General features: G+C 59.6%; 50 protein-coding genes. 16 read left to right on the forward strand and 34 right to left on the reverse strand.

What is annotated here, in order from left to right:
* The first annotated feature begins 115 nt into the window (after positions 1-115).
* Positions 116-1,093: an integron integrase gene (locus AC5DB9_RS10800; protein ID WP_272992716.1), complete on the forward strand. Its 978-nt coding sequence runs from the start codon at positions 116-118 to the stop codon at positions 1,091-1,093.
* Position 1,094: 1 nt separating this feature from the next.
* Here the strand turns inward: AC5DB9_RS10800 and lipA are convergent, their stop codons facing one another.
* From lipA to mpl, 16 genes are all read right to left on the reverse strand, one after another.
* On the reverse strand, positions 1,095-2,087 hold the full coding sequence (gene lipA / locus AC5DB9_RS10805) for a lipoyl synthase (RefSeq protein WP_022960709.1): 993 nt from the start codon (positions 2,085-2,087) through the stop codon (positions 1,095-1,097).
* A gap of 22 nt (positions 2,088-2,109) precedes the next feature.
* Positions 2,110-2,766, reverse strand: coding sequence for a lipoyl(octanoyl) transferase LipB (lipB, locus tag AC5DB9_RS10810; protein ID WP_272992719.1), 657 nt, complete (start codon positions 2,764-2,766; stop codon positions 2,110-2,112).
* Positions 2,766-3,035, reverse strand: coding sequence for an HP0495 family protein (locus tag AC5DB9_RS10815; protein WP_022960707.1), 270 nt, complete (start codon positions 3,033-3,035; stop codon positions 2,766-2,768). The genes lipB and AC5DB9_RS10815 overlap by 1 nt, the downstream gene beginning before the upstream one ends.
* An 8-nt stretch (positions 3,036-3,043) precedes the next feature.
* Positions 3,044-4,201, reverse strand: coding sequence for a D-alanyl-D-alanine carboxypeptidase family protein (locus AC5DB9_RS10820; protein WP_028968603.1), 1,158 nt, complete (start codon positions 4,199-4,201; stop codon positions 3,044-3,046).
* 54 nt (positions 4,202-4,255) lie between these two features.
* Positions 4,256-5,065 carry a septal ring lytic transglycosylase RlpA family protein gene (locus AC5DB9_RS10825; protein WP_272994359.1) on the reverse strand — a complete coding sequence of 270 codons (810 nt, stop codon included), beginning with the start codon at positions 5,063-5,065 and terminating at the stop codon, positions 4,256-4,258.
* Complete coding sequence (gene mltB, locus AC5DB9_RS10830; RefSeq protein WP_022960704.1) at positions 5,065-6,084, reverse strand: lytic murein transglycosylase B; 1,020 nt, start codon at positions 6,082-6,084, stop codon at positions 5,065-5,067. Before mltB ends, AC5DB9_RS10825 begins: the two co-directional genes overlap by 1 nt.
* Positions 6,085-6,157: 73 nt before the next feature.
* Positions 6,158-7,303, reverse strand: a complete 1,146-nt coding sequence (rodA, locus tag AC5DB9_RS10835) for a rod shape-determining protein RodA (protein ID WP_022960703.1) — start codon at positions 7,301-7,303, stop codon at positions 6,158-6,160.
* Positions 7,296-9,173: a penicillin-binding protein 2 gene (gene mrdA / locus AC5DB9_RS10840; protein ID WP_272994358.1), complete on the reverse strand. Its 1,878-nt coding sequence runs from the start codon at positions 9,171-9,173 to the stop codon at positions 7,296-7,298. Before mrdA ends, rodA begins: the two co-directional genes overlap by 8 nt.
* Before the next feature lie 2 nt (positions 9,174-9,175).
* On the reverse strand, positions 9,176-9,643 hold the full coding sequence (gene rlmH, locus AC5DB9_RS10845; RefSeq protein ID WP_022960701.1) for a 23S rRNA (pseudouridine(1915)-N(3))-methyltransferase RlmH: 468 nt from the start codon (positions 9,641-9,643) through the stop codon (positions 9,176-9,178).
* Positions 9,633-9,977 carry a ribosome silencing factor gene (gene rsfS, locus AC5DB9_RS10850; RefSeq protein ID WP_022960700.1) on the reverse strand — a complete coding sequence of 115 codons (345 nt, stop codon included), beginning with the start codon at positions 9,975-9,977 and terminating at the stop codon, positions 9,633-9,635. The genes rlmH and rsfS overlap by 11 nt, the downstream gene beginning before the upstream one ends.
* A 30-nt stretch (positions 9,978-10,007) precedes the next feature.
* Positions 10,008-10,661, reverse strand: coding sequence for a nicotinate-nucleotide adenylyltransferase (gene nadD, locus AC5DB9_RS10855; RefSeq protein WP_272994356.1), 654 nt, complete (start codon positions 10,659-10,661; stop codon positions 10,008-10,010).
* Positions 10,662-10,670: 9 nt separating this feature from the next.
* Positions 10,671-11,966: a glutamate-5-semialdehyde dehydrogenase gene (locus tag AC5DB9_RS10860; protein WP_272994360.1), complete on the reverse strand. Its 1,296-nt coding sequence runs from the start codon at positions 11,964-11,966 to the stop codon at positions 10,671-10,673.
* Between the two features lie 81 nt (positions 11,967-12,047).
* Entirely contained in the window at positions 12,048-12,650 is a 603-nt protein-coding gene (locus AC5DB9_RS10865) for an LON peptidase substrate-binding domain-containing protein (RefSeq protein ID WP_272994354.1), read from the reverse strand.
* Entirely contained in the window at positions 12,640-15,207 is a 2,568-nt protein-coding gene (locus tag AC5DB9_RS10870) for an efflux RND transporter permease subunit (protein ID WP_272994352.1), read from the reverse strand. The genes AC5DB9_RS10865 and AC5DB9_RS10870 overlap by 11 nt, the downstream gene beginning before the upstream one ends.
* A 53-nt stretch (positions 15,208-15,260) precedes the next feature.
* Positions 15,261-15,860, reverse strand: coding sequence for a flavin prenyltransferase UbiX (locus AC5DB9_RS10875; RefSeq protein WP_272994351.1), 600 nt, complete (start codon positions 15,858-15,860; stop codon positions 15,261-15,263).
* Positions 15,857-17,224, reverse strand: a complete 1,368-nt coding sequence (gene mpl, locus AC5DB9_RS10880) for a UDP-N-acetylmuramate:L-alanyl-gamma-D-glutamyl-meso-diaminopimelate ligase (protein WP_272994349.1) — start codon at positions 17,222-17,224, stop codon at positions 15,857-15,859. Before mpl ends, AC5DB9_RS10875 begins: the two co-directional genes overlap by 4 nt.
* A gap of 162 nt (positions 17,225-17,386) precedes the next feature.
* On the opposite strand from mpl, the gene ppa reads away from it, so the two are divergent.
* From ppa to AC5DB9_RS10895, 3 genes are all read left to right on the forward strand, one after another.
* Complete coding sequence (ppa, locus tag AC5DB9_RS10885; protein ID WP_022960694.1) at positions 17,387-17,914, forward strand: inorganic diphosphatase; 528 nt, start codon at positions 17,387-17,389, stop codon at positions 17,912-17,914.
* A 155-nt stretch (positions 17,915-18,069) separates the two neighbouring features.
* A complete protein-coding gene (gene zntR, locus AC5DB9_RS10890) occupies positions 18,070-18,501 on the forward strand; it encodes a Zn(2+)-responsive transcriptional regulator (RefSeq protein WP_022960693.1) in 432 nt (143 codons plus the stop codon).
* A complete protein-coding gene (locus tag AC5DB9_RS10895) occupies positions 18,498-19,523 on the forward strand; it encodes an SO_0444 family Cu/Zn efflux transporter (RefSeq protein ID WP_272994347.1) in 1,026 nt (341 codons plus the stop codon). Before zntR ends, AC5DB9_RS10895 begins: the two co-directional genes overlap by 4 nt.
* A gap of 3 nt (positions 19,524-19,526) precedes the next feature.
* On the opposite strand, the gene AC5DB9_RS10900 is transcribed toward AC5DB9_RS10895, so the two are convergent.
* The 3 genes from AC5DB9_RS10900 to AC5DB9_RS10910 all read right to left on the reverse strand — a co-directional run bounded on the left by AC5DB9_RS10900 (position 19,527) and on the right by AC5DB9_RS10910 (position 21,691).
* Positions 19,527-20,006: a hypothetical protein gene (locus tag AC5DB9_RS10900; RefSeq protein ID WP_028968600.1), complete on the reverse strand. Its 480-nt coding sequence runs from the start codon at positions 20,004-20,006 to the stop codon at positions 19,527-19,529.
* Between the two features lie 159 nt (positions 20,007-20,165).
* Entirely contained in the window at positions 20,166-20,924 is a 759-nt protein-coding gene (gene cysE / locus AC5DB9_RS10905) for a serine O-acetyltransferase (RefSeq protein WP_037510072.1), read from the reverse strand.
* Positions 20,925-20,953: 29 nt separating this feature from the next.
* Positions 20,954-21,691 (reverse strand): M15 family metallopeptidase, encoded by a 738-nt coding sequence (locus AC5DB9_RS10910; protein ID WP_272994346.1) that lies wholly within the window; start codon positions 21,689-21,691, stop codon positions 20,954-20,956.
* Positions 21,692-21,779: 88 nt separating this feature from the next.
* Between AC5DB9_RS10910 and AC5DB9_RS10915 the strand changes: the two genes are divergently transcribed.
* Both AC5DB9_RS10915 and AC5DB9_RS10920 read left to right on the forward strand, forming a co-directional pair.
* Positions 21,780-22,829 carry a patatin-like phospholipase family protein gene (locus AC5DB9_RS10915; protein WP_273009147.1) on the forward strand — a complete coding sequence of 350 codons (1,050 nt, stop codon included), beginning with the start codon at positions 21,780-21,782 and terminating at the stop codon, positions 22,827-22,829.
* Positions 22,826-23,161, forward strand: coding sequence for a Rieske (2Fe-2S) protein (locus AC5DB9_RS10920; RefSeq protein ID WP_272992352.1), 336 nt, complete (start codon positions 22,826-22,828; stop codon positions 23,159-23,161). Before AC5DB9_RS10915 ends, AC5DB9_RS10920 begins: the two co-directional genes overlap by 4 nt.
* On the opposite strand, the gene sfsA is transcribed toward AC5DB9_RS10920, so the two are convergent.
* Positions 23,158-23,862 (reverse strand): DNA/RNA nuclease SfsA, encoded by a 705-nt coding sequence (gene sfsA / locus AC5DB9_RS10925; protein WP_272992351.1) that lies wholly within the window; start codon positions 23,860-23,862, stop codon positions 23,158-23,160. The two genes, AC5DB9_RS10920 and sfsA, sit on opposite strands and share 4 nt — an antisense overlap.
* Positions 23,863-23,977: 115 nt before the next feature.
* Between sfsA and AC5DB9_RS10930 the strand changes: the two genes are divergently transcribed.
* A complete protein-coding gene (locus AC5DB9_RS10930) occupies positions 23,978-26,677 on the forward strand; it encodes an AsmA family protein (RefSeq protein WP_272992350.1) in 2,700 nt (899 codons plus the stop codon).
* Here the strand turns inward: AC5DB9_RS10930 and AC5DB9_RS10935 are convergent.
* From AC5DB9_RS10935 to AC5DB9_RS10950, 4 genes are all read right to left on the reverse strand, one after another.
* The gene (locus AC5DB9_RS10935) at positions 26,674-27,714 is read right to left on the reverse strand and encodes a class I SAM-dependent methyltransferase (protein ID WP_272992349.1); all 1,041 of its coding nucleotides are present in this window, start codon (positions 27,712-27,714) and stop codon (positions 26,674-26,676) included. The genes AC5DB9_RS10930 and AC5DB9_RS10935 overlap by 4 nt on opposite strands.
* Complete coding sequence (rsuA, locus tag AC5DB9_RS10940; RefSeq protein WP_272992347.1) at positions 27,711-28,442, reverse strand: 16S rRNA pseudouridine(516) synthase RsuA; 732 nt, start codon at positions 28,440-28,442, stop codon at positions 27,711-27,713. Before rsuA ends, AC5DB9_RS10935 begins: the two co-directional genes overlap by 4 nt.
* A 152-nt stretch (positions 28,443-28,594) precedes the next feature.
* The gene (locus tag AC5DB9_RS10945) at positions 28,595-29,146 is read right to left on the reverse strand and encodes a hypothetical protein (protein WP_272992343.1); all 552 of its coding nucleotides are present in this window, start codon (positions 29,144-29,146) and stop codon (positions 28,595-28,597) included.
* Between the two features lie 185 nt (positions 29,147-29,331).
* Positions 29,332-30,918 carry a peptide chain release factor 3 gene (locus AC5DB9_RS10950; RefSeq protein WP_022960681.1) on the reverse strand — a complete coding sequence of 529 codons (1,587 nt, stop codon included), beginning with the start codon at positions 30,916-30,918 and terminating at the stop codon, positions 29,332-29,334.
* Positions 30,919-31,149: 231 nt separating this feature from the next.
* Here AC5DB9_RS10950 and AC5DB9_RS10955 point away from each other — a divergent pair, with 231 nt between their 5' ends.
* Entirely contained in the window at positions 31,150-32,433 is a 1,284-nt protein-coding gene (locus tag AC5DB9_RS10955) for a DEAD/DEAH box helicase (RefSeq protein WP_273009149.1), read from the forward strand.
* A gap of 42 nt (positions 32,434-32,475) precedes the next feature.
* Here the strand turns inward: AC5DB9_RS10955 and AC5DB9_RS10960 are convergent, their stop codons facing one another.
* From AC5DB9_RS10960 to AC5DB9_RS10970, 3 genes are read right to left on the reverse strand one after another with little or no spacing between them, the layout of a single operon-like run.
* Positions 32,476-32,898, reverse strand: coding sequence for a group II truncated hemoglobin (locus AC5DB9_RS10960; protein WP_028968596.1), 423 nt, complete (start codon positions 32,896-32,898; stop codon positions 32,476-32,478).
* A 20-nt stretch (positions 32,899-32,918) separates the two neighbouring features.
* Positions 32,919-33,653, reverse strand: coding sequence for a sulfite exporter TauE/SafE family protein (locus AC5DB9_RS10965; protein WP_022960680.1), 735 nt, complete (start codon positions 33,651-33,653; stop codon positions 32,919-32,921).
* On the reverse strand, positions 33,650-34,807 hold the full coding sequence (locus tag AC5DB9_RS10970; RefSeq protein WP_272993951.1) for a hypothetical protein: 1,158 nt from the start codon (positions 34,805-34,807) through the stop codon (positions 33,650-33,652). The genes AC5DB9_RS10965 and AC5DB9_RS10970 overlap by 4 nt, the downstream gene beginning before the upstream one ends.
* A 195-nt stretch (positions 34,808-35,002) precedes the next feature.
* Between AC5DB9_RS10970 and AC5DB9_RS10975 the strand changes: the two genes are divergently transcribed.
* On the forward strand, positions 35,003-36,103 hold the full coding sequence (locus AC5DB9_RS10975; protein ID WP_272993952.1) for an Rv3169 family protein: 1,101 nt from the start codon (positions 35,003-35,005) through the stop codon (positions 36,101-36,103).
* A gap of 55 nt (positions 36,104-36,158) precedes the next feature.
* Here the strand turns inward: AC5DB9_RS10975 and AC5DB9_RS10980 are convergent, their stop codons facing one another.
* From AC5DB9_RS10980 to AC5DB9_RS11010, 7 genes are all read right to left on the reverse strand, one after another.
* Complete coding sequence (locus tag AC5DB9_RS10980; RefSeq protein WP_022960677.1) at positions 36,159-36,527, reverse strand: nuclear transport factor 2 family protein; 369 nt, start codon at positions 36,525-36,527, stop codon at positions 36,159-36,161.
* A gap of 62 nt (positions 36,528-36,589) precedes the next feature.
* Positions 36,590-37,240: a YoaK family protein gene (locus AC5DB9_RS10985; RefSeq protein WP_272993953.1), complete on the reverse strand. Its 651-nt coding sequence runs from the start codon at positions 37,238-37,240 to the stop codon at positions 36,590-36,592.
* Positions 37,241-37,264: 24 nt separating this feature from the next.
* The gene (dbpA, locus tag AC5DB9_RS10990; RefSeq protein WP_272993954.1) at positions 37,265-38,653 is read right to left on the reverse strand and encodes an ATP-dependent RNA helicase DbpA; all 1,389 of its coding nucleotides are present in this window, start codon (positions 38,651-38,653) and stop codon (positions 37,265-37,267) included.
* A gap of 140 nt (positions 38,654-38,793) precedes the next feature.
* A complete protein-coding gene (cspE, locus tag AC5DB9_RS10995) occupies positions 38,794-39,000 on the reverse strand; it encodes a transcription antiterminator/RNA stability regulator CspE (RefSeq protein ID WP_028968593.1) in 207 nt (68 codons plus the stop codon).
* Between the two features lie 216 nt (positions 39,001-39,216).
* Positions 39,217-39,492: a hypothetical protein gene (locus tag AC5DB9_RS11000; RefSeq protein ID WP_022960674.1), complete on the reverse strand. Its 276-nt coding sequence runs from the start codon at positions 39,490-39,492 to the stop codon at positions 39,217-39,219.
* Positions 39,489-41,069, reverse strand: a complete 1,581-nt coding sequence (locus AC5DB9_RS11005) for a PepSY-associated TM helix domain-containing protein (RefSeq protein WP_272993955.1) — start codon at positions 41,067-41,069, stop codon at positions 39,489-39,491. Before AC5DB9_RS11005 ends, AC5DB9_RS11000 begins: the two co-directional genes overlap by 4 nt.
* Positions 41,066-41,368 carry a hypothetical protein gene (locus tag AC5DB9_RS11010; RefSeq protein ID WP_272993956.1) on the reverse strand — a complete coding sequence of 101 codons (303 nt, stop codon included), beginning with the start codon at positions 41,366-41,368 and terminating at the stop codon, positions 41,066-41,068. Before AC5DB9_RS11010 ends, AC5DB9_RS11005 begins: the two co-directional genes overlap by 4 nt.
* A 273-nt stretch (positions 41,369-41,641) precedes the next feature.
* Here AC5DB9_RS11010 and doeB2 point away from each other — a divergent pair, with 273 nt between their 5' ends.
* The 7 genes from doeB2 (at position 41,642) to AC5DB9_RS11045 (ending at position 51,825) form a co-directional block, all read left to right on the forward strand.
* A complete protein-coding gene (doeB2, locus tag AC5DB9_RS11015) occupies positions 41,642-42,808 on the forward strand; it encodes a N(2)-acetyl-L-2,4-diaminobutanoate deacetylase DoeB2 (RefSeq protein ID WP_272993957.1) in 1,167 nt (388 codons plus the stop codon).
* A 62-nt stretch (positions 42,809-42,870) separates the two neighbouring features.
* Complete coding sequence (locus tag AC5DB9_RS11020) at positions 42,871-44,142, forward strand: aspartate aminotransferase family protein (protein ID WP_022960670.1); 1,272 nt, start codon at positions 42,871-42,873, stop codon at positions 44,140-44,142.
* On the forward strand, positions 44,139-45,395 hold the full coding sequence (doeA, locus tag AC5DB9_RS11025; RefSeq protein ID WP_272993958.1) for an ectoine hydrolase: 1,257 nt from the start codon (positions 44,139-44,141) through the stop codon (positions 45,393-45,395). The genes AC5DB9_RS11020 and doeA overlap by 4 nt, the downstream gene beginning before the upstream one ends.
* A gap of 9 nt (positions 45,396-45,404) precedes the next feature.
* The gene (locus AC5DB9_RS11030; RefSeq protein ID WP_272993959.1) at positions 45,405-46,766 is read left to right on the forward strand and encodes an NAD-dependent succinate-semialdehyde dehydrogenase; all 1,362 of its coding nucleotides are present in this window, start codon (positions 45,405-45,407) and stop codon (positions 46,764-46,766) included.
* A 133-nt stretch (positions 46,767-46,899) separates the two neighbouring features.
* Positions 46,900-47,967 (forward strand): HlyD family secretion protein, encoded by a 1,068-nt coding sequence (locus tag AC5DB9_RS11035; RefSeq protein WP_022960667.1) that lies wholly within the window; start codon positions 46,900-46,902, stop codon positions 47,965-47,967.
* The gene (gene rbbA / locus AC5DB9_RS11040) at positions 47,964-50,699 is read left to right on the forward strand and encodes a ribosome-associated ATPase/putative transporter RbbA (RefSeq protein ID WP_272993960.1); all 2,736 of its coding nucleotides are present in this window, start codon (positions 47,964-47,966) and stop codon (positions 50,697-50,699) included. Before AC5DB9_RS11035 ends, rbbA begins: the two co-directional genes overlap by 4 nt.
* Position 50,700: 1 nt before the next feature.
* A complete protein-coding gene (locus AC5DB9_RS11045; RefSeq protein ID WP_272993961.1) occupies positions 50,701-51,825 on the forward strand; it encodes an ABC transporter permease in 1,125 nt (374 codons plus the stop codon).
* Positions 51,826-51,832 lie beyond the last annotated feature (7 nt).

Here is a 51,832-nt window from a genome sequence, read left to right on the forward strand (position 1 = left end):
TCTATATTTCGGAATCAGGTTTTTCCGCGACGAATAACAGGGCCATTTCACTGGCAGGAAGGAGATATCGGGATATACTGTATATACATACATGCTACTGACAGGGATTGTCATTATGAGCACTTCACCATTCCTTCGGTCATTGCGGGAGCACATGCTAGTGCGTCGCTACAGTTTACGTACAGTAAAGTCGTACAGCTACTGGATCAAGTTTTTCATTCTCTTTCATGGCAAGGTCCATCCGACTGAGATAGGTGGCGCAGAGGTCGAGGCTTTTCTTAGTTATCTCGCCTGCGAACGCCGCGTTTCCGCGGCTACACAAGCTATCGCGCTCAACGCATTGGCGTTTCTCTATAACCAATACCTTGAACAGCCCCTGGGGAGTATCGGTCGATTTCGTCGTGCTCAGCCGCAACGCAAACTGCCAGTGGTATTAACCCGAAATGAGATTGCAAGCCTGCTCAATGCGCTGGAAGGCACACCGAAATTGATGGTGTCGATGCTCTACGCTTCTGGCCTTCGTCGTATGGAGCTATTGCGCCTACGCATTAAGGATATCGACTTCGATAATTTGCAGCTGCAGATATGGCAGGGCAAAGGTGGAAAGCACCGTCTGGTAACGCTAGCGCCTGAGCTGATACCGGCGCTGCGCCGACAGATGGTCGTTGTTGAACGCTACTTAATCGCCGATATAGCCGACACGCGTTTTGCTGGCGTGTGGATGCCTGATGCGTTGGCAAGAAAGTACCCCAACGCCATCAAGAGCCTGGCGTGGCAGTATCTGTTTCCCGCCTGCAGACTCAGCATCGACCCCTACGAGAAATTGATTCGGCGCCATCATTTCGACGAGTCGGCCCTCAACAAGCATATTCGCGCTGCCGCGTTGCGTGCCAAATTGCGCAAGAATGTAACTTCACACACGCTGCGACATTGTTTCGCCACCCATTTATTGCAGGCAGGCGCCGATATTCGCACGGTGCAACAACAGCTGGGCCACAGCGACGTGAAAACTACGGAAATCTACACCCATGTATTGAAACAGGGCGCACACGGTGTGCGCAGCCCCTTAAGCGGCCTGTTTACAGAAGCTTGAGCTATTTCAGCAGGCTGAGGTCGACTTGTTTGTCGGCGTGGTAAGACGAGCGCACCAGCGGGCCGCTGGCCACGCTTTTGAAGCCGAGTTCTTCGGCGATACGGCCAAATTCGTCGAATTCTTCCGGGGTGACAAAGCGGTCGACGGGCAGGTGATCGCGACTGGGCTGGAGGTACTGGCCGAGGGTGATCATGTCGATGTTGTGAGCGCGCATGTCTTTCATGACTTGAATCAGCTCGTCAGCCGTTTCACCCAGTCCCAGCATCAGGCCGGATTTGGTCAGCACATCGGGGCGACGCTCTTTGTATTTTTTCAGCAGGTCGAGTGACCACTGGTAGTCAGACCCTGGACGGATTTTTTTGTAGAGACTCGGCACGGATTCCAGGTTGTGGTTGAACACATCCGGCGCTTCTTTTTCGAGAATATCCAAAGCGACATCCATGCGGCCACGGAAGTCTGGCACGAGTACTTCCACGCGAATACCGGGGGTACGGGCGCGGGTTTCGCGAATGCAGTTGGCGAAATGCTGGGCACCACCGTCGCGCAGGTCATCGCGGTCAACCGAGGTGATTACCACGTATTTAAGCTGCATTTCAGCAATGGCTTCGGCCAGCTCAACGGGCTCGTTTTCATCCAGGGCGTTGGGGCGCCCATGGGCAACATCGCAGAAGGGGCAGCGGCGGGTACAGATTTCCCCCATGATCATGAATGTGGCGGTACCGCCACTGAAGCACTCACCCAGATTGGGGCAGGCAGCCTCTTCGCACACCGAGGCGAGCTTGTGCTTGCGCAGAATTTGCTTGATGCGGCTGATTTCCGGGCTGGCAGGCAGCTTGGCGCGAATCCATTTGGGTTTGGCGGGCAGTTCAACGGTGGGAATGACCTTGACCGGGATGCGGGCAACCTTGTCGGCGCCGCGCAGTTTTTCACCCTGTACGACTTTTTTTACGGCGGGGCGTTTGCTTACGGCGCTGTCTTGGCCTTGCTCACTCATTGCTTGCCTCAGTGCCTGGGTATCAGGCGGGTAGTTGTGTGTCGTCCAGCACGGGGCTGGCACTGTAATCCAGCCGCGTTGATAGATTGGCGGCCAGACTGTCCATCAGTTGTGTTTGCGTGGCGGCGTTTGCATCGCGCTCACTGCGAATATCGGTGACGGCCATGCCGATATGGCCGCAGGGGTTGATACGCTGAAAAACGCTGAGGTCCATATCGACGTTCAGGCTCAAACCGTGAAAGCTGCAACCGCGCCTGACACGCAAACCGAGCTGGGCGATTTTGGCACCGCTTTCGACGTAAACCCCCGGTGCGTCGGCACGCGGGTGAGCGGGAATACCCAGATCAGCCAGGGTCTCTACGATACTCTCTTCAATGGCGGTAACCAAATCCCGAACGCCGATACCGCGTCTTTTCAGGTCGATCAGCACATAGCCCACAAGCTGACCGGGCCCGTGATAGGTAACCTGCCCACCGCGATCGACCTGCACCACGGGAATATCGCCCGGCATAAGAATGTGCTCGGCCTTGCCCGCCTGCCCCTGGGTGAACACGGCATCGTGCTCCAGAAACCAGATTTCGTCGCGGCTGTGCTCGTCGCGCTGGTCAGTGTAGGTCTGCATGGCACGCCACACCGGCTCGTAGGCCTGACGACCCAAACGTCGCTGATGCAGCTCCATCACAGCACCATTTTCACGACGCCGGTCGCTTTCAGATCAACGTGGATACTCTCCAGTTGCTCCACTCCGGTGGCGGTAATGGTGATGGTCATCGACATGAAGCGGCCTTCACGGCTCAGGCGCTCACTGACGCAGTTCTCTGCCAGCGGCGCGGCGTGGCGCTGCATGACGTCCATGACCAGGCCTCGGGCCTCGTCATGGTTGTCGGCGATAACCTTGATGGGGTAATCGCAGGGAAATTCAATTTTCGGGGGTTCTTGCTGACTCACGCGGCCTCTCAGGACACCAGATTGAGGAAGAACAGCACAATGCTGTCCCACAGGCGTTTGAAAATGCTGCCTTCCTCGACGTTTTTCAAGGCCACGAGCGGGGCGCGAACCTTTTCTTCGCCATCAAGGCTCACGACCAGTTCGCCGTATTCGCTGTCGGCGGTGATCGGCGCGGTCAGCACATCATCGACAATCAACTGGGCGTTGAGAGCGTCGACTTTGCCGCGCGGGATAGTCAGGTAGACGTCGTCGCGCAGTCCCAGCGACACATTGGCCTCCTCGCCTTTCCACACTTTGGCATTGGTCAGCTCCGTACCCGCTGAATACAGGTGATGGGTTTCAAAGTAACGGAAGCCGTAGGACAGGAGTTTTTGCGTCTCGCGCTCGCGGCTGCGTTCGCTCTTGGTTCCCATGACCACAGAGATCAGGCGCATGCCTTCACGCTTGGCGGAAGACACCAGACAGTAGCCGGCTTCGCTGGTGTGGCCGGTTTTCAGGCCATCGACGGTGGGGTCGGTCCACAACAGGCCATTGCGGTTGTTCTGGCGAATCCCGTTGAAGGTGAACTCCTTGTCGCTGTAGAGCGCATATTCCTTGTCAAAGCCGATAATCGCCCGAGCGAGAATGGCCAGATCGCGGGCCGAGGTGAAATGCTCGGGATGCGGCAGGCCGTGGGAGTTCATGTAATGGGTGTTTTCCAGACCGAGCATGTCGGCATGGCGGTTCATAATATCGGCAAAGGCCTCTTCACTGCCCGCCAGGTATTCCGCCACGGCAACACTGGAGTCGTTACCGGAGCTGATCACCACGCCTTTGTGCAGGTCGCCCAGGCTTACCTGCTTGCCGACTTCGATCCACATCAGTGAGGAACCGGCAAAAATCGGGTTCTGAGCCCAGGCGTTTTTGCTGATTGTGACCATGTCCTGATTGCTGACCTGACCGCGTTCCAGCTCGTAGCTCAGCACGTAGCTGGTCATCAGTTTGGTCAGACTGGCCGGGGGAAGTCGCTCATCGGCATTGTGCTCGATCAGCACTTCGCCACTGTCGGCATCCATCAGCAGGTAAGCAGAGGCGGCCACGGCGGGCGGCGCCGGAACCAGATTGGGTTGGGCCAGGGCGCTCACCGAGGTGAGTACGGCGACGAGGGCAAACACTAAGCGTTTCAAAACGGGACCTTTCTTCCTATTGAGGTTGCTGTGGCAGTTCGTGCTGCTTCGGAGTTAACGGCGCTCATCCACGATCAGGCTGGGTTCTCCGGTCCAGCGGCTGCGCAACGCCTGCTTGGCCGCCTGTACCGAGGGGTAATCGGGCAGCGGTCCGATGCGCACCCGGTGAATCGCGCGTTCGGCCGACTGCTGACTGGCCACCATAACCGGATACGGCAAGCCGCTGCTGAGCGAGGCCTCTAACTGCTGGGCCGATGTCAGTTGCGAAAACGCCGCCACCTGAAGGTAATACTGGGCGTCGGGGGCGCGGTCTTTGCTGCCGATATTATCCGTGTCAATGACTTCAATTTCCACCGGCGCCGTGCCCTTCTCGGCAAAGCCCAGTTTCACCGCCGCCGCGTAGGACAGATCAATGATCCGGTCTTCGTGGAAGGGGCCGCGATCATTGACTCTGACCACGGCCTCGCGCCCGTTATCGAGATTCTTCACCCGGACGTAGACCGGAATCGGCAGGCTGCGATGGGCCGCCGTCATGTCGTAGAGGCTGTACACCTCGCCATTGGCCGTGCGCTGACCGTGAAACTTGGTGCCATACCACGACGCCACGCCGCGCTGGGTAAAGCCACGGTGATCGTCGACCAGTCGATAGGTTTTACCCAACACCGTGTAGGGGTTGGAGTTGCCTGCCAGACGAATCACCTCGGGCTGAGGAACCGCATCGGCAATGCTGTTGGGGTCGAGAATATCGGCGGGGGCGCCGTCTTTTTCTGTGGGGACCCAAACCGGCCCCGAGTCGCTTACGCGAGTGGGCTGCTGGCTACAGGCGGCCAGCAGCGCTAGAGCAACAATCAGCAGTGTACGCATCAGTTGGAGGCAACCTCACTGTGGTATTTCGCCGCCACCATCTGACTGAGCTGGTGCGCCGCCATGGCATACATGGCACTGTGGTTGTAGCGGGTAATCACATAGAAATTATGCAGGCCCACCCAGTATTCGTCGCCGTCGTCACCGTCCAGTTTCATGGCGGTCGCCTTGGCATCGGCGGCCAGTTTACGATCGCTGCCAATACCGGCTTTCTTCAAGTCTGCAATGGTTTTTACCGGCTTCAGGCCGGCATTGAACAGGCTGTCATCGACGCTCTCTGACAACACGGCACCGGCAACCACCGGCTCGCCATTGCGCCAGCCGTGACGGGCGAAGTAGTTGGCAACACTGCCGATGGCATCGACCACATTGGTAACAATGTCAGCCTGACCGTCATCGTCAAAGTCCACCGCGTAAGCGCGATAGCTGCTGGGAATAAACTGGCCGTAGCCCATGGCACCGGCGTAGCTGCCCTTGAAGCTGAGCGGATCAAAATCCTGCTCGCGCACCATCAGCAGATACTGCTCGAGCTGGCCGAGAAAAAACTTGCTGCGGCGCGGAAAATCAAAGCCCAGTGTCGCCAGCGCATCGACTACACGGTAGCTGCCTTTGTTGCGGCCATAGCGGGTCTCGACACCGATGATGCCCACAATCATTTCAGCGGGAACACCAAATTCCTTTTCGGCACGGGCCAGGGTATCCGCGTGTTCTTTCCAGAATGCCACGCCCTGATCGATGCGGGAGTCCTGAATGAAAATTTTGCGGTAGCGTCCCCAGGTCATCACCGACTCCGCGGGGCGCTCCATCGCATCAATAATAGATTGCTTCTTCTCGGCCTCGGCGAGAATGCCTTCCACCCAGTCGCGGTCGAAGCTGTGTTCCTCGACCATTTTGTTCACAAACTCATCGGCCAGCGCATGCTGGCGGTAATCGGCACTGGCCAGTGCAGGCAGCGCCAGCAGTGTGGCGGCGAAGGCGTGGCGCAAACGCACCGCAGACATCAGATTTAGAAATTTCACCGTCGTTATCTCTCTTTATTTCGGACTGTTCGATCTGCGCTAAGTCAGACCCCTTGCGCGGGCGCAAGACTGGTTATTGGTGCACCAGCCGCTCGTCGGCACAGATTCCCATCAATATGCCAAAACCCACCAACAATGTCACAAGGGAGGTGCCCCCCTGACTGACCAGCGGCAGTGGAACCCCCACCACCGGCAGCAGCCCGGAGACCATGCCCATGTTAACGAATACGTAGACAAAGAAAGTGAGGATAATACTCCCGCCCAACAGGCGTCCGAAGCAATGTTTTGCCTGAGTGGCAATCCACACACCGCGCCCGATGATCAGGCCGTAGAGCAGCAACAGCAGCAAGACCCCGCGCAGGCCGTGTTCTTCCGCCAGTACCGCAATGATGAAGTCGGTGTGGCTTTCCGGCAGAAAATCGAGGTGCGACTGGGTGCCCAGCAACCAACCCTTGCCTTCAAAGCCCCCTGAACCGATGGCCGTTTTGGACTGAATGATGTTCCACCCCGCCCCCAGCTTGTCACTTTCGGGATTCAGCAAGGTGAGAATCCGCTGGCGCTGGTAATCGTGCAGCACAAAGTGCCACATCGGCCACGCCGCCGCCGCCAGCAGCGCCATACACGAGGCCACAAACGCCCAGCTAATACCGCCGAGAAACAGCACGAACACCCCGGAGGTGGCAATAAGAATCGAGGTCCCCAGATCCGGCTGTGTCGCCACCAGAACCGTGGGGACAAGGATCAGAATCAGACTCACCGCCGTGTGTCGCCAGCCCGGCGGCAGCGGATGAGAGGACAAATGCCACGCCACCGTCATTGGCATAATCAACTTGGCCAGCTCCGAGGGCTGAAAGCGGAAGCCACCCAGCGACAGCCAGCGCTGCGCACCTTTGGCCCCCACCCCGACAAAATCCACCGCCAGCAGCAGAATGACCACCCCCGCAAAGGCAAAGGGCGCCCAGCGCTGAAGCTGCTCGGCGTGAAGCTGTGCGACCAGCAACATCACCACAAAGGCGACGGACAGGAAGCGTCCCTGACGCAGCACCACGGCGCTGTTCTCATCGCTGGCGCTGTACAGCACCGCCAGTCCCACACCGCTGAGGATCAACAGCAATACCAGCAAAATCGGATCGATACGCAGGCGCTGAGACAGGCTGCGCTGGCTGTGCATAGGCCCGGCGCCACCGGGTAACTGGCGCAGGAAATCGGAATTATTCATCGCTCTTTACCTCGGGAACCGGCGCCACTTGATCGGCACCACTCAGGTAGGCATCAATGACCGCCCGCGCGACCGGGCCAGCCACCCCGCCACCGCTCTCGCCGTTCTCGACGATAACCGCCACCGCGATCCGGGGATCTTCCACCGGTGCGAAGGCCACAAACAGGGCGTGGTCGCGCTTGCGCTTCTCCAGTGCCTCGGAGTCGTACTTTTCACCCTCGGCGATACTCACCACCTGCGCGGTACCGGTTTTGCCCGCCAGGCGGTAGTCGAGGCCACGGCGCAACGACCGGCCCGTGCCGCGCACACCGTAGATCACTTCCTCCATGCCGCGTACGACAGCATTCCAGGCGCTCTCGGGCACATCTTCCATTTTGCCCAGCAGCGGCGCTTCAACCGGCTCTCCCGCCACAGACGCCAGCAGGCGCGGCGCGCGCAGCTCTCCACGAGAGGCAATCACCGAGGTCGCCACCGCAATCTGCAGCGGCGTGGCCAGCATAAAGCCCTGACCGATGCCCACGTTGATGGTCTCGCCGGGATACCAGTGGCTGCCACGGGTAGCCTCTTTCCACGCTCGCGATGGCAGCAACCCGGCACGCTCGTTGGTATTGTCGATGCCGGTCACATTGCCCAGACCGAAGCGCGTGCCAAAGTCATAAAGACGGTCAATGCCGAGTTTGTAGGCCAGTTCGTAGAAGTAAACATCGCAGCTTTCTGCAATCGCCTCGTTCATGTCGACATAGGTGCCGTGGCCGCCGCGCTTCCAGTCACGATAGCGGCGGGTGTCATTAGGCAGACTGAACCAGCCGGGATCCGCAAAGCGGGTCGACGGGGTCACCACACCGTAATACAAACCGGCCAGTGCCCAGACCGGCTTGATGGTTGATGCCGGAGGGTACTGGCCCTGCAAAGAGCGGTTGTACAGCGGCAGATCGGGATCTTCCTGCAAGGCGCGGTAGTTTTTACTGCTGATGCCGTTAACAAAGAGGTTGGCGTCGTAACTGGGCGAACTGACCATCGCGATAACCCCGCCGGTAGCGGCATCGATCGCCACGACCGCGCCGCGTCGCCCCGCCATAGCTTTCATGGCAATGCGCTGTACACGGGCATCGAGGTGTAAGCGAATATCTCCGCCGGGCAGCGGGTCATGGCGCTCCAGCACGCGCAAAATTCGGCCGTGGGCGTTGCTCTCCACGTTTTGATAACCGACAGTGCCGTGCAGCAGATCTTCGTAGTATTTTTCCAGACCGATTTTGCCGATGTGGTGAGTGCCGCTGTAGTTGACCGGGTCGATCTCGTCGACCTCGCGCTCGCTGATACGCCCGACATAACCCAACACGTGGGCAAAGAGTTCACCGTGCGGATAGTGGCGCACCAACTGGGCATTCACTTCAACGCCGGGAATTCGGTGGCGGTTGACCGCGACCACCGCGATTTCTTCTTCGGTGAGGCGGAATTTAAGCGGCACTTCCTCATAGGGGCGACGACGGCTCAACCGCTTTTCAAACTGCTGAATGTCATCGTCATCGAGTTCGATCAGCTCGGCGATAATCGCCAGCGTGTCATCCAGCGATTTCACCCGCTCGCGAACAACGGTGAGCGTATAGCTGGGAATATTCTCAGCCAGCAGAATGCCGTTGCGATCAAAGATAAGACCGCGCTTGGGGGCGATGGGCATCAGCTGAATGCGGTTGCGATCCGACTGGGTTTTGTACACGTCGTAGTCGATGATCTGCAGCAGGGTATAACGGTAGACCAGTACCCCGGTCATCATCACCAGCATCACCGCGCACACCAGCATGCGGCGCTTGTAAATGCTGCGCTCGCGGTAGGTGTTTTTAAGCAACTGCCGTCGGTGTCGTCTGGCCATTATCAGCGGTGGTAGGGGTGATTGGCGAGTATCGTCCAAGCGCGATACAACTGCTCGGCGAACATAACTCTAACCAGTGGGTGTGGCAAGGTCATTGCCGACAGCGACCATTTTTCTGCAGCCGCCGACAGGCATTCGCTGGCGAGGCCGTCGGGACCGCCCACCAGAATACTCACGTTGTCGCCGTCCATACGCCATTGATCCAGTGAACTCGACAGCGACTCGGTGCTGATCGAGCGCCCTTTCACATCCAGCGCAATAATACGATCACCTTTGCCCACGGCGGCCAGCATGGCCTCGCCTTCCTGGGTAATCGCACGGCGAATGTCGGTGTTCTTGCCGCGCTTGCCCAGCGGCAATTCGCGGATATCCAACTGCACGTCGGCGGGCAGGCGTTTGCGGTACTCGGCAACACCGGCCTCGACCCAGTCGGGCATTTTACTGCCGATACAAATCAGGCTAACTCTCATCACCGCCGCCAGCCGGAACTTGCCAGAGGCGCTCCAGATCGTAGAACTGACGGGCTTCGGGCAGCATGACGTGAACCACCAGATCACCGAAGTCCACCAGAATCCAGTCGGCGCTCTGCTGACCTTCCATACCCAGCGGCGTATAGCCGGCCTTTTTGGCCTCGACCCAGACATTGTCGGCCAGAGATTTAACATGGCGGGACGAGGTGCCGCTGCACACCACCATGTAGTCGGTCACACCACTGATGCCTCGCACATCCAGGGTGGTGATATCGCGCCCTTTCACATCTTCAAGAGCGTCGATGACCCGCTTTTTCAATTCCTCAACGGCCATTAATTTAGGCTTCCTGTTTTACTGGTTTGCTTACTTGGTTTGATAAAGGCCCCAACGGGCAATGTGTGCTGCCACAACATCGGGCAGCAAATAGCGAATCGAACGGCCGCAGGCGACACGCTCGCGAATATCGGTGGCAGAAATCGGCAGCTGGCGCAGGCGGACACTGGCAAACTTGCCAGCGGGTTCACTTGCCAGATCAGCCACATGCGACACCCGGCGCGCATTCATCGCCATCGCCACTTCCGGCGCCGCCTCGAGCGGGTAATCGGCGCGTTCCAGCACCAGCAGATGGGCGTAATCAAGCAGGGATGACCACTGCTGCCAATGTTGCAGCCGGGCGTAGGCATCGCTGCCCACGACCATGGTCAGGGTCACCGCCTCACCCAGCTCGGCGCGCAAGTCGCGCAAACTTTCTACGGTGTAGGACGCCGCATCCCGCCCCAATTCGCGATCATCCACCCGTAAACCGGGCTCACCCTCTACCGCCGCCTGCACCATGGTCAGGCGCTGTTGGCTGCTCGCCCCCGGCTCGCCGCGCAGCGGAGGACGGTGACTGGGCATCAGGCGCAGCTCGTCTGCGCCCAGCAGTTCCTTCAGTTCGATCGCCGAACGCAGGTGGCCGTGGTGAATGGGGTCAAAGGTGCCGCCAAACACCACAATGTGGCGATGTGGAGTCGTCATGAGCGGCGCTTAGCTGCGCACGTGTCCGTCGCCGAACACGATCCACTTCTGGGAGGTCAGGCCTTCCAGCCCCACCGGACCGCGCGCGTGAATCTTGTCAGTGGAAATGCCGATCTCCGCACCGAGGCCATACTCGAAGCCGTCGGCAAAGCGGGTGGAGGCATTGACCATCACCGAGCTGGAATCCACCTCACGCAGGAAGCGACGCGCCAGCGTGTAGTTCTCGGTAACAATCGACTCGGTGTGGCCGGAGCTGTAGCGGTCGATATGATCCATGGCTTCGTCGATACCGGCGACAACTTTGACCGACAGGATCGGCGCCAGGTATTCCGTCGCCCAGTCCTCGTCACTGGCTTCCACGGCACCCATCAGCACCTGACGAGTGCGGGGACAACCGCGCAGCTCCACGCCCGCCGCCTGCAGATCTTCCGCAATGGGCGGCAGCACTTCTTCAGCGCGACTCTCGGCAACCAGCAGGGTTTCCAGCGTATTGCAGGTGCCAAAGCGTTGAGCCTTGGCGTTCAGCACAATGGCCCGGGCTTTGTCGGCATCGGCTTCATCATCGATATACACGTGGCAAATGCCGTCCAGGTGTTTGATCACCGTCACCTTGGCATCGCGGGATATGCGTTCAATCAGTCCGTTGCCACCGCGCGGAACAATCACGTCGACATACTCGGGCATGGTGATCAGCTCACCCACCGCCGCGCGATCGGTGGTTTCCACCACCTGTACTGCCGACTCGGGCAAGCCGGCCTGACTGAGGCCGGTCGCAATACAGGCGGCCAGCGCCTGATTGGAGTGAATGGCCTCGGAGCCGCCACGCAGAATGGCAGCATTGCCGGATTTCAGGCAGAGACTGGCCGCCTCGGCCGTCACATTGGGACGGGACTCATAAATAATGCCCACCACGCCGAGGGGCACGCGCATTTTACCGACCTGTATGCCACTGGGGCGGTAACTCATATTGCTGATTTCACCCACCGGGTCCGGCAGCGCCGCAACTTGCTTCAGCCCTTCAATAATTCCGTCGATACGCGCCGGGGTCAGCGCCAGACGATCCAGCATCGCGGCATCCAGACCCGCGGCTTCGCCGGCTTGCAGATCTTTCTGATTGGCCTCGGCAATGGCTTGGCGCGAAGCGTCCACAGCCTCGGCGATCGCCGCCAGAGCCCGGTTTTTGGCGCCGCTGTCTGCAGCAGCCAGAACACGCGCAGCGGCGCGGGCCTGCTGCCCGAGCTGCTGCATGTATTGTTTGATGTCCATCGACGCAAATCCCCTTGAAACAGTGCGCGTGGCGGGTATTGAGAAAAAGGCGGACAGTATACCGGAATGGGCGGGGACTCACTACGCGCCAGCGACGCGCAGTGCGCGGATGGGCCCGGCCTAGCCGGAGACGCGCTCCAACAGTTCGTGCAAAACATCGAGGCGCTGCAGCGGATCATCCACTTCCAGCAAGGGGTACACATCGGCAGGTTCAAGTGGCAGCAGTTGTGCGAGCCGATTGACGAGGTCGCCTGTGCCGCTGACCTCGCCACTCATCCCCATGCGTTGCACGTGGGGGTGATCGAGCAACTGCGACAGCAACGCCGCCAACTCATCGGCCTCTTCGGGCAAAGGAATATCCTCGACTTCGTCGAGCCACTCCACGGCTCCGCGATGGAGACCGCTGGCATCCTGCGCACTGCTGTGCAGACGGAAACGGCGACCGCCTTCCACCACCAGCCCCAGTAATCCATCATCAGTCTGATCCCAGTCGACAATGTGGGCCTCGCAGCCGACCACGGCCAGTTGCGGGCGCTGATCGTCGCCGTTGACTTCACTGCCCTGGTGAAGGTGAATCACCCCAAAGCTGGCTTGCTCCCGCAGGGTGCTACGCACCAAATCGAGATAGCGCTGTTCGAAAATCCGCAGCGCCATGCGCCCGCCCGGAAACAGCACCGAGCGCAAGGGGAACAGCGGGTAGTCGTGTTGGCGATCAGCGGCCATTGGCGTCTTCCGCCCCCAGCGGTTTCACCAGCAGAATCAGCTTGGGCAGCAACAGCATAGCGCCCATCAGCGCCGCCACCATCGCCAAGCCGGTGAGCAGGCCAAAGTAGATACTCGGCGTGAAGTTGGACAACGCCAGAATACTGAAGCCGAACACGATGATGACCGAGGTGTAGTACATGGCCTTGCCGATACTGCCGTGACAGCGGTACATGGTGGCGAGATAGTTACGGTCTTTGGGGAATTCCGAACGGAAACGATGCACGTAGTGGATGGTATCGTCCACACCGATGCCGACAGTAATCGCCGCGATGGTAATGGTCATCATATCCAGAGGAATACCCACCAGTCCCATGCCGCCGAGCACTGCACCGGCGGCCAGCAGATTGGGCGTCAGCGCAATCATGGCCAGACTGAAGCTGCGGAACAGCACCACGAACATGGCGAGAATCGCGACAAATACCGCCGCCAGCGTCAGTATCTGCGAGGTAAACAGGCTTTGCAGCATATTGTTGTACAGCACCAGCAGGCCGGTCAGGCGCACCTGATCTTCCTCAAAACCCAGTTCGTCAATCAGGTGCTGACGAACGTCTTTCAGCAACTGGTCGCGGTGCAGGCTGTGGCTGGTTTCTTTCACGCGCAGACTGATCCGCGCCTGGTCGGCCTCCACCGACAGATAGGGATCGACCAGAATATTGGTGATCGACTCGGGCAGCGAACGCTGCGCCAGTGCCAGTTGCAGGTCATCGACATTACCCATGACAAGCTGCATCAGTTCATAGAAGGTCGCCAGCGACAGCACTTTGCCGGTTTCGGGCAGGCTATCGAGGTAATCGTGCACCTCCTTGATCCGGCGCATACCGGCCACAGTAAACCACTCGCTCTGCGGAGAGCTGGCAGCGCCACCGCCAAAGTCATCCCCGAAGTCCTCGCCAAAATCGTCGGCGAAATCATCTTGCGGCGGGGCGAAATCGTCGGCATTGCTGAAGTCTTCGGAGAAGGCGTCGTCGAATTCACCGCCGTCGGACGGAGCCGATGCCACATCAGGGCGATCCAGAATCACATCCAGACCAATGGTGCCGCCCAGTTCGGCGTCGATGGTCTCCATGCCCTGATAGATTTCGGTGTCTTCGTGGAAGTAGTCGATAAACCGGTTTTCCACTTTCAACTGGCTGATGCCCCAGGCACTCGCCACCAGCATCACCAGCGACACAGTGATAATGGTACCGCCGAAACGTTCAGTGGCGCGGGCGAAATACAGCGTCAACGATGCGTCGCCACTGTCGCCGCCTTTTTCATCGCGGGTCGGCAGCAGCATGAGAATACAGGGCAGGATCAGGAAGCTGAGCAGCAGCGCTGAGGTCACCCCCATCGTCATCATCCAGCCAAAATCGATCACCGGACGAATGCCGCTGATCACCAGCGAGGCGAATGCCACAAGCGTTGTCAGTGCGGTGTAAAAACAGGGCTTGGCCATCACGCGCACGGTTTCGCTGACCCGCTCCATCTGGTTGCTACTGGGCGACAGCGCGGCAATTTCGCGATAGCGCACCACCAGGTGAATGGTGATCGCCAGCGTGATGATGAGCAGCAGTGCGACGAAGTTGGCCGAAATCACCGTCAGTCGCCAATCGAGGAAGGCCAGCAGCCCCATCATAAAGACCACGGTGGCCACACAGTTGAGCAGAGGAATGAGTACCCAGCGCGGACTGCGGAAAATCACCAGCAGCAGGAAAATAATGAAGGCGAGAATGCCACTGCCGAACACCTTCAGATCGCTCTTCACAAAGTCGATCATATCGACAGAGATCATCGGCACACCACCGAGGAACAGGCGGGCACCGTCGCGATAGCCATCCAGCACGTCGCGCGCCTTGGCAACCAGCACCTCCTGACGCTCGTGCACCTCGGTAACATAGTCGTCGAAGATATTTTCGACCCGCTCCAGCTCTGCCTGCTGCTCCGGGCTCAGCGTTTCAAGCTTGGCCTGCTGACGCAGGGCATCGCGCTCGTTTACCAGTTCAAAGTAGCGCTCGTCACGCTGCAGATTGACCTGCAGGGCGGTGGTACTGCCGTCCGGGCTGGTCAACAGGGAACGGTAGATCGGGCTATTGGCAAACTCTTCCCTCGCCATTTCCACATCGGCGGTGCCCTTGCTGAGCATCGGGATATTGCCGGAGGTCACATCGCTGATACTGACCGGCGGGCTCTGCAACAGCGGCACATCGAGAATCGAGTTGATACTCGACACGCCCGGCAACTCTGCCAGCTCATCGCGCAACTTTGCCAACGTATCCAGCGTTTCCGGCGCGTACAAATCCGCCTCGGGCTGATAGGTCACCAGCAGAAATTCTTCGGTCTGATAGCGCTTGCCTATCTCCCGAAAGAAATCCAGCGAGGTATCACCCTCCAACACCAGTGCTTCGGAGGACGCGTCCAGCTTCATCTGGGGAACATAGCTGCCCAGAAACGCAATCAGGCCAAACAGCAGAATCAACACCCACAGGGCATTGCGCAGAATAAGCGTTTGGTAAAGGCCGGCGAGGCGCGCTGTCATTGTCGTTCCTTATTCTCTGTAAGCGGGCTTGGCAGCGCCCATGGCGAGCCGGTTTATTCCCCCCAACGGGGTACCAGGCTCTGTTCAATATCGAGGTGGTCGAGAATTCGCGCCACCACAAAATCCACGATGTCGTCCACCGACTGCGGACGGCGGTAAAAGCCGGGAGACGCGGGCATGATCGTCGCCCCCATCTGGCTGAGGCTGAGCATATGTTGCAGATGAATGCTGGACAAGGGCATTTCCCGCGTGACCAGAATCAGCTGCCGCCGCTCTTTGAGCGCGACATCTGCGGCGCGTTCAATCAAATTATTGCTGGCACCGCAGGCAATAGCCGAGAGCGTGCCGGTGCTGGCCGGGCAGACCACCATCCGCGTCGGCGCACCACTGCCAGAGGCTACAGCCGCCATCCAGTCTTCCGGACCGTGAACCTGCAACTGATCGGGCGGGCAGGCAAAACGCTCGACAAGATACGCATGCAGGGCCTGTGGCTTGGCGGGCAGCGTGTCGTCAGTCTCGGTGGCCACCACCAGCAGCGCGGCCTTGGAAATCATGAAATGCACCGGGCAGCCCGCCGCCAGCAGACACTCCAACAGGCGCAGACCGTACTGTGCGCCCGAGGCGCCGGTGATGGCGAGCGTGACAGCCTTCATGCCGTTTTCCTGTTGCGGAGCGATTCCAGCAGGCGCTGATGAACGCCGCCAAAACCGCCGTTACTCATTATCACCAGATGATCACCCGGCTTGAGCGCCGCCGTCAGGCTCGCGACACAATCATCGAGATCCGTACTCAAGCGAGCGGGCACCTGACTGCCCGCGATAACCGCATCCAGCGACCAATCCAAACCGGGCGGCTGATACCACAGCACCTCGTCCGCCGCTGCGGTCGAGGCCGCCAGCCGGTCGCGATAAATACCCATACGCATGGTATTCGAGCGCGGTTCAATCAACGCAAAAATCCGACCGTCATCCTGCACCCGCCCACGCAGCCCCTGCAAGGTGGTTTCGATAGCCGTCGGGTGGTGGGCAAAATCGTCATACACCGAAATACCGTCGATACAGCCGAGCAGCTCCATACGCCGCTTAACACCCTGAAAACGGTTTAATGCGGCAATGGCATTTTCGGGTGGCACGCCGACATGACGTGCAGCGGCAATCGTCGCCAGCGCATTGGCGACATTGTGTGCGCCGGTATGAGACCAGCAGATTTCACCCAATGGCTGCCCTTTAAAGCAGACCGTAAAGCGCGAGAAGTCGGCACTGGCATCGCGGCTCTGCCAGTCATCATCGCAGGCAAAACGCTCGACTTCGCTCCAGCAGCCCATGGCCAGCGTTTCGTCAATAGACTCCACCCTCGCCGGGGCAATAATTCGCCCGGTGCCCGGCACCGTGCGCACCACGTGGTGAAACTGGCGCTGAATCGCGTGCAGATCATCAAAAATATCGGCGTGGTCAAATTCGAGGTTATTGATAATCAGGGTACGCGGGCGGTAGTGAACAAACTTGGAACGTTTATCGAAGAAGGCGCTGTCGTACTCGTCGGCTTCAATGACAAAAAAATCGGACTGACCCAGACGGGCCGACTGACCAAAATCGGCGGGCACGCCGCCAATCAGAAAACCCGGCTGGTAGCCGCAATCTTCCAACACCCAGGCCAGCATGCTGCTGGTGGTAGTTTTGCCGTGGGTGCCGGAACAGGCCAGTACCCAGCGGTCTTGCAGCAGTTGCTCACTCAGCCACTGAGGGCCGGAGGTATAGCGCAGGCCGCGCTCGAGCACGTACTCCACCGCCGGGTTACCTCGCGACATGGCGTTACCCACCACCACCAGATCCGGCGCCGGATCGAGATGACTGGGATCATAGCCCTCCATCAAGGTAATACCCTGCGCTTCGAGCTGTGTACTCATGGGCGGGTAGACATTGGCATCGGACCCGGTCACGCGGTGCCCCAGCTCCCGCGCCAGAATAGCGAGGCCACCCATAAAGGTGCCGCAGATTCCCAAAATATGAATGTGCATTGCGTCTGCTTCGGCCGATAATCGTGGGGGGCATGGTATCACCGGACCCGAACAAGCTCTACGGCCCACAGCGTGCGCCAATTTTGGTAATCACCCTCGCAGCAGTTTATAATCCCCGCGAATTTTTCAACCCCGCAATCTCACAAGAAACGGACGACCACCATGAGCTACAACTCTATTCCGGCAGGCAAAGAGCTGCCACACGACATCTTTGTTGCCATCGAAATCCCCGCTAACAGCAGCCCCATCAAGTACGAAATCGACAAGGATTACGACGCACTGATGGTTGACCGCTTCATGGCAACCCCGATGTTCTACCCCGCCAACTACGGCTACATCCCCAACACCCTGTCTGAAGATGGCGACCCGCTGGATGTACTGGTTGTTACCCCTTACCCCGTGGTTCCCGGCTCTGTGATTCGCGCCCGTCCTATCGGCATCCTGAACATGAGCGACGAAGCTGGCCAGGACGCCAAACTGCTGGCCGTTCCCCACGACAAGCTGAGCGTACTGTACAAAGACGTCAAAGAGCCTTCTGATCTGCCCGAGCTGCTGATCCAGCAAATCGAGCACTTCTTCGAGAACTACAAAGACCTCGAAAAGGGCAAGTGGGTGAAAGTTGACGGCTGGGCAGGCAGCGCCGAAGCCATGGCCGAAGTGGAAAAAGCCGCTGCAGCCTATAAAGGCTAAGCGACATACCACGCAAAAGCCCGGCACACCGCAAGGTCTGCCGGGCTTTTTTTTGGGCCGCGACAATTTGCCTCTTTTCACCGGACAACCCTTGACCCTATAGTAATCTACAAGGTTTATGCTTGACCCATGTTCCCCACTTTCAGGAGCGCACCATGAGTCAACTTCGCATCGGCGAACTCGCCAACCGCCTGGGCTGCAGCGTGGAAACACTGCGCTACTACGAGCGCGAAGGCCTGCTTCAGGCCACCGGGCGCAGCGGCAACGGCTACCGTTTTTACAACCATCAATCTGAGCGCCAACTGGCCTTTATTCTCCGCGCCAAAACCATGGGTTTCAGCCTGGAGGATATTCGCGAATTGCTGGCGATTCGCGTTGATCCCACCGCTAACTCCTGCGGCGACGTGCGCAGTATTGCCGAGAGCAAGCTGGCTCAGGTCGATCGCAAACTTGCCGAACTGCAAGCCATGCGCGACGCACTGAGCAAAGTCGTTCACGCCTGCTGCGGCGGCGATGTCCCCGCCGACCACTGCAGCATTCTTCACGCCCTAGAACCTGAAGAGCCCGCGATGGAGCGCGCCCGATGATGGCATTTCTGGAAAATCTCTACCTGCTCAGCCTGGACGCCGCTCCCCTGCTGGTCTTCGGTCTGATTCTCGCCGGTTTGATGAAAGCCTGGCTGCCCGCGGCGATGCTTGAGAAACAGCTCGGCGGACCCGGCGTCGGCCCAGTGGTCAAGGCCGCATTGCTGGGCGCCCCCATGCCACTGTGCAGCTGTGGCGTTCTGCCGGTGGCATTGGGGCTGCGACGGGCTGGCGCCTCCAAGGGGGCCACCACGTCGTTCCTGATCTCCACACCGGAAACCGGCGTCGACTCGATTTCCCTGAGTTATGGGCTGCTCGGTCCTGTGCTGACCATCGCTCGCCCTGTCGTTGCCGTGATTAACGCAATAGCCGCAGGTCTGCTTAGCGGCTGGGCCGACCACAGCGCCCCTGTCAAACAGCAAGAGGAGCAATCCTGCTGTTGCAGCAGCAAGAAAGCCGACGCCGCATCCAAAACCAGTTGGAAGCAGGGACTGAGCTTTACCTTCGGACGTCTGCTCGAAGATATGCTGCCTTGGCTGCTGGTCGGGATGTTCTTTGCCGCGGCCGTTCAGACCTTCGTGCCCGAGGCCTGGCTGGCCGAATGGGGACGCGGTCCGCTGGCAATGATTGTGATGGTGCTGATCGGCATTCCCATGTACATCTGCGCCAGCGCCTCAACGCCGATCGCGGCGGGCCTGCTGCTTGCAGGGGTCTCTCCGGGTGCGGTACTGGTCTTCATGCTGGCGGGCCCCGCCAGCAATATTGCCGCTGTAGGCATGGTCTACAAGGAGTTGGGACAGCGAGCGCTGATCGCCTACCTCGGTACGGTATCGACCATCAGCATTGCCGCGGGATTGATTCTGGACGCCCTGATCGCACAGTTCGGCTGGGAAATTGCGGTTGCCCACGGCAGCCACAGCGCCATGTTGCCGCAATGGATAGCGATTGGCTCTTTGCTGCTGCTAGCGGTGGCCGCAGTCAAACCGCTTCGTCAGCGCAGCCTGGACCGCCTGCTGGCGGCCTGAGGTCTAGCTGGCGACGTTGGGCTTGGCCTTTAGCAGGCGCTGATACAGCTTGGAGTTTTTGTGAATGGATTTGTGTCTGGCGTAGGCTTCAACCGCCTTCTGCCAGGCCTCTTCACTGCCGTGCGCATTGAGCGAGAAGCTGGTGCACACGGTTTTGTTTTCCAGTTTGGAGGCAACGCCCACCTGAAAAATAGGGGTGAGATTGCCACTCTTCTCCGTTTTCAGCAGATAGCTGATGCCGCGAACCGTACCGTCCGGTTTGAAGCAGCGGTCTTCCTTGGTTTCTTCCAAAAAGCGTCGCTGTTGGGCTTCTAGCTCTTCATCCCGGGCAATGGCTTCCTTTTCCACAACTTTCATGGCGCGACCATCCAGTCGCTTGCCGTCTTTTTTCAGCGAAAAATATTCCTGATACAGTTCACCGGCAACGGTACGGCGTACTCTGTAGCCGTAAAAAGCCTTGTTATCCAGTAGCTTAACGCTCACAAGCACCTCGTCTTTTTTGCTTTTCTTATTATGGGGTCAGTCGACAACGCTGCAGGCAATCGAGCAACGTCACAATACAAAACATGTGTAATCTAACCGCTCTGACGAAATAATCAAGCCGCTATGCCGAATTACGTGATCTGGGTTCAAAAAGCGGGGTCAGCCGTCGCCGTTGATCTGCTGATCCATATTCAAGGCGGGAATGTCTTTGGACGTCGTGCCCACAGGTCGAGCGGGAACGCCCGCAACGGTGGTGTGTGGCGCCACGGCATTGAGCACCACACTGCCGGCGGCAATTTTGGCGCCCTCACCAATGCGGATATTACCCAGCACTTTGGCACCGGCAGCAATCAGCACCCCGTCGTCAATCTGCGGGTGTCGGGGTCCGCGGCCACTGCCGCAACCACCCAGCGTGACCGAGTGCAGCATGGAGACGTTATTGCCGATGACCGCGGTTTCTCCAATCACCACACCCGTAGCGTGATCCACCATGATACCGGCGCCAATGCGGGCAGCCGGGTGGATATCGACATCAAACACCGTTGCAATGCGGTTTTGAAGAAACAGCGCCAGAGATTCGCGCCCCTGTCTCCAGAGCCAATGGGCAATACGCTGGCCCTGTATTGCCTGAAAGCCCTTGAAGTATAAAAACGGCATGCCGTAGTTGTCGCAGGCGGGATCACGATCGTAGTGTGCACAGATGTCAGCGACCGCCGAGGCCAACACATCGGGATCGGCCACATAGACCTCGGCGGCCACATCGCGGATCAGCATGGCGGGCACAGAGTCGCAGCCCAGCTTGGAGGCAATCTGAAAACTCAGTGCACGGGCAAAGCTGCCGTGATTGAGGATGCTGGCATGGTAGAAGCTGGCCAGTACCGGCTCGCTACGCCCAAAGGCTTCCGCCTCGGCCAACATCGCCGTCCAAAGCTGTTCTACGGTCAAACTCACTCCCTTTCTCCTTCCACCAGCAGTGGTGCGTACGCCGAGGGGTAGACTTCAGCAGGCACCGACACATAACGGCGAAACAGCTCATCCAGCCGTGCCAGTACATTCGCCTTCAATAGCAGTTCACTGTCTTCGAGCTGCTGCCGCAAAACGGCGGGACGCAACGCCGCCTCACAACGCGCAGACAGTGGCGCGTAACTCAGATGCCAGCGCTCCGGCGCGATGCCGCCACGATCTTCGTTATACGGCCGAAAAAAGCCGTATCCGGCACCGTTGCTCAACTGCTTGTCCAACCAGTCATGCATGGGCGCGAAGGGACCGTCATCTTCCACTTCAGCGGGCGTGAGCTGCACTTCGTAGTCATCCGGCACAGCGGCCGCATCAATCACGTCAATGTCGCTGCCCCAGTGATGGCGGGATGCGCCGGGCAGCGCCGACCAACGCAGTATGCAATCAACCAGCGCCGATTCGTCCAGCGTTTCAAAGGCAAGTTCACAACCACGACTGTCCAGCAGCGTCCGCTGGCCGCTGGCCTTGGCATTCCAGATCGCCAACTGGCGATCAAAACTGCGGAAACCGCTGACGATGCGCAAGTCAAAGCCGGCACGGGCAGCATCGTCACGCAGTGCCTGGAACGGTGCCACCAGGGCACGATGCACCGGACGGTCCAACACACCGACCATAACGGCATCATCGCGCCCGGTCAGCAGCGCTTTACTGAGTTGGTAGTCGCTCATTCCCGCCCGTATTGATTAGCGTGCCCGTTTACTGTCGTGGCATCATACTACCGGCAACGATACCGCCGCAAAACCGGGAGAGCATTCTGTGGAATCACACACAGGCAGCAGTAAGAAAATTGCCTTGGCGCTGGGCAGCGGCTCAGCGCGGGGTATGGCTCACATCGGCGTTATACAGCGTCTGGAAGAACTGGGGATTCGCCCCGACATTGTTGTGGGCACATCGATTGGCTCGGTGATCGCCGGTTGCTACCTCACGCGGCATCTGAACGATTTTTCTGAATGGATACAGTCGTTGAGCAGTACTCAGGTCTTCCACTACATGAGCGTCAGCCTGACCGCCGCCGGTGGCGTCGCCCACGCGACACGTCTTATCGAATACTTTATGGCAGAGTACGGCAATCCCGACATCGAAGACTTGCCATTACCCTTCGCCGCCGTCGCCACGGATTTGTATCGGGGCCGAGAGGTCTGGATACAGCGAGGCCCCATCTGGGATGCCGTGCGGGCCTCGATGGCGATCCCCGGTATTTTGACGCCGGTGCGCTACCGCGACTCCTGGCTGGTTGACGGCGGACTGGTGAATCCTGTGCCCGTTTCTGTATGCCGCGCACTGGGCGCGGATATCACTATCGGTGTCGACCTGAACAGCGATCTGGTAGGACGCCGCAAAGTTGACCGGGACAGCCGCGCGCCCGAGACCAGCAAAGCCGAAGAGCAGGTAGAGGAAGAGGAGTCCGAAGACGAACTGCCACCCCTGCCCGATGGTGACGAGGAATCGCAATTCGCCGCGGCATTCTCTCGCTTTGCCAACAGCGTAAAGGAAGCCGCCAATAACTGGCGTTCGCCGACCGAGAAAAAGCCGGAGCCGCCGGGCACCCTCGGGGTCATGATGAATTCCATCAATATTATGCAGGACCGGATTACCCGCTCGCGTCTTGCCGGGGAACCCGCCGACATCATGCTTTGGCCGCGACTCGGTCATATTGGATTGCTGGATTTCGGTGGCGCCGCCGAAGCGATTGCCGAGGGCCGCGAGGCCGTCGATCGCATGTTGCCTGCGATCCGCCACGCCTTTGCCCGGGAGCGCGAGCTGGGTATCGCCTCGCCCGAACCCGCCGGAGATGAAGACCTGTGACCACACTGTGCCAGATTGAGGATATTCCCGACCCCGGCAGCAAGAGCCTGGAATACGAGGGACACGCACTGTTCGCGGTGCGGCAGCATGGCGAGGTCTACCTGTACCGCAACCGCTGCCCGCACCTGGGTATCGAACTGAATTGGCAGGAAGATCAGTTCCTCGACGTGGAGGAAACCCTGATTCAATGCGCCACCCACGGCGCGTTGTTTCTGATTGAAAACGGCGAGTGCGTATCCGGCCCCTGTGTCGGCGATGCCTTGCAAGCACTGCGCTGCCGGGTTGAAAACGGCGCCCTGCTACTGGACGAAGTTCTGAGCGAGGCGGGCTAAAGCGCTACCGGCACCGCCGTCGTCAGACGCATCCCCGTAACGGGATCAATACTCGCCCGGTACGCCAGCACCTCCACGCCGGCCTTGGCGGCTGATGCCAGCGCTTCGGCATAGGCGGGGTCGATCTCCGCCGCCGGCGCGACCGACTCAATCCCCTCATGCAAGACGGCAAACAGCAGTCCCGCCGCCTCACCGGCTTCCACCCTGGCCTGCAAACCCTGAACGTGACGTCGGGCGCGCTGGCTCACGGCATCAGGGAAACGCCCCTCGCCATCACCGATATGCAGCGTGACCGACTTTACTTCCAGTGCACAGGCCGCCAGTCCGCCGCCATGAAGAAGGAAATCCACACGACTGCTCCCCTCTAAACGCTGCTCGCGGCGATAGCCCTCATAACCCGCCAATTCGCCAATGACACCCTCATCCAGTGCCTCCGCCACCACCGTATTGGCCAGTGCAGAGTGAATACAGATGCGCTGTCCCGCCACCTCGACCAGCTGCCAGGTGTACGCGTATTTGCGCTTGGGATTATCGCTGTGACTGACCCAGACGGGACTGCCGGGCAAATCACACCCGGTCATCGCCCCCGTGTTGGGGCAGTGAACGGTCAGCACTTCGCCGTTATCCAGTTCGATATCGGCGAGGAAACGCTTGTAGCGTCGCAGCAGGCGACCAGAAAGCAGTGAACTAGGCCAGAGCATGGTGAATTCCGCGGGCTAAGATAAGACACAGGAGGGCTATTGTATTGCACATCGCCCTGCGAGCTTACACACTGTTGGCTCGCACTACCGGCAATGGCAACACAAGACGATTATCATGTTGAAAAAAATTCTACTGGGTATCGGCATTATCCTGCTGCTGATACTGGCCGCCGTCACCACGGTTCTGATTAAACCCAATCTGCTGCGCGGTGCGATCCACGCCGGTGGCGAGCGTTTCGCGGGACTCGACATTGAAATTGACTCGCTTGACTCGCACCGCTCTCCACTGCGATTGAATATTGACGGGCTGAAAATCAGCAACCCAAACTGGCCCGAGCCCACGCTGCTCACCCTGGACTCCCTGTCCCTGCAATTGCTGGCCTCACCGTTTCGCAAAGGTCCATTCTGGGCCGTCGAAAGCGAGGGCCTTAATGTTCACGTAGCCACCAACGACAAGGGCGAAGTGAACTGGCTGACGGCAACCCTGCAAGCGTCCTCCGACGAAACGGCAGACACTGAGGACAGCGAAGCACCCTCACCCATTACCCTGCCCGGCGATTTCAGCTTTGACCACATATTACTGCGCGATACGCAGCTGCAATTTACCAGCGCCAATGGAGAGCATTATCAACTGACCCTGCCCGAAGTTCGCGGTGAACGACTGGAGCAGGGCAATGGCGAACTGGTCGTGGAACTGGACTACCGAAAGCAGCTATTTACCCTGCGCGGCGACATTATTCTCTTCGACCCGATGGCCGCCATTCTGGATTACAGCCTCAGCCTCAGTCACGCCGATGCCGAGCTGAGCAGCGAAGGCCGCCTCGATCTCGGCCCGACACTGGAAGGCAGCCGCATCGATCTGGCACTGAAGCTTGAAAAGCTCGATCAACTGGCGACACTAGCAGATATCGACGCCCCGGCCCTGCCCCCCAGTCGGCTCAGCACCACGCTGACGATTCTGCCCGACTATGAGTTAAAGCCCCTGAAGCTGGCGGTGGGAGAAAATCAACTCAGCGGAGAACTGCGCCTGTCACCGGACCTCAATACCATCAGCGCCCTGCTGAGCAGCCCCAAACTGGATATCGATGCACTGTTGTCGGCCTTCAGTCCCGCGCCGGGCGACGAAAACATCGAAGCGCCAGCCGCTAAGTCAGGCGACGATGATTCAGAGGCGCCCATGGACTGGGCATGGATGGACAATCGCCAAGTGGCTCTCACGCTGGATGTCGCCGCACTGAGTGCCAGCGGCTGGACAGTCAGCGAGCTGCATAGCGAAGTGGCCATTCAAGATGCCATAGAGGTCAAACTGAAAGCGGCAGAGCTTGTTGAAACGGCAATCGATCGCCGCGTTCCTGACCTGGACAGCACGCTGACGCTGACGCCACTCTCCACAAAAACGGAGGGGGCGGACGCCAAGTTGGCACTGGATCTTCGCCAGCAGGCCCTGACACTGAAAGCCGACGGCGAGGTCAATCTGAACGGCCTGCCCGGCAACCGTCTGAAACTGGACACCAAAGCCCCGCGCAGTGCGGAAGTCTGGGCGCTGGCCCTGCTGCCCTGGCAAGAAGCCGGGGCACTGGCAATAGACGCCGACGTGGAAACCGACAACGGCGAATATCGGCTGACCGGCAGCGCCGAGCTGGGAGAGCAGAGCACCGAGCTGAGCGTGAAGTACCAGCCGGGCAACGAGGATAAACTGGCGTTGCTGAAGGGCAAGCTTTCATTGAGCAATGCTTCGATGGACTTCCTTCAGGACCCGAACGCCACAGCGACAGCAGACACGGCCGACGAAGATAACAGCAGCGAAACCCAAAGCGCCAAGAACGGTAAGCTGCTCAGCAAGGAGCCGCTGGTACTCGATGCGCTTCAGCAGATGAACGCCGAGCTGGACATTTCGCTGAAAGACGTCGATACCGGCTATCTGGTGATCAACAAGGCGGAACTCAAACCCACCCTAAATAACGGCGTGCTGCAACTGGACGACAGTCGACTCTATGTGGACGGCGGTGAAGCCTTTATCCGCGCCCGCCTCGACGCCAGCGGAGAGCAGCCGACAATCAGCACCGAATTAAAAATTGATGGCAGCAACTACGGTGCTCTCGGTTTGGAAAAAGCGGCGGGCATCCGCAACGGCAAGGGTAAAATCCGCATTAAACTCGACGGTAAGGGGAATAGCCCCGCCGCCCTGGCCGGTTCACTGGACGGGCAGCTCGACATCAAAATTACCGACCTGGAAGCCAAGGGTAACGCCCTTAACCTGATCGGGAGCGACGTACTGACCGAGACCTTCGACAAGCTCAACCCTTTCAGTGAAAAGCGGGAAAACACCGACATTGAATGCGTCGCGGTACACTTTAAAGGGAAAAATGGTCGCTTCGTCAGTGAGGACGGCATCGCACTGGAAACCGATGGCAGTAAAATCATCGGCACCGGCCACATCGATCTTGCCAAGGAAGAGTTGCGACTGGGCGTCTCGCCGATTGCCCGTAAAGGGGTGGGTATCAATGTGGGCGCGGCGGCCGGTCTGGTTCGCCTCGGCGGCACGTTCAGCCGTCCCAGAGTGGAGGCGGACCCCAGCGGCATGTTCACCGGCGGTCTGTCGACCGGCGCCGCGATTTATACCGGCGGGCTGTCACTGCTCGCTCAGGGACTGGTCAAACGCGCGCTGTATGCAGGCAGCGCCTGCGACGGAGAGCTGGACGAAATCCCCACTGCCGAGGAGATTCCCGACGAACTGCTGAATCCCCCAGCCCCCGAGGGAACAGCACCCGCAGATGGCGCTGCGCCGCTTGAAACCCCCGCTCCGCAGGCTTAAACCTGCGGAGCACTCAGGCCATACACACGAAAGCCGTCCTGCTCACAGAGCAGCTTGCACTGCCCGAATAGTGCCTCGGCATAACGCGGCAGTGGAATGAACTGGTTCACCACAAACAGTGCCTGCCCAGTTGGCGTCAGCAGCCGCGCAGCACCTTGCAGGAAACGCTCGGTCAGCCCACCTTCAATGGCAAAGCCCTGATGAAACGGCGGGTTGCACAGCAGTACATCCACCGGCCCGCTCACTCCGTCGGCGCAGTCGGTGAGCACACACTCAGCCACCATTCCATGGGCGGCCATATTCTTCTCACACGCCAGCAGCGCGGTCGCATTGTTATCAGTCAGCAGCCATTGCGCATTCGGGAAATATTCATTGGCAGCCACACTCAGATAACCGTAGCCACAGCCCAGATCGGCAATGCGATGAACCGGCGTCGTCAGACCTTCCACAAAGTCTGGCAACTGTGAGATCAGCAGGCGACTGCCGCGATCAATTTTTTCCCAACCGTAAATACCGGGTTTACTGTACAGCAGCGGCTCCTCACAGATCGGCCGCAACTGCCGGTAGTCTTTATCGGGCAGCCGCGCCGCGCTGTCGGCGCGCTTGGTAATTTCCGCGAGGTAGGCACCGCTATCGCCTTTTCTGACCACGCGCTCGGCGGCAAAGGTTTTCGCGGTTTTATCCGCATAGCCTTTCAAGCCATCGTTCTTGTAGCCGCTGAGCAACAGACGCCCGCCGATCGGCAGCGCCGTCATCGCGGCGTTGATCAGCATATTCACCAGGGGCCGTTCCTTGGACACCCGATACACCACCGTCTGCGGTTTCAATGAAGCCTGTTCAACAGCAAAGTCGCCGAGATGCACGACAAAACCGGCGGCCCTCAGCGCCTCGGCAGTATCCACACGATTGCAGAACACCTGCACATCTTCGCGGGCGCGCGGCAATGGCGCGACTACCTGCTCATCGGCAAACCACCACACCGGCCCGTCAGCCTCGGCCAGCGCCCGGTACAGGCTGTTGAGTACTTCGTCACTCATTGTCCATCGCTCCACACGCTGTCGCGCTCTGTCGTCGTCAATGGACGATACTCGCCTTCGGCCAGTGCCTCATCCAGCTCAATATCGCCAATGGCCTCGCGGTGCAGCTCGACCACCGCATTGCCCAGTGCGCCAAACATGCGTTTGACCTGATGATAACGCCCCTCGGACAATCGCAGACGGGCTTCGCAGGGGCCAATAATCTCCAACTCGGCAGGCTGCGTACGCTGCTTGTCATCCTTGAGAAACACGCCCTTGGCAAAGCGCGCCACGGCGCTTGCGTCGATCGGCTCAGCGGTGCGCAGCCAGTAGCGTTTCCAGCACTGTTTCTTGGGGGAGGTGATAGCGTGGGACCAGTTGCCATCGTCAGTGAGCAGTACCAAGCCGGTGGTGTCGATGTCCAGCCGCCCAGCCACGTGCAGGCGCTCCGGATTATCCTCGTCGAGGAGGTCCAGCACGGTTAAGTGACGGCGATCCCTCGCAGCACACACGTAGTCCACGGGCTTGTTCAGCATAAAGTAGCGCGGCTCTGCACTGCGCAGTGACTGTCCGCGCAAACGCACATCGGCGTCGGCGTCCACGCTTTGTCGCGGGTCGCTCAACACTTCGCCATCCAGCGTAATGTCGCCATTCTTGATCAGCCGCTTGGCTTCGCTGCGGGAATAGTCCGTCACCGTCGCCAGAAAACGATCGAGGCGCAGCGAGGTAGACGGGGAAGATTTGCTCACGGGAGGGCTTCCGGTAAAAGCCGCTATTGTCGGGAATTGGCGATAACGGTTCAAGCCGCGCCACCAAGCAAAAAGGGCTTCCGCATCGGGAAGCCCTTTTTGTTTTCTCTACACCCTCGAAGGATTCAGAGGATGACGCGAGATAAAGGCGATCACTTCGCCTCGACGTTCACTTCAGCATTCACTTTCATATCGCCCGCTTTCTTCAGGGCTTCTTTGCGCGCTTCCATTTCCGCCTTGGCTTTGGCCTTGCGCTCTTCGCGAGCTTTGGCATCCGCCTCAGCCTGGGCTTCGCGGGCCGCTTGACGCGCTTCTGCTTCGCGCTTCATCTCTTCGCGCTTGGCCTTGGCTTCTGCCTTGCGAGCCTCCGCTTCCTGTTTCATCTGTTCGCGCTTGGCTTCAGCAGCCGCTTTGCGTTGCTCACGCTCAGCATCGGCAGCGGCCTGACGGGCCTCAGCATCGGCCTGAGCCTGGGCCTGACGAGCTTCGGCGTCTTTTTGCATCTCTTCTTTCTTCGCCTTGGCTTTCTCCAGCTTGTCGCCAATGCCAAGATTGACGTTGGCGTCGACGTTCGCCGATGCCTCGCCGTCACCGGCTTTACCGCCCAGTCCCAGCTTGCCACTGAAACCACCATCGGCCATGACCAGGCTTCCACCAGCCATCAGCAGCACTGCCAGCGCACTGTTCTTCACGGAATTTTTCATCGGATTCTCCATCTGTTTTATCTGTCTGCAGGGGCTGCCTGCACCGGGCTAATTGACCGTGGTACAGGATAGAAGCACAGCCTTAACCCTATGTGAACGAATGTCGTCCACCGGCTTTTGCAAACTGGTAAAACATCACATTTCCAGCGAGTCGTGTCGCGACTCACTGAACTTTCAGACAGACATCAGTGCTCGCGGGTCGCGCGGAAACGCACTTCAGGATGGCGTTCCTCAGTGAGCGACAGGTTAACGCGGGTCGGCGCCAGATAGGTCAGGTGACCGCCACCATCAATGGCGAGGTTGTCCGCGCATTTGCGCTTGAACTCTTCAAAGGCCTTGGGATCATCGCACTCCACCCAGCGGGCAGTGTGGATGTTCACCGGCTCGTAGATGGCCTCAACCTTGTACTCGTCTTTCAGACGGTAGGCCACCACATCAAATTGCAGCACCCCGACCGCGCCGACGATCAGGTCACTGTTACGCTGAGGCATAAACACCTGTGTGGAGCCTTCCTCGGAAAGCTGCTGCAAGCCCTTTTGCAGCTGCTTGGATTTCATCGGGTCTTTCAGGCGAATGCGGCGGAATAGTTCCGGGGCAAAGTGCGGGATACCGGTGAAGGTCATCGCCTCGCCTTCGGTGAAAGTATCGCCAATCTGAATGGTGCCGTGGTTGTGCAGACCGATAATGTCCCCGGATACCGCCTCTTCCACCAGCTCCCGATCCCCGGCCAGAAAGCTCACCGCATCGGCGATTTTCACATCCTTGCCAAGGCGCACGTGGCGCATTTTCATGCCCTTTTTATAGGTGCCCGAGCAGATGCGCATAAAGGCAATGCGGTCCCGGTGCTTGGGGTCCATATTGGCCTGGATCTTAAATACAAAGCCGGTAAAACCCGACTCGGTCGCCTCAACCTCACGCACATCGGTGCTGCGATTCAGCGGTGCGGGCGCCCAGTCGACAAAGCCATCAAGCATTTCCCGCACGCCAAAATTCGCCAGCGCGGTGCCAAAGAACACCGGCGTGAGTTTACCGGCCAGATACGCCGCTTGATCAAATTCGTGACTGGCGCCGCGCACCAGTTCAATCTCGTCGAGGTAGTTATCGTACTCGTCGCCCAACAGCGCTTTTGCCTCGTCGCTGGCCAGCCCTTCAATGCGAATATCTTCGGCAACCACGCTGCCTTTACCGGGCTGAAACACATGCAAGGTGTCGGTGTAGAGGTTGTAAACGCCCTTGAACTCGCTGCCCATCCCCATCGGCCAGTTGATCGGAGCGGCTTCAATACCGAGCACCTCCTCCACTTCGTCCAACAGTTCGATGGGGTCGCGGATATCCCGGTCCATCTTGTTCACAAAACTGAGAATGGGGGTATCGCGCAGGCGACAGACGTTCATCAGTTTGATGGTACGGTCCTCGACACCCTTGGCACCGTCAATCACCATCAGCGCCGAATCCACGGCGGTCAGGGTACGGTAGGTATCTTCCGAGAAATCCTCGTGCCCGGGTGTATCCAGCAGGTTGACCGTGCGTCCTTTGTAAGGGAACTGCATCACCGAGGAAGTGACCGAGATGCCCCGTTCTTTCTCCAGGCTCATCCAGTCTGAGGTCGCCGACTTGTCGTTCTTCTTACCCTTGACGGTGCCCGCGACCTGAATCAGTTGTCCCAGCAGAATCAGCTTTTCGGTGATGGTGGTTTTACCGGCGTCGGGGTGCGAGATAATCGCAAAGGTACGGCGCGTATTGATGTCGTTGACGAGCTGGGCGTCGGCCATGGTGCTGAATCCTGTTTTGAGGCGGGCGCTAGGGGCATGCGTGCGCCGAAGAAGCGGCGTATTCTACCCGAAGCCCCGGCGGCGATAAATTCCAGTCAATGGGAATGTTGCTGGCAGCGAGGACGCGAATCCAGTAAGCTGCCCCGCCCCGTGCCGCCGATCAGTTTATCTTGGTTGTCAGCACACTGACGCGGTGAGGCGCCAGACGCCCACCTCACACCGAGAGATTCTATGCAGTTTGATTCCCTGGGCCTGTCGGCCCCGATTCTCAGCGCCGTTAACGACAGCGGCTACACGACCCCTTCACCGATTCAAGCCAAAGCGATTCCCCCCGTACTTGAGGGACGCGACGTGATGGCCGCCGCCCAGACCGGCACCGGCAAAACGGCCGGCTTCACCCTGCCGATTCTGGAAATGTTGTCCAAAGGCAAACAGGCCTCGCCCAACCAGGCGCGCGCGCTCATCCTTACCCCTACCCGCGAGCTGGCGGCGCAGATTGGTGAGAACGTCCAGAAATACGGCAAAAACCTGCCACTGCGCTCCACCGTGGTATTCGGTGGCGTGAAGATTAACCCGCAGATGATGAAGCTGCGCAAAGGCGCCGACATTCTGGTCGCCACCCCCGGCCGACTGCTGGACTTGTATCAGCAAAATGCTGTGCGTTTCAGCGAGCTGGAAGTGCTGGTACTCGACGAAGCCGACCGCATGCTGGACATGGGCTTTATCCACGACATCCGCAAGATCCTCGCCCTGCTGCCCGCCAAGCGCCAGAACCTGATGTTCTCGGCGACCTTCTCCGACGATATTCGCAAGCTCGCCAAAGGCATTGTGAACAATCCGGTGGAAGTGTCGGTGACACCGCCGAACAGCACCGCCGAACGCGTCGAGCAGTGGATTTGCCCGGTAGACAAGAAACGCAAACCGGCCCTGCTGGCCAAGCTGATTGAAGAAAACGGCTGGCATCAGGTGCTGGTGTTCTCGCGCACCAAGCACGGCGCCAATAAACTGAGCCGCTTCCTCGACGAGCGTGGTATTCCCTCGGCGCCGATTCACGGTAACAAGAGCCAGAATGCCCGCACTAAAGCCCTGGCCGATTTCAAAAGCGGCAAAATTCAGGCACTGGTAGCCACCGATATCGCCGCCCGAGGCCTGGACATCAATCAGCTTCCCTATGTGGTGAACGTCGACCTGCCCAATGTGCCGGAAGACTATGTGCACCGCATTGGCCGCACGGGCCGCGCGGGAGCCGCCGGTCAGGCGGTTTCACTGGTCAGCGCCGATGAATTCGATCAGCTCTCGGCCATTGAACGACTGATTAAGCAGACACTGCGCCGGGAAGAGGTCGACGGTTTCGAAGCGGTGCACAGCCTGCCGGAATCTCGCCGCCAGCCGGCTCCGGGCAAAGCGAGACGCCCACAGCAGGCGCGCCGCCCTCACAGCGAGCACCGCGATGGGCAGCGTCCCCCCGCGGCACGGCGACGCCGACGTCGCCCGGCCAACAAGCCTGCGCTCTGAGTAATACCGTCTACGCCAATCGCCCCTGTGATACCACTGGGGTCAAGGCTCTGCGTGCAGCGCGCAGCGCTGCACAATCCGCTCTGCCGGCACGCATAGCTGCCGGTAGAGATACTCTTTGAAAGCGACCGGATAAGGCTGCTGGTCAATCGCCTGCTGCATACACCACAACCAGGCATCGCGTTCAGCGGTCCCGATCTTCATATGCTGATGCACAGCGGGAATCCCCAAACCTCGTCCGTAACGCTCTGCATAGCGCTTGGGGCCACCCAGCCAGCCACTGAGAAAGCAGCTCAGTTTGTCTCGCGCCTCGCTCAGATCCGCCGCGTGCATGGCACGAATATCACCAGCCATCGGCGCGCTGTCCATCACATCGTAAAAGGCATTGACCAGCGCACAGATGCCCTCCCAGCCGCCAGCGGCCTGATAGGACGCATCGCCCTGTCCGTATGGCGCATCTGTCATTGCGGTTCTCCTAAAGCGTTTCAGCGCAGAAAAAACACGGCAGCCATGACCAGCCCGGAGGCGACAATAAACGCCCTGAGCGGTCCAGCGGGCAAGCGATAAGCCAGCGCGGCGCCAACATAGCCACCCATCAACGCGGCCAGTGCCATCAGCAGTAATGGCTTCCAAACCAACAGCCCTGCCGCCGCGTAGACCCCCACCGCCACCAAAGTCAGCAGCGCCGAGACGGCATTTTTCAGACCGTTCATACCGTGCAGATCATGCTGCCCCAGCAAACCGAATGCCGCCAGCAGCACAATCCCAACACCGCCATTGAAATAGCCGCCATAGGCACACACCAACAGCAGGGTCAGTGCGGCAAGCCACGTCGGCGCCGTTGCCCGGTTCTTCAGCAGTCGCGGCGAGAGCGCAAAAATCACACTGGCCAACAGCATCAACCAAGGGACCAGCGTACTGAATAGTTGCTCACTGCTCAGCAATAACAACAGTGCGCCTGATACCGCGCCAACCAGTACGAGAAGCAGCAGCCCCCACAGCGACAGATCGCCCGGCATGCGAATATCGCCACGAAAGCGCCAGGCGCTGGCCATATACCCCGGCAAAAGGGCCGCAGTACCACTGGCATTGGCCATCAGCGGCGGCAGGCCCAGCGCCACCAGAGCAGGCAAGGTGAAAAAGCTGCCGCCTCCGGCGACGGCATTCAGCGCCCCGGCCAGCAGGCCCGCGACCACCAGCAACAGGGCATCGGTGATCACGGCTGGTTCCCGCCTGCCGGGGATACAGCGCGCCCGGAAAAATAGCGGCTGTGGTCGGCTTCATAGAACAAGCGGTCGTTCGGCCTGGGAATCGCCGACGGCAGGCCCGAGGCACGGCGGGTGCGGGCCGCGCTGTACTTGAACCCCGGCCCGGAAAGCTGCTCATCACACCACAGGCAATCATTGAGCTTGCCGGTCTGTTCGTTGTCCAGCGGACAGCCCCGCGCCTCCAGCACCTCGCGGGTCGCGGCATCCTCACTCTCCACACTGGCCGGACAGGCGCTGTACTGACCGCGCAGAATATTGATCCCCCCCTGCAGCAGGGCGGGCAGGGGGCCGGCGCGACCATAGCTGCGCATACAGCGCCCGGCACACTCCGCGCCGGTGTGCACCGCGTTATAGGCCCAACTTTCCGCACAGGCGGGCGTGAAACCGACCGCCTCGATAATGCACTGCTTCACCTCATCGAGCTTGCTGAGTTGACCGCGGCCCCGCTGCGAGCAGGCCCGAACCGGCTGGGTCATGTCGGGAATGGCGATATACGCCGCCAGGTCCCGCAGGCTTGAACAACTTCCGCAGCGGTACTGGTGGGTAATCTGCCAGCCCGCCTGCAGGGCGGCATCGACCGTCGGAAAGGTTTTCAGCCGGTAGCGACGCCCATCGGCGTCCATGGCCACCGCGCAAACCTCTTCCGCCGCCGCACCGCGGTTGCGCAGCTCGCTGAACCAGCGACTGACCGCTGCCTGTTGGTAGAACGCCGGCTCGCCATCGACCATCTCGTAACCCTCGGCGGGCTGTGGGTATTGCTCGGGATTCTGAATCAATTCCCCGTTTTGCATGACCGAACGAGCCGATGGCAGGGGCACATCGCCAGCTTCCGCACGGGGGTAATAGGGGTTGATCACGCTAAAACCATCGCCCTGGGCGCCGCTGGCATCCAGCTTCTGCGCCGCCAGAACCTCATCCAGATTCAGCAGTTCACTCGCATAAAGCTGCTCGATCAGTACCCGTGTCTGTGAGGCACCCAGATCGGTGCCGGTCTGCGGGTTACGGTAGGTGAGCGTCAGACTGTCGACCGAGGTCTGGCCAATACGCGTGTCAGCCTGAGTGATGGCGGGCGCCATCGCGAGAAACAGCATCATCCAGCGAAACATGTTCTGTCCTTATTCATATCGTTCGGCGAGTTTACCCGAATGCAGCAGACACCGCGGCCTGCACACCAGTTACGGCACCTTAACTTTCTGTCATGCTTTAACGGTTGTCGCGCTCCCGGCGACTCACTACAGTAAAGTCGGGCGGCCATTGCCGTCACACAACAACGATAACAATTACCCAGACAGGAGCCCGCCATGCTGAGCACCATGGACGACTATCCACTACACCAGATTGCTGATGTCATTCGCCACACCGGCACCAGTGACCGCAACTTCTACGATCGCTATTACTTCAATATGCACAATGCAGGCGATGAATTGTTCGTCGTCTTTGGACTGGGCCAGTACCCCAATCTCGGTGTGCAAGATGCGTTTTTGCTGGTGCGCCACAAGGATAAACATCATGTCATTCGCGCCTCTCGCCCCCTGAGCGATCGCGGCGACATCTCGGTTGGGCCACTGCGTATCGAGGTTATCGAAGGTCTTCAACGCCTGCGGATTGTCTGCGACGACGCCGAGCACGGCATTACCATGAACGCGACCTGGCAGGGTGAGCATTTCCCCTTTCTGGAGCCACGCCACTACATCCGCAAGGAAGGCCGCGTTCTGTTTGACACCATGCGTTTCGCACAACTGGGGCGCTGGCAGGGCGAACTGGCCGTAGACGGCCAGCACTTCGCAATCACCCCCGAGGATTTTATCGGCAGCCGCGACCGCTCCTGGGGAGTGCGCCCGGTAGGCGAAGCTGAACCGGCAGGTATCCATGCGGGGACACCGTCAATGGAGGGCATGTGGAATTACTTCCCGGTGCTGTTCGATGATTTCGCACTGCTCTACATCATCAACGAAACGGAAGGCGGCCAACGCAGCATCGAAGAAGCGATGCGCGTATGGAAAGACCCCAGCCGTGAACCGGAGTGGCTGGGACGGCCCGAGCACGAGCACCGCTTCAACGTGGCTCAACCTTTCCTCGCCGACATTGCCGAGGGCGTCGTTCACTTCCCCGATGCACCCGGCGGCGCGCTTACCCTGCGCGGCAGGCCCACGAAGCTGCAAACCTACCTCACCACCGGCACCGGCTATGGCCTGGAGCCCGATTGGCGGCACGGCATGTATCAGGGGCCGGAAACTGTTGTGCAACGCGAGACGCTTGACTACACCCAGGATCAGGGACGCATGCTGGGTCTGGTGGAAGTTCCGTCGACCTTCACCCTCAGCGGCCCCGACGGTGAACAACAGGGCGCCGGGATGATGGAATTCGGCTTCTGGAGTTCACTGTCTCGGTACACGGGCTAAGTGAAAACGGGCGTGGGCACCGCTGTGCTCACGCCCTGGCAAGAACCGCGCTGACTTACAGCGCCGCAATATCCGCCCGCAGGATGCGACCGTCGCGTAAGCGATACTCTGCCAGCAGATTCAGACTGAACTGCTCGCCCGGAGCAAAAGCGCGGCCCATAAACTCCGCGACGTCGACCTTTGCCGTGAAGTTGTCGAGAATACGCACCTGGGTATGATCACTGCGCTCGCGAATATCCAGCGGGGTCATGTGATCGCTGAACTGAGCCGTAATTCCCCGGTATACCTCCAGTACTGCCTCCACACCGCGAATCACGCCCTGAGCCGAATGCAGCTCCACGTCGGGATCGTAAAACGCCCTCAGCGCATCGGGGTCTTCACGGTTGTACGTCTGGTAATACGCTTCAAAAAACGCCTTACTCATCGGGTCGTCACTCCTGGCAGTGCTGTTTATTATTCTATGTCGGGGCGCTGGCAAACCGGGGCTCAGTTGCCCGAGCGCAGCAGCCGATACGCCGCAGCGAGCATGAAACATAACATGGCGGGAACCAGCAAAGCGAAGAAGCCCCAGTGTGCATAGAACAGCGCGCCCGCCGTACCGCCGAAGACAAAGCCCGCAATAATCAGGCAGAACAGCCCCGCCTTGCGGCGATCAAAGCCCTCCCCTCGCAGTGCGGCGCCCAACATAATACCGAGGTCAGTAAACAGGCCGGTGACATGGGTCGTTCGCACCACCGCCCCACTGTAGCGGGTTGCCAGCGCATTCTGTAAACCGCAGGCGGCGGATGCAAAGTAATGTCCCGAGTTGTGCTGCTCGCGGAGCAGCGCAATGGCAACCAGCAAGAGCAGCCCTTCGATTACTAACAGCGTATCGTAGTGGCGACCCAAGGTGAGGGATTCACTGATATTGAGATAGCCCGATACGGCTGCGCCAAGCAGAAAGCTGAGCAGGATCACCGCGAGATGCCAGGCATCGCTACTCTGCAGCAGTGCCGCGCCCAGCAAGCTGGCCGTGCCGGAGAGATGGGAAATTGACTGATGGGCAAACCCCAGGAGCCCGACGGCGTTGACGGTTCCCGCCAGCCAGGCCAGGGTAAACGCGCCGAGTTCCAGCCAGCGGGGCAGGCGTCGGATCATCGAGACCACTCCCTGTAAGAAGGATTAACGGATCTTTCGGGCCCTCACACTGCGCCCCTTCAGTTTGCCGGCACTGAGTACCCGCAGCGCCTCATCGGCGGCGCGGCGTTTTACCGCCACATAGGCGCACTGATCAAAGATATGGATTTTGCCGACATCCGAACCCGCCACACGCTCGCCCCGGGTCAGCGCCCCAAGGATATCACCCGGACGGATTTTCTGTTTTTTGCCCACATCCAGTTGCAGACAGTGCATCGGGGGCGAGTAGGCAGGCCCATCCAATACGGCCGGGTGAGGAAGCTCTCCCATTAACAGCTCCACCCCGTCCGCTTCCAGTCGCGCCAGTTTGTGCTGTTCTCGCTCGGTAAACAGGCTGGCGGCTTCGCCACTGGCACCGGCGCGACCCGTACGCCCCACGCGATGCGTGTGCACCTCGGCATCGCGAGCAATATGGTAGTTAATCACCATATTCAAATCTTCAATATCCAGCCCCCTGGCGGCAACATCTGTTGCCACCAGCACCGAAGCGCTGTGATTGGCAAAACACACCAATGCACGATCCCGCGCACGCTGGTCCAGCTCGCCATGCAGAGCGATGACATTCAAGCGGTAATCACGCAGAACGGAGGCCAGCTCCTCGGTATCGCGGCGGGTGTTGCAGAACACCACAGCGGAATCGGGGCGACGGTCCAGCAGCAAGCGCGCCACAGCATCGGCGCGGGCCTCATTGTTTTCCACCTGGTAAAAACGCTGATCGATGGTGCTTCGCCGGTGTTGCTCGGCAATCTTCAACAACTCGGGGTCACGCATCACCCGACGGGCAATCTGCTGGATCTGCTCGGGGTAAGTGGCACTGAACAGCAGGCTCTGACGACTGGCGGGCACCTCGGCAACAATCGCGTCAAGCGTCTCCTGAAAGCCCATTTCCAGCATGCGATCGGCTTCGTCCAACACCAGGGTATGCACCTGCTCCAGCTTCAGATTGCGCTTGCGCAGGTGGTCGTGCACCCGACCCGGTGTACCGACAATGATATGGGCGCCGTGCGCCAGTGAACCGACCTGTGGGCCAAAGGGCATACCGCCACAGAGAGTGAGAATCTTGACGTTGTGCACGCCACGCGCCAGCTTGCGCAGCTCTCTGGCAACCTGATCGGCCAGCTCGCGCGTGGGGCATAACACCAAGCCCTGCACAGCGAAGCGTTTGACCTCAAGCTTATTGAGCAAGCCGAGGCCAAAGGCGACTGTTTTACCGGAACCGGTTTTCGCCTGTCCGACCAAATCGCTGCCCGCCAATATGCGCGGCAGTGCCGCGGCCTGAATCGCGGTCATATCGCGATAGCCCAGCGACGCCAGATTATCGAGTAGGCCCGCCGCCAATGGCAGTGTGTGAAAGCTCGTCTCGCTCAAGTTCATTCCAACTGTGTGATGCCTCGGAGAGATCATACCGAAATCAGGAGGCCATAAACGAAAAAAGGCAGAACCCGATGGTTCTGCCCTTTCTCTACAGGCTGGCCGTAGCCAGTGCAGTTTCCCGCAATACGCGGGAGTCGGCCTTACAGGACGACGATGTTCTCAGCCTGAGGACCTTTCTGGCCTTGGCTAACAGTGAACTCAACTTGCTGACCTTCAACCAGGGTTTTGAAGCCTGAGCCGCTGATCGCGCTGAAGTGAGCGAATACGTCGGGGCCGTTTTCCTGAGCGATGAAGCCGAAGCCCTTAGTTTCGTTAAACCATTTAACAGTGCCGGTTACAGTAGACATAATGTGTATTCCTGAATCTTTCAGTAAATAAGTTGCCTCTCATGAGGCGGCCATGCTGGAAGTGTTTCTATTACTTATGAATCAGGACGAGAACTGAACAGAACATCGAAATGGTGTGCATAAATAGTAGTGCTACGTTCTAGCGCCACGCACTATAGCGGGAAAAAACAGCGCGGTATAGCATTTTCGCACGGCACAGGCCCGCTATAGGGATAATTACTGTGACTCGGAGTGAGCAGGCGTCGCCAGCCACAGCGCGCAAAACCAACCCGTCACAAACACCCCCGACAACCAAATCAGTGCCGCTGCCGCATTCCCCAGCAAGAAAACCAGCGGCAGAGCCACGGCAATCGCCAGACACCGACGCTCAAGGACGGTGGCCTGACTTCGCTGCCGTCGACTGCGCAGACGCTTCGGGTCGCGTATTGCCAGCAACAACAGAGGCAGCGCGCTGAATGCAATGGCCAATCCCGCCAGGAGCTCGGTACTCATGACTTCAGCGCCTCGGGTTCTGACTCTGTCTCAAGCATGGCAGGCGCTGGCGCACGGCGCTGTGTCCACAGCAGCCAGGCCCCGCTGACCAGCAGTAAACCGTCGATCGTCAACACGGCTGGCAAGCCGCCAGAGATCGCGGCCTGCCATCCCAAACCACCGCCCCAGTATCGCGCCGCCGGCAATGCCAGCATTACCAGCGCCATCGCTCGCAGAATACCCCTGCGGCTGCGCGCCGCATCACGCTGCGCAAAGCCGTAAAACGCGGTAAGAGCCATTGCCGCCAGAAAGACGCTCAGCAGGTCGTAAAATGCGGCACTGGGAACCGGCCGACGGGTCACATACACGGCCGCATTGATCAGCAGTGCCAGCGGCAAGCCATAGCCGACGATCACCGTCAGCTTTTCCAGCCAACGCCAGCCCGGCTCGGCCTGTCGACGCCGAGTCCACAACATGAGCCCGGTGAGGGCTACGTAGGCACTGGCAAACCCCATGGCGAACCACAGTATTTTCGAGGCGATACCCGCAAAATTTCCGAAATGCAGCGGTGACATCAGGCTGACCAGATCGCCACCGAGCGAGGGGGCATTCCCCAGCGCCGGGCGCAAACCCAGAAACTCGCCGGAAGCGCCGGCATACGCGACCGCGGATGGCAGCAGTTCACCGTCTCCATTATTCAGGCCGACAAGCAGGCTCGCATCTGCTCGCCCCCAGTGATGAATCTGTAAACTGCTGGGCTCGGCCCCGGTTCGTCGCGCGGCATCCTCTATCATCGCGTCGATATCCGCGAGCGGCGATGGCCGATCATCCTCAGCCATAATCGGTGCCAGCAACTCCTCGCTGACGGTTTCCACATCGCCACCAAACGCGACGTAGGCGATTGCGGGCAGCCCGATGGCCCCGCCAAAGCTGAAGAACGCACCAGTGAATGACAGCAAAAAGGCAAACGGCAAATTCCAGCTGCCCGCCAGCGCGTGGCGGTCGCGCGCAGTGAGCAATCCTCCTTTGCGACGCAGTGTGAACAGCTCTTTGAGCAGGTGGCGGTGGATCAGCAGGCCACTGACCGCCGCGACCAGCATGGCAAACCCCAATACGCCCGTCGCCAGTAACCCCCAGCGCCCCGGCAGCAGCAAATTCACGTGCAGGTCGACCAGAAAATCCCGAAGCGCCCCCACACCCAACTGCCGAAAGACATCCGGCGACAAACCCTCAACCTCGCGAACCACCCGTTGCTGTGCCGGATCAATCAAAAACAGCATTGCCGGTTCCGTACCGTCGTCACCGTGGTAGTGAAACAGCGCCCGCAGGTGTTCGCCGGTCCCGGAGAACAGGAAAACTTCATCGAGATAGGCGGGGTCAATTCGCGCAGCAATGTCGGCCATCAGGGCGCCGGTGCCGTTGGGAATCTCCTCGACGGGCGCCACTGGCATTGGATCCGCCCACACGCCAATCGCATCCTCGAACACCGCCAGCGTGCCGGTAACAATCACCGCGTACAACAGCAAACCGAGCGCAACGGCTGACCACCCATGGATGGCCAACAGGGTTTTGCTGCGCGCCTGCGACAATCGAATCACGCGGCACCTCTGAGCATCAGCTGCCAGACAATCAGTATCAGATGTGCCACCGTTAACGCGCCCACGACAAGATAGGTCCGTCCCAGACGCCCCAGGCAGCTGTAGAAAAACAACACACCCCAAACCGCAGGAAACAACACCAGCGGGATCGCCACATTGTCGATACGCGCTGGCCCTTCGGGCAACCAGATCGACGCGCCCGCCATCATCACAAAGGCACAGAGAAAGCATAGCGGCCCGGCAAGCAGCCAGCGCGGCCACATCGCATCTGATGAACTCCCTGCCTTCTGTACTGTCACTTTTTTAGGCTCCCGGCCACACGCTTGAAAAGCGCAAGAATACGAAATCAGCCTGCGAATCGCAATTAAGATTCATTTTCAAATAAGGATGGCCGGAGCAGTCTGGCTCGGAACTTGCTGAGACTAAACTTGCTCAAGCTAACTTGCTCAGGCTGAAGAGCCCAGCTCGGGCAGAGTGGATCGACACTGGCGCATTGCGCCGCGAGCCACTAGGCTGGAGTAGCAGCGCGGAAACGCTAGCCGCGTATTCCTCACGGCAACGGCAGGAGGACCATGTCTACGGTTTGGCAAGACATTGTGCGCAACGCCATATCACTGCGCCGAGAACTGCACCAACACCCCGAACTGGGCTGGCAGGAGCAGGGTACCGCCGAACGTATCCGCCAGCAGCTCACCGCTCTCGACATCCCCTGGCGCGTCTGCGCCAAAACCGGCACTGTGGCCTGTTTGAATGCCGGCAGCTCCGGCCGTCATATCGCCCTGCGAGGCGATATCGATGCCCTCCCCATTGTTGAGCAAACCGAACTCGACTGGGCCTCGCACACCTCTGGCTGCATGCACGCCTGTGGGCATGACGGCCATACCGCTACACTCATTGCGACCGCCAGCTGGTTAAAGGCTCACGAAGCCGAACTGCCCGGCCCGGTAACACTGATTTTCCAGCCCGCCGAGGAAGGGGGGCACGGTGCCCGGGAAATGATCCACGACGGTGCATTGGAAAATGTCGATGAAATCTTCGGCTGGCACAATTGGCCCGCCCTTCCCTTTGGTGAACTGATCTGCCCCGACGGCATTGTGATGTGCGGCAACGGCACCTTCAGCATCCGCGTTATCGGACAGGGCGGCCACGCCAGTCAGCCCGAACTCTGTCGCGACCCGGTACTGGGCGCCAGCGCCATTACCCTGGCCCTGCAACAGGTAGTAAGCCGCCGGCTGGCACCACAGGCCAGCGCCGTGCTCAGCATCACCAGTATTGAAGCCCCCAGCGCCGCTACCGTTATCCCCGGCGAGGCCAAGCTGGGTGGCAGCATCCGCGTTCCCGACGAAAACACCCGACAACAACTGAATCAGCTCATAGAGGAGATCGCCCAACAGACAGCCACTGCTTACGGTCTGCAGTGTGAGGTGGAATGCCACCCCCGCTATCAGGCCACCATCAACCATGCCGATGCCGCGAGTCGCGTCCGCCATTGCTGGCGACAACTCTACGGCAGCGACGCCATCAACCACAGCCTGCCGGTGCCGATTATGGCCTCGGAAGACTTCAGCTATTACTTGCGTGAAATTCCCGGCGCTTTCGCCCTTATCGGCGCCGATGACGGGAATGGCCACGACGCCCCCTGTCACAGTGCCTATTACGACTTCAACGACCAGCTAATTCCCAAAGTTGTCCGCCTCTATGCTGCCCTCGCGGGTGCGGCGGACGACCGACTCGGCTAAGCCCCTCGGGGCGAGCACGGCGGTGGCATGGCTGCCGCCGATTCTAAAAATCAGGAGGAAGCATGAGCATTTTTGAGCAACGTGAATCCGAGATCCGCGCCTACTGCCGGACGTACCCGGTAGTGTTCGATACGGCCAGCAATGCGCGCCAGACGGACGACCAGGGTCGCGAGTACATCGATTTTTTCGCCGGCGCAGGGGTGCTGAATTTCGGGCACAACAATCCGCATATGAAGCAGGCGATGATCGACTACCTGCAGCGCGACGGCGTCACCCACAGCCTGGATATGCACACCACCGCCAAGCGCGCCTTTATGGAGGACTTCACCCGCACCATTCTCGAACCCCGACACATGCCCCACAAAATGCAATTCATGGGGCCGACCGGGACCAATGCGGTTGAAGCGGCGTTAAAACTGGCTCGCCGTGTGACCGGGCGCAGTGAAGTGGTCGCGTTCAGCAAGGGCTTTCACGGCATGACGCTCGGCGCACTGGCCTGCACCGCCAACAGCTACTTCCGCTCAGCCGCAGGCGTCTCGCTGGACAATGTCAGTCACTACCCCTTCGACTGCGACGCCGACAGCCGCGACCACACACTGGGAGGCGGTGTTGAAGCGTTGGCGCAACTGCGGGCGCTATACAAGGATGGCAGTGCGGGGCTGGCGCCGCCGGCGGCTTTTCTGGTGGAAACCATTCAGGCCGAGGGCGGCGTCAATGTCGCCAGCCAGGCCTGGCTGGAAGCCCTGCAAACCCTGGCCCACGAGCTGGGCGCTCTGTTTATTGTCGATGACATTCAGGTGGGCTGCGGGCGCACCGGCCACTACTTCAGCTTTGACGGCCTCGGTTTAAACCCCGATATCGTCTGCCTTGCCAAGGGCCTGGGCGGCGTGGGTACGCCCATCGCCATGAATCTGGTGAAACCGGAACACGACCAACACTGGTCGCCCGGTGAACATACCGGCACGTTCAGGGGACAGGGGCTGTCCTTTGTCGCCGGACGCGAAGCGCTGCGCTATTTCGACGGCGACGACTTCATGAGCGAAGTCCGCGCAAAAGGCGAGACCATGCACAGCGCCATGCAAGTGATCGCAGAGCGACACCAAGGTGTGGAGCTGCGCGGCAAAGGCATGATTCTCGGCCTGGACGTCGGCGACGGCGAACTCGCTAAAGCCATTGTCGGCGAGTGCTTCAAAGAAGGGCTGCTGGTCTCTGCCTGTGGCAGCGGCGGTCGGGTCGTGAAACTGATTCCGCCGCTGACCATTCCCGACGCCGACCTGCAACAGGGTCTGGACACGCTTGCAAGCGTCAGTAACCGTATTCTGGAGGCCGCATGAAACAACGCGATGACATGACCTTTGCCAATGAGGAGTACCAACAGCGCATCAGCGGCCTGCGTCAGCGAATGCAGGAGCGGCGGCTTGATGCGGTGGTGATTTCCGACCCGGAAAACATCATGTACCTCACCGACTACCAGACCACCGGCTACTCCTTTTTTCAGGCCCTGGTAGTGCCGATAGATGACGAGCCATTCATGATTACCCGAGCCATGGAGGAATCCAATATCCATGCCCGCACCTGGATCGAGCGTACCCGACCCTACCCCGACACCGGCGACGCCATTCAAATGCTGGTCGATGCGCTGCGGGAGTTCGGTCTGGCCGACAAGCGCATCGGCTATGAGCGCAACAGCTACTTTTTCCCCGCCTACCAGCAGGACCGCATTCACACCACATTGACCGATGCAAAGCTGCTGGACTGTTTCGGCATTGTGGAAGAAGGCCGTGTGTGCAAATCGCCAGCGGAAATCGAGCTGATGCACCGCGCCGCCATCGCCACCGAAGAAGGCATGAAGGCCGGTATCGAGGCGGTACAGGCTGGCGTGACAGAAAACGAAATCGGCGCGGCCGTCAGCGCCGCCATGTTTCGTGCGGGCGGCGAACCCCCTGCAGTGATGCCCTACGTCACCTCAGGCCCGCGCAGCATGATCGGCCACGCCACCTGGGAGGGCCGCACCGTACAACCGGGCGACCATGTGTTTCTGGAAGTCGGCGGCTGCTATCGCCGCTACCACACCGCGATGATGCGCACCGTGCTCACGGGCCCGCAGACCGATGCCTTGCTTCATGCGCAGGAGCGAATGATCTATGCGCTGGATCAGGTCCACGAGCTGTTCCAGCCGGGCATGACCGTCTCTGACGCCGACAATATAATCCGCAACATCATCTCCGACAACCACTGCGGTGCACGGCTGATTACCCGCTCGGGTTACTCCATTGGTATCGCCTTCCCGCCGAGCTGGGATGAAGGCTATATCGTCAGCCTCAAGCAGGGGGAGTCCACCGTACTCAAAGAGGGGATGACCTTTCACATCATTCCCTGGATGTGGGGCGTGGAAGGCGATAAAACTGTAGGCATTTCCGACACGATCTATATTACTGAAGACGGCTGCCGTTCGTTCTTCACCACCCCTCGAGAAATGACCGTAAAGCCGCCGCAAGATGCTGCCATGCCGATCAAACTGGATGAGGTAAAAGGCCGCAAGAAGAACCAGGACAACACTCCTGAAAAAGCCGAACAGAAGTCCTAGGAGGCGCAGATGCTGATAGCGAGAAACCCGTTGAATGGCGAGATTATCGCCGAGTACCCAGCGCTGACACCCACCCAAATGCACGAGCGTATCGGCGATGCCGACCGCGCCTTTGATAGCTGGCAGAGCAGTACCTTCGAAGACCGGGCCAAGGTACTGAAAGCCGTTGCCCGCGAGCTGCGCGCCGACAAGGATCGGCTCGCAGAACTGATGGCAATCGAAATGGGTAAGCCGATCAAAGAAGGCGTGCCGGAAGTTGAGAAAGCCGCCTGGTGCGCGGAATTCTATGCCGACAATGCCGAGCAGTTCCTGAGCACAGAGACTCTGGCCTCTGATGCCTCAAACAGCTATGTCTGCTACCAGCCACTGGGCACAGTGTTGGGCATTCTGCCCTGGAACGCGCCCCTGTGGCTGGCCTTTCGCTTTCTGGCGCCTGCGCTCATGGCGGGCAATACCTGCGCCATGAAGCACGACCCTAACGTCCCGGCCAGCGCGGCGGGTATTGCCGAGGCCTTCCAGCGAGCGGGCGCGCCCAGCGACATTATGGTTAACCTGCCGCTGGAAACCAGCAACGTCGAGCAGGCAATTCGCGACCCCAGAATTCGCGCCGTGTCGTTCACTGGCTCCGACGCTGCCGGGCGCAAAGTTGCCGCACTGGCGGGCGCCGAGCTGAAACCCGCCGTGCTAGAACTCGGCGGCTCAGACCCCTTCGTAGTATTGGCCGACGCCGACCTGGAGAAGGCCGCCGATATCGCGGTGCTGTCGCGTATCATCAACGCCGGACAAAGCTGTATTGCCGCCAAGCGTGTCATTGTTGAAGAGCCGGTGTACGGCGCCTTCGTCGAGATGTTACAGAGTCGGCTGGCAACACTGCGCCTCGGTGACCCACTGGACAAGGGCACCGACATTGGTCCCCTTGCCCGCGCAGATCTTCGGCAGAATCTTCACCGGCAAGTCAGCGAAACCATCGACGCGGGTGCACAGTGTTTGCTGGGCGGCGAGCTGCCCGAGGGGCCGGGATTCTTCTATCCGGCCACCCTGCTCACCGAAGTCAGCGAGACGATGTGTGCCTTCAACGAGGAGACCTTTGGCCCGGTCATGTGCGTGACCCGCGCCGCCGATATGGAAGAGGCGCTGCAACTCGCCAATGAAACCGACTACGGTCTCGGCGCCGGCATCTGGACCGCCAACACGGAACTGGCTGAGGAGATGGCCCTGCGTATCGACGCCGGGCAGGTCGCCATTAACGGTATTGTCAAAACGGATCCACGTCTGCCCAGCGGCGGCATCAAGCGCTCGGGCTATGGTCGAGAACTGGGGCCCCATGGAATCCGTGAATTTGTAAATGCCAAGCAGCTCTGGATCGCCTGAGAAACCACCTGTGGTTGACGCAAATCAAGCGGCAACCGAATGCGCGAAGCGCCCAGCCCGAATGACTGGGCCTTCGCCATAGCAACCGCTATAGTCTGTGTATCCCCATTCCCTGCCCCTATGGAACAGACTTATGTCGGCATCGCTCAAGAAATACGGACTCTTCGCCATCATTGCACTGTTAGCGTTCGCAGCCTACAGCTGGATGCAGCAGCAGAATTCGGGGTATGGCGACGCCTTTGTCAGCGGTAACGGCCGCCTTGAGGCCACCGAGGTGGATATTGCCACCAAGCTTGCCGGGCGCGTTGACAGCATTCTCGTTAAAGAAGGCGAAATGGTAAAAACCGGCCAGGTGCTCGCGCGAATGCAAGTGACCAGCCTTGAAGCACAGCGCAATGAAGCCCGCGCCATGCTGATGCAAACTCAGCAGAGTGTCGCGACCGCTGACGCGCAAGTGGCGATGAGCGAGAGTGATATGGCCGCCGCACGCGCGGTGGTATTGCAGCGGGAAAGCGAACGGGACGCCGCGGCAAAACGTCTGAAACGATCAGAAGCACTCGCCCGCGAGGGGAATATTTCCCACCAGACAGTGGATGACGAACGCTCAGCCTTGAACAGTGCCATCGCGGCCGTCAGCGCCGCCAAAGCCCAAGTTAAAGCCGCAGAGTCGGCCGTCGTCGCCGCAACGGCTCAGGCCGAAGGCGCGAGAACCGCCGTCACCGCTGCCGCCGCGACACTGGCCCGCATTGAAGCTGATCTAGCTGACGCCGAACTCAAAGCCCCCCGCGACGGACGGATTCAATACCGCGTTGCCCAGCCCGGCGAAGTCGTCGCGGCGGGAGGAAAAATTGTCAATCTGGTCGACCTCACCGATGTCACCATGAACTTTTTCCTCCCCGAAGCGGCGGCCGGGCGCCTGAAGCTGGGCAGCGATGTTCGACTCATTCTCGATGCAGCCCCCGATCTGGTCATTCCCGCCTCGGTTTCCTTCGTCGCCAGTACTGCCCAGTTCACCCCGAAAACGGTCGAAACCGCCAGCGAACGCCAGAAACTGATGTTCAAAGTCAAAGCCCGCATTGACCCCGCACTGCTGCGACAACACCAGTCCGTCGTCAAAACCGGCATTCCCGGTATTGCCTGGATCAAGCTGGATGACAGTATTGACTGGCCCGAAGCCCTGCACATCAAGGTGCCACAATGAGCCATGGCGACAGCGCGGTCGCCTGCCGCGATGTCTCGCTGCACTACGGCCAGTGCTGCGCACTGGACAAGCTCAGCCTAAGTGTCCCCACCGGCAAGATGGTGGGATTGATCGGCCCCGACGGGGTCGGTAAATCCAGCCTGCTGGCGCTGATCGCCGGCGCACGCAAAATACAGGATGGCGAGCTACAGGTGCTCGGCGGGGATATGCGCGACAGCCAGCACCGCAACCGGATTTGCCCGCGCATCGCCTATATGCCCCAAGGCCTGGGCAAAAACCTTTACGCCACGCTATCAGTGGAGGAAAACCTGCAATTTTTCGGGCGCCTGTTCGATCATGACGCCGATGAACGGCGGCGACGCATTGACCAGCTGACCCATAGCACCGGGCTCTACGATTTTCTTGACCGGCCCGCGGGTAAACTGTCCGGCGGCATGAAGCAAAAGCTGGGGCTATGTTGCGCGCTGATCCACGACCCCGACCTGCTGATTCTCGACGAGCCGACCACCGGCGTCGACCCGCTGGCCCGCAGCCAGTTCTGGCAGCTGATCAGCGATATACGCCGTCGCCGCCCGGCAATGAGCGTGATCGTCGCCACCGCCTATATGGATGAGGCCCGCAATGCCGATACGCTGATCGCAATGAATCAGGGCCGTATTCTGGCCAGCGGCAGTCCAGAACAATTACTGGCCAAGACTGGCAGCGACAGCCTGGAATCCGCCTTTATTGCGCTACTGCCCGAGGCACAGCGCCGGGACTACCAGCCGGTGCAGATTCCCCCTCTGAACATCAGTGAGCAGGCCGATTACGCCATTGAAGCCAGCGAGCTGACCATGCGATTTGGCGATTTTGTGGCGGTGGATCACGTCAATTTTAAGATCCGGCGCGGCGAAATTTTTGGCTTTCTGGGCTCCAACGGCTGCGGCAAGTCGACCACTATGAAAATGCTGACCGGCCTGCTGCCCGCCAGCGAGGGTGACGCCAAACTGTTCGGCAAAGCCATCGATCCCCGCGATCTGGCAATCCGCCACCGGGTCGGCTACATGTCGCAGTCGTTCTCGCTGTATAGCGAACTGACCGTCATGCAGAACCTGGTCCTTCACGCCCGACTGTTCGGCGTAGACGACGCAGACATTCCCGGCCGCGCCGAGGAAATGCTGGAGCGCTTTTCGCTGACAGGCGTTCGCGACAGCTTGCCCGGCAATCTGCCATTGGGCTTGCGTCAGCGCCTGTCACTGGCTGTGGCCCTGGTTCATAAACCCGAACTGCTGATTCTCGACGAACCAACGTCAGGGGTCGATCCGGTGGCCAGGGATAATTTCTGGCGACTGCTTGTCAGCCTGTCGCGGCAGGACGGCGTTACCATTTTTATCAGCACCCACTTCATGAATGAGGCAGAGCGCTGCGACCGCATCTCGCTGATGCATGCCGGGCGGGTACTGATCAGCGACACACCAACAGCCATCCAGCGCTCACGGCAGGCCGAGAGCCTGGAGGCCGCTTTTATTGACTACCTGAGTGAGGCAAGCAGGCAGCGCCGCGACAGCGATGTCGACGCGGCACCCGAACTCGCCGACACCCCGCGCAAGATCAACCCGCACTTTAGCTGGCGTCGAACACTCAGCTACACCCGGCGCGAAGCCCTTGAGCTGCGCCGCGATCCCGTTCGCGGCATGCTGGCGCTGATCGGCTCGGTGTTCCTGATGATTGTGATGGGCTACGGGATCAGCCTGGACGTGGAGGATCTGACTTATGCCATCTACGACCTGGATCAAACCAACCTCAGCCAGAGCTATGCACTCAATCTGAGCGGCTCGCGGTATTTTATTGAGCGACCGCCCATCAAAAGTTACGACGATATGGACGCCCGTCTGCGCAGCGGTGATCTGGCACTCGCCATAGAAATTCCACCGGGCTTCGCTAGAGATGCCAAGCGTGGTGACACGGTGACCGTCGCCGCCTGGGTCGATGGCTCCATGCCCAGTCGGGCGGAAACCGTCGGCGGTTACGTACAAGGCATCCACCAAAACTGGTTAATTCAAATTGCACGCATGCAAATGGGTATGGACGCGCAAACTCTGGCAACAGCCGCCTCGGTAGAAACGCGCTTTCGCTACAACCCCGATGTAACCAGCCTGCCGGCCATGGTGCCCGCCATCATGCCGATTCTGCTGCTGCTGATTCCCGCCATGCTCACCGCCCTGTCGATTGTGCGGGAAAAGGAACTGGGCTCGATCATCAACCTCTATGTCACCCCCGTTCGCCGCAGCGAATTTTTGCTGGGTAAGCAGCTTCCCTACATCGCCCTGTCGATGCTCAACTTCCTGCTGATGACTGCCCTTGCGACAACGCTTTTCGACGTCCCGGTTAAAGGCAGCTTCCTGGCGCTGAGCATTGCCGCGTTGCTTTTCTCGGTTTGCGCAACCGGCATGGGACTGGTCGCCTCTGCCGTCACGCGCAGTCAGATTGCCGCGATGTTCTTCACCATGCTGGCCACCCTCATGCCCGCCGTGCAATTTGCCGGCTTACTGAACCCCGTGGCCTCACTGGAAGGCCCCGGCCGCGTTGTCGGCGAACTGCAACCGGTGTCCTACTTCCTCACCATCAGCCGGGCGATTTTCAGCAAGGGACTGGACCTGCCGCAAATTCAGGGATCATTGTGGCCGATCATTCTCGCGATTCCGGTCATCATGGGTATGGCCTTGTTGCTGCTGAAGAAGCAGGAGCGCTGACATGTCCAAACTGTCGAACACCTACCGCCTGGGCGTAAAGGAACTGTGGAGCCTAGCCCGCGACCCCGGCATGCTCCTGCTGATTGCCTTCACCTTTTCGATCTCGATATACAGTGCGGGATCGGTGATGCCGGAATCGCTGCACCGCACCCCGATTGCCATTGTCGACGAGGACCAGTCGCCGCTGTCGGCGCGCATCCGCGATGCCTTTTATCCTCCGCGCTTCAACCCGCCAGTCTTGCTGAACATCAATGAGGTCGACCCGGCGCTGGACGCCGGACGCTACACCTTTGCCCTGACGATTCCGGTGAACTTTCAGCGCGATGTGTTGGCCGGGCGGCAACCGGAAATGCAACTCAACGTGGATGCCACTCGTATGAGCCAGGCATTTACCGGCAGCAGCTATATTCAGCAGATCGCTCTGGGTGAAGTCTCTGAATTTGTGCAGCGCTACCGCAGCGACAGCAGCCTGCCGATCGATCTCAACCTGCGCATGCGATTCAACCCCAATCTCGACGAGAGCTGGTTCGGCTCGCTGATGGAAATCATCAATAACGTGACGCTGCTTTCCATCATTCTCACCGGCGCCGCACTGATCCGCGAGCGGGAGCACGGCACGATCGAACACCTGCTGGTGATGCCGGTCACGCCCGGAGAAATCATGCTCGCCAAAGTCTGGTCGATGGCGCTGGTCGTGCTGCTTGCCGCCACACTGTCACTGAATGGCGTTGTACGCGGGCTGATGCAGGTTCCCGTCGAAGGCTCGATCGCGGTGTTCGTACTGACCACCGCGCTGCATCTGTTCGCCACCACGTCCATGGGCATTTTCATGGCGACCATTGCCCGCAGCATGCCCCAATTCGGCATGTTGCTGATGCTCACGCTGCTGCCGCTGGATATGCTGTCGGGAGGCATGACGCCAAGAGAAAGTATGCCCTTGCTGGTGCAGAGTTTAATGCTGGCCGCGCCCACTACCCACTTCGTTGCAGCCAGTCAGGCCGTGCTCTACCGCGCCGCCGGGCTATCGATTATCTGGCCGCAACTGCTGGCACTTGCGGCCATCGGGACCGTATTTTTCAGCGTTTCGCTGTGGCGCTTCCGCAATACGATCAGTCGTATGGCCTGAGCTCAGA

The sequence above is a fragment of the Spongiibacter sp. genome (genome assembly GCF_984394615.1).

Bases quoted from the DNA above. Each gene is read 5' to 3' on its own strand.
- AC5DB9_RS10950 (WP_022960681.1), bottom strand. From the start codon at position 30,918: ATGGCCGACGCCCAGCTCGTCAACGACATCAATACGCGCCGTACCTTT.
- AC5DB9_RS10825 (WP_272994359.1), bottom strand. From the start codon at position 5,065: ATGCGTACACTGCTGATTGTTGCTCTAGCGCTGCTGGCCGCCTGTAGC.
- AC5DB9_RS10980 (WP_022960677.1), bottom strand. From the start codon at position 36,527: ATGAGTAAGGCGTTTTTTGAAGCGTATTACCAGACGTACAACCGTGAA.
- mrdA (WP_272994358.1), bottom strand. From the start codon at position 9,173: ATGGCCAGACGACACCGACGGCAGTTGCTTAAAAACACCTACCGCGAG.
- AC5DB9_RS10910 (WP_272994346.1), bottom strand. From the start codon at position 21,691: ATGAGCGACTACCAACTCAGTAAAGCGCTGCTGACCGGGCGCGATGAT.
- AC5DB9_RS11030 (WP_272993959.1), top strand. From the start codon at position 45,405: ATGCTGATAGCGAGAAACCCGTTGAATGGCGAGATTATCGCCGAGTAC.
- lipA (WP_022960709.1), bottom strand. From the start codon at position 2,087: ATGAGTGAGCAAGGCCAAGACAGCGCCGTAAGCAAACGCCCCGCCGTA.
- cspE (WP_028968593.1), bottom strand. From the start codon at position 39,000: ATGTCTACTGTAACCGGCACTGTTAAATGGTTTAACGAAACTAAGGGC.
- AC5DB9_RS11000 (WP_022960674.1), bottom strand. From the start codon at position 39,492: ATGAGTACCGAGCTCCTGGCGGGATTGGCCATTGCATTCAGCGCGCTG.
- AC5DB9_RS10975 (WP_272993952.1), top strand. From the start codon at position 35,003: ATGCTGAGCACCATGGACGACTATCCACTACACCAGATTGCTGATGTC.
- AC5DB9_RS10955 (WP_273009149.1), top strand. From the start codon at position 31,150: ATGCAGTTTGATTCCCTGGGCCTGTCGGCCCCGATTCTCAGCGCCGTT.
- doeA (WP_272993958.1), top strand. From the start codon at position 44,139: ATGAAACAACGCGATGACATGACCTTTGCCAATGAGGAGTACCAACAG.
- mpl (WP_272994349.1), bottom strand. From the start codon at position 17,224: ATGCACATTCATATTTTGGGAATCTGCGGCACCTTTATGGGTGGCCTC.
- rsfS (WP_022960700.1), bottom strand. From the start codon at position 9,977: ATGGCCGTTGAGGAATTGAAAAAGCGGGTCATCGACGCTCTTGAAGAT.
- AC5DB9_RS10970 (WP_272993951.1), bottom strand. From the start codon at position 34,807: ATGTTTCGCTGGATGATGCTGTTTCTCGCGATGGCGCCCGCCATCACT.
- dbpA (WP_272993954.1), bottom strand. From the start codon at position 38,653: ATGAACTTGAGCGAGACGAGCTTTCACACACTGCCATTGGCGGCGGGC.
- ppa (WP_022960694.1), top strand. From the start codon at position 17,387: ATGAGCTACAACTCTATTCCGGCAGGCAAAGAGCTGCCACACGACATC.
- AC5DB9_RS11020 (WP_022960670.1), top strand. From the start codon at position 42,871: ATGAGCATTTTTGAGCAACGTGAATCCGAGATCCGCGCCTACTGCCGG.
- rlmH (WP_022960701.1), bottom strand. From the start codon at position 9,643: ATGAGAGTTAGCCTGATTTGTATCGGCAGTAAAATGCCCGACTGGGTC.
- doeB2 (WP_272993957.1), top strand. From the start codon at position 41,642: ATGTCTACGGTTTGGCAAGACATTGTGCGCAACGCCATATCACTGCGC.
- AC5DB9_RS10935 (WP_272992349.1), bottom strand. From the start codon at position 27,714: ATGAGTGACGAAGTACTCAACAGCCTGTACCGGGCGCTGGCCGAGGCT.
- AC5DB9_RS10800 (WP_272992716.1), top strand. From the start codon at position 116: ATGAGCACTTCACCATTCCTTCGGTCATTGCGGGAGCACATGCTAGTG.
- AC5DB9_RS10945 (WP_272992343.1), bottom strand. From the start codon at position 29,146: ATGAAAAATTCCGTGAAGAACAGTGCGCTGGCAGTGCTGCTGATGGCT.
- lipB (WP_272992719.1), bottom strand. From the start codon at position 2,766: ATGGAGCTGCATCAGCGACGTTTGGGTCGTCAGGCCTACGAGCCGGTG.
- AC5DB9_RS10960 (WP_028968596.1), bottom strand. From the start codon at position 32,898: ATGACAGATGCGCCATACGGACAGGGCGATGCGTCCTATCAGGCCGCT.
- AC5DB9_RS10865 (WP_272994354.1), bottom strand. From the start codon at position 12,650: ATGGCCGCTGATCGCCAACACGACTACCCGCTGTTCCCCTTGCGCTCG.
- rodA (WP_022960703.1), bottom strand. From the start codon at position 7,303: ATGAATAATTCCGATTTCCTGCGCCAGTTACCCGGTGGCGCCGGGCCT.
- AC5DB9_RS10875 (WP_272994351.1), bottom strand. From the start codon at position 15,860: ATGAAGGCTGTCACGCTCGCCATCACCGGCGCCTCGGGCGCACAGTAC.
- AC5DB9_RS11035 (WP_022960667.1), top strand. From the start codon at position 46,900: ATGTCGGCATCGCTCAAGAAATACGGACTCTTCGCCATCATTGCACTG.
- AC5DB9_RS10895 (WP_272994347.1), top strand. From the start codon at position 18,498: ATGATGGCATTTCTGGAAAATCTCTACCTGCTCAGCCTGGACGCCGCT.
- rbbA (WP_272993960.1), top strand. From the start codon at position 47,964: ATGAGCCATGGCGACAGCGCGGTCGCCTGCCGCGATGTCTCGCTGCAC.
- AC5DB9_RS10870 (WP_272994352.1), bottom strand. From the start codon at position 15,207: ATGACAGCGCGCCTCGCCGGCCTTTACCAAACGCTTATTCTGCGCAAT.
- zntR (WP_022960693.1), top strand. From the start codon at position 18,070: ATGAGTCAACTTCGCATCGGCGAACTCGCCAACCGCCTGGGCTGCAGC.
- nadD (WP_272994356.1), bottom strand. From the start codon at position 10,661: ATGACGACTCCACATCGCCACATTGTGGTGTTTGGCGGCACCTTTGAC.
- AC5DB9_RS10930 (WP_272992350.1), top strand. From the start codon at position 23,978: ATGTTGAAAAAAATTCTACTGGGTATCGGCATTATCCTGCTGCTGATA.
- cysE (WP_037510072.1), bottom strand. From the start codon at position 20,924: ATGTTGGCCGAGGCGGAAGCCTTTGGGCGTAGCGAGCCGGTACTGGCC.
- AC5DB9_RS10985 (WP_272993953.1), bottom strand. From the start codon at position 37,240: ATGATCCGACGCCTGCCCCGCTGGCTGGAACTCGGCGCGTTTACCCTG.
- AC5DB9_RS11045 (WP_272993961.1), top strand. From the start codon at position 50,701: ATGTCCAAACTGTCGAACACCTACCGCCTGGGCGTAAAGGAACTGTGG.
- sfsA (WP_272992351.1), bottom strand. From the start codon at position 23,862: ATGCTCTGGCCTAGTTCACTGCTTTCTGGTCGCCTGCTGCGACGCTAC.